This window comes from Desulfoconvexum algidum, assembly GCF_055382125.1.
The window spans coordinates 3381445-3439115 of sequence record NZ_AP042394.1 but is presented as its reverse complement, the minus strand read 5'-3'; the positions used below and the strand labels follow the sequence as shown (position 1 = coordinate 3439115).

General features: G+C 42.9%; 49 protein-coding genes and 1 pseudogene (2 of these 50 only partly in view). 8 read left to right on the top strand and 42 right to left on the bottom strand.

What is annotated here, in order from left to right; all coding sequences use genetic code 11:
• Nucleotides 1-1754 carry the 5' portion of a 5-histidylcysteine sulfoxide synthase gene (ovoA, locus tag ACZ45G_RS15735; protein ID WP_464179791.1) on the bottom strand. 361 nt of this gene lie to the left of the window's left edge, so only the first 1754 of its 2115 coding nucleotides appear in the window; it begins with the start codon at nt 1752-1754; the stop codon falls past the left edge of the window.
• Between the two features lie 728 nt (nt 1755-2482).
• On the opposite strand from ovoA, the gene ACZ45G_RS15730 reads away from it, so the two are divergent.
• The gene (locus ACZ45G_RS15730; RefSeq protein WP_464179789.1) at nt 2483-3829 is read left to right on the top strand and encodes a class II 3-deoxy-7-phosphoheptulonate synthase; all 1347 of its coding nucleotides are present in this window, start codon (nt 2483-2485) and stop codon (nt 3827-3829) included.
• Nucleotides 3830-4166: 337 nt separating this feature from the next.
• On the opposite strand, the gene ACZ45G_RS15725 is transcribed toward ACZ45G_RS15730, so the two are convergent.
• The 20 genes from ACZ45G_RS15725 to ACZ45G_RS15630 form a co-directional block, all read right to left on the bottom strand.
• On the bottom strand, nt 4167-4388 hold the full coding sequence (locus tag ACZ45G_RS15725; RefSeq protein ID WP_464179786.1) for a HepT-like ribonuclease domain-containing protein: 222 nt from the start codon (nt 4386-4388) through the stop codon (nt 4167-4169).
• Between the two features lie 37 nt (nt 4389-4425).
• Nucleotides 4426-5340 carry a YncE family protein gene (locus tag ACZ45G_RS15720; protein WP_464179783.1) on the bottom strand — a complete coding sequence of 305 codons (915 nt, stop codon included), beginning with the start codon at nt 5338-5340 and terminating at the stop codon, nt 4426-4428.
• Nucleotides 5341-5977: 637 nt separating this feature from the next.
• Entirely contained in the window at nt 5978-6103 is a 126-nt protein-coding gene (locus ACZ45G_RS15715; protein ID WP_464179781.1) for a hypothetical protein, read from the bottom strand.
• 204 nt (nt 6104-6307) lie between these two features.
• Entirely contained in the window at nt 6308-6712 is a 405-nt protein-coding gene (locus tag ACZ45G_RS15710) for a DUF1330 domain-containing protein (RefSeq protein WP_464179778.1), read from the bottom strand.
• A 254-nt stretch (nt 6713-6966) separates the two neighbouring features.
• Nucleotides 6967-7839, bottom strand: a complete 873-nt coding sequence (locus tag ACZ45G_RS15705) for a DUF362 domain-containing protein (RefSeq protein ID WP_464179776.1) — start codon at nt 7837-7839, stop codon at nt 6967-6969.
• A 26-nt stretch (nt 7840-7865) separates the two neighbouring features.
• Complete coding sequence (locus tag ACZ45G_RS15700; protein ID WP_464179773.1) at nt 7866-8138, bottom strand: hypothetical protein; 273 nt, start codon at nt 8136-8138, stop codon at nt 7866-7868.
• 45 nt (nt 8139-8183) lie between these two features.
• Nucleotides 8184-9008, bottom strand: coding sequence for a DUF362 domain-containing protein (locus ACZ45G_RS15695; RefSeq protein WP_464179771.1), 825 nt, complete (start codon nt 9006-9008; stop codon nt 8184-8186).
• A gap of 144 nt (nt 9009-9152) precedes the next feature.
• Entirely contained in the window at nt 9153-10196 is a 1044-nt protein-coding gene (locus tag ACZ45G_RS15690; RefSeq protein WP_464179769.1) for a DUF2804 domain-containing protein, read from the bottom strand.
• Between the two features lie 104 nt (nt 10197-10300).
• Nucleotides 10301-10669: a hypothetical protein gene (locus ACZ45G_RS15685; protein WP_464179767.1), complete on the bottom strand. Its 369-nt coding sequence runs from the start codon at nt 10667-10669 to the stop codon at nt 10301-10303.
• Between the two features lie 55 nt (nt 10670-10724).
• Nucleotides 10725-11789, bottom strand: a complete 1065-nt coding sequence (locus ACZ45G_RS15680; RefSeq protein ID WP_464179765.1) for a sensor domain-containing diguanylate cyclase — start codon at nt 11787-11789, stop codon at nt 10725-10727.
• Nucleotides 11790-12330: 541 nt separating this feature from the next.
• Nucleotides 12331-12666 carry a hypothetical protein gene (locus ACZ45G_RS15675; RefSeq protein WP_464179763.1) on the bottom strand — a complete coding sequence of 112 codons (336 nt, stop codon included), beginning with the start codon at nt 12664-12666 and terminating at the stop codon, nt 12331-12333.
• A 117-nt stretch (nt 12667-12783) separates the two neighbouring features.
• Nucleotides 12784-13125 carry a hypothetical protein gene (locus ACZ45G_RS15670; protein ID WP_464179761.1) on the bottom strand — a complete coding sequence of 114 codons (342 nt, stop codon included), beginning with the start codon at nt 13123-13125 and terminating at the stop codon, nt 12784-12786.
• Between the two features lie 25 nt (nt 13126-13150).
• Nucleotides 13151-14011 (bottom strand): YecA family protein, encoded by an 861-nt coding sequence (locus ACZ45G_RS15665; protein WP_464179758.1) that lies wholly within the window; start codon nt 14009-14011, stop codon nt 13151-13153.
• A 276-nt stretch (nt 14012-14287) separates the two neighbouring features.
• Nucleotides 14288-14665: a hypothetical protein gene (locus tag ACZ45G_RS15660; protein WP_464179756.1), complete on the bottom strand. Its 378-nt coding sequence runs from the start codon at nt 14663-14665 to the stop codon at nt 14288-14290.
• 137 nt (nt 14666-14802) lie between these two features.
• On the bottom strand, nt 14803-15099 hold the full coding sequence (locus ACZ45G_RS15655; protein ID WP_464179754.1) for a hypothetical protein: 297 nt from the start codon (nt 15097-15099) through the stop codon (nt 14803-14805).
• An 89-nt stretch (nt 15100-15188) separates the two neighbouring features.
• Nucleotides 15189-16274 carry a DUF362 domain-containing protein gene (locus ACZ45G_RS15650; protein WP_464179752.1) on the bottom strand — a complete coding sequence of 362 codons (1086 nt, stop codon included), beginning with the start codon at nt 16272-16274 and terminating at the stop codon, nt 15189-15191.
• A 49-nt stretch (nt 16275-16323) separates the two neighbouring features.
• Nucleotides 16324-17052 carry an SDR family NAD(P)-dependent oxidoreductase gene (locus ACZ45G_RS15645; RefSeq protein WP_464179962.1) on the bottom strand — a complete coding sequence of 243 codons (729 nt, stop codon included), beginning with the start codon at nt 17050-17052 and terminating at the stop codon, nt 16324-16326.
• A 131-nt stretch (nt 17053-17183) separates the two neighbouring features.
• Nucleotides 17184-18155 carry an alpha/beta fold hydrolase gene (locus ACZ45G_RS15640; protein WP_464179749.1) on the bottom strand — a complete coding sequence of 324 codons (972 nt, stop codon included), beginning with the start codon at nt 18153-18155 and terminating at the stop codon, nt 17184-17186.
• A 401-nt stretch (nt 18156-18556) separates the two neighbouring features.
• Nucleotides 18557-19837, bottom strand: coding sequence for a trigger factor (gene tig / locus ACZ45G_RS15635; RefSeq protein ID WP_464179747.1), 1281 nt, complete (start codon nt 19835-19837; stop codon nt 18557-18559).
• A 340-nt stretch (nt 19838-20177) separates the two neighbouring features.
• Entirely contained in the window at nt 20178-21050 is an 873-nt protein-coding gene (locus tag ACZ45G_RS15630) for a hypothetical protein (protein ID WP_464179745.1), read from the bottom strand.
• A gap of 181 nt (nt 21051-21231) precedes the next feature.
• Here ACZ45G_RS15630 and ACZ45G_RS15625 point away from each other — a divergent pair, with 181 nt between their 5' ends.
• Complete coding sequence (locus tag ACZ45G_RS15625) at nt 21232-22317, top strand: transposase (protein WP_464179742.1); 1086 nt, start codon at nt 21232-21234, stop codon at nt 22315-22317.
• A 385-nt stretch (nt 22318-22702) separates the two neighbouring features.
• On the opposite strand, the gene ACZ45G_RS15620 is transcribed toward ACZ45G_RS15625, so the two are convergent.
• The 3 genes from ACZ45G_RS15620 to ACZ45G_RS15610 all read right to left on the bottom strand — a co-directional run bounded on the left by ACZ45G_RS15620 (nt 22703) and on the right by ACZ45G_RS15610 (nt 24947).
• The gene (locus ACZ45G_RS15620) at nt 22703-22879 is read right to left on the bottom strand and encodes a hypothetical protein (protein WP_464179740.1); all 177 of its coding nucleotides are present in this window, start codon (nt 22877-22879) and stop codon (nt 22703-22705) included.
• A 5-nt stretch (nt 22880-22884) separates the two neighbouring features.
• Complete coding sequence (locus tag ACZ45G_RS15615) at nt 22885-23334, bottom strand: DUF4231 domain-containing protein (protein ID WP_464179738.1); 450 nt, start codon at nt 23332-23334, stop codon at nt 22885-22887.
• 605 nt (nt 23335-23939) lie between these two features.
• Entirely contained in the window at nt 23940-24947 is a 1008-nt protein-coding gene (locus ACZ45G_RS15610; RefSeq protein WP_464179736.1) for a toll/interleukin-1 receptor domain-containing protein, read from the bottom strand.
• 679 nt (nt 24948-25626) lie between these two features.
• On the opposite strand from ACZ45G_RS15610, the gene ACZ45G_RS15605 reads away from it, so the two are divergent.
• On the top strand, nt 25627-25953 hold the full coding sequence (locus ACZ45G_RS15605) for a hypothetical protein (protein WP_464179734.1): 327 nt from the start codon (nt 25627-25629) through the stop codon (nt 25951-25953).
• Between the two features lie 111 nt (nt 25954-26064).
• Here the strand turns inward: ACZ45G_RS15605 and ACZ45G_RS15600 are convergent, their stop codons facing one another.
• From ACZ45G_RS15600 to ACZ45G_RS15575, 6 genes are all read right to left on the bottom strand, one after another.
• A complete protein-coding gene (locus ACZ45G_RS15600; protein WP_464179732.1) occupies nt 26065-26991 on the bottom strand; it encodes a hypothetical protein in 927 nt (308 codons plus the stop codon).
• Nucleotides 26992-27025: 34 nt separating this feature from the next.
• A complete protein-coding gene (locus tag ACZ45G_RS15595) occupies nt 27026-29713 on the bottom strand; it encodes a tetratricopeptide repeat protein (RefSeq protein WP_464179730.1) in 2688 nt (895 codons plus the stop codon).
• 9 nt (nt 29714-29722) lie between these two features.
• Nucleotides 29723-30178 (bottom strand): hypothetical protein, encoded by a 456-nt coding sequence (locus ACZ45G_RS15590; RefSeq protein WP_464179728.1) that lies wholly within the window; start codon nt 30176-30178, stop codon nt 29723-29725.
• Nucleotides 30179-30324: 146 nt separating this feature from the next.
• Entirely contained in the window at nt 30325-30837 is a 513-nt protein-coding gene (locus ACZ45G_RS15585; protein WP_464179726.1) for a hypothetical protein, read from the bottom strand.
• A 300-nt stretch (nt 30838-31137) separates the two neighbouring features.
• Nucleotides 31138-32505 carry a hypothetical protein gene (locus ACZ45G_RS15580; protein WP_464179724.1) on the bottom strand — a complete coding sequence of 456 codons (1368 nt, stop codon included), beginning with the start codon at nt 32503-32505 and terminating at the stop codon, nt 31138-31140.
• Nucleotides 32502-33185 (bottom strand): hypothetical protein, encoded by a 684-nt coding sequence (locus ACZ45G_RS15575; RefSeq protein WP_464179722.1) that lies wholly within the window; start codon nt 33183-33185, stop codon nt 32502-32504. Before ACZ45G_RS15575 ends, ACZ45G_RS15580 begins: the two co-directional genes overlap by 4 nt.
• 242 nt (nt 33186-33427) lie before the next feature.
• Between ACZ45G_RS15575 and ACZ45G_RS15570 the strand changes: the two are divergent.
• Nucleotides 33428-34341, top strand: a pseudogene (locus ACZ45G_RS15570) (tyrosine-type recombinase/integrase).
• The gene (locus tag ACZ45G_RS15565; RefSeq protein WP_464179719.1) at nt 34338-35402 is read left to right on the top strand and encodes an IS91 family transposase; all 1065 of its coding nucleotides are present in this window, start codon (nt 34338-34340) and stop codon (nt 35400-35402) included. Before ACZ45G_RS15570 ends, ACZ45G_RS15565 begins: the two are co-directional and overlap by 4 nt.
• A 399-nt stretch (nt 35403-35801) precedes the next feature.
• On the opposite strand, the gene ACZ45G_RS15560 is transcribed toward ACZ45G_RS15565, so the two are convergent.
• From ACZ45G_RS15560 to ACZ45G_RS15530, 7 genes are all read right to left on the bottom strand, one after another.
• On the bottom strand, nt 35802-36914 hold the full coding sequence (locus tag ACZ45G_RS15560; RefSeq protein ID WP_464179717.1) for a GHMP family kinase ATP-binding protein: 1113 nt from the start codon (nt 36912-36914) through the stop codon (nt 35802-35804).
• A gap of 42 nt (nt 36915-36956) precedes the next feature.
• Nucleotides 36957-39485 carry a hypothetical protein gene (locus ACZ45G_RS15555; RefSeq protein WP_464179715.1) on the bottom strand — a complete coding sequence of 843 codons (2529 nt, stop codon included), beginning with the start codon at nt 39483-39485 and terminating at the stop codon, nt 36957-36959.
• A 105-nt stretch (nt 39486-39590) separates the two neighbouring features.
• Nucleotides 39591-40367 carry an inositol monophosphatase family protein gene (locus ACZ45G_RS15550; protein WP_464179713.1) on the bottom strand — a complete coding sequence of 259 codons (777 nt, stop codon included), beginning with the start codon at nt 40365-40367 and terminating at the stop codon, nt 39591-39593.
• Nucleotides 40368-40472: 105 nt separating this feature from the next.
• A complete protein-coding gene (locus ACZ45G_RS15545) occupies nt 40473-41567 on the bottom strand; it encodes an inositol-3-phosphate synthase (protein WP_464179711.1) in 1095 nt (364 codons plus the stop codon).
• Between the two features lie 54 nt (nt 41568-41621).
• Nucleotides 41622-43277 carry a formylglycine-generating enzyme family protein gene (locus tag ACZ45G_RS15540; protein ID WP_464179709.1) on the bottom strand — a complete coding sequence of 552 codons (1656 nt, stop codon included), beginning with the start codon at nt 43275-43277 and terminating at the stop codon, nt 41622-41624.
• Nucleotides 43259-44008, bottom strand: a complete 750-nt coding sequence (locus ACZ45G_RS15535; RefSeq protein WP_464179707.1) for an alpha/beta hydrolase — start codon at nt 44006-44008, stop codon at nt 43259-43261. The genes ACZ45G_RS15540 and ACZ45G_RS15535 overlap by 19 nt, the downstream gene beginning before the upstream one ends.
• A gap of 74 nt (nt 44009-44082) precedes the next feature.
• Nucleotides 44083-46266: a hypothetical protein gene (locus ACZ45G_RS15530; RefSeq protein ID WP_464179705.1), complete on the bottom strand. Its 2184-nt coding sequence runs from the start codon at nt 46264-46266 to the stop codon at nt 44083-44085.
• Between the two features lie 263 nt (nt 46267-46529).
• Between ACZ45G_RS15530 and ACZ45G_RS15525 the strand changes: the two genes are divergently transcribed.
• Both ACZ45G_RS15525 and ACZ45G_RS15520 read left to right on the top strand, forming a co-directional pair.
• Nucleotides 46530-47891 carry an integron integrase gene (locus tag ACZ45G_RS15525; RefSeq protein WP_464179703.1) on the top strand — a complete coding sequence of 454 codons (1362 nt, stop codon included), beginning with the start codon at nt 46530-46532 and terminating at the stop codon, nt 47889-47891.
• Between the two features lie 191 nt (nt 47892-48082).
• A complete protein-coding gene (locus ACZ45G_RS15520) occupies nt 48083-48904 on the top strand; it encodes a crotonase/enoyl-CoA hydratase family protein (RefSeq protein ID WP_464179700.1) in 822 nt (273 codons plus the stop codon).
• A gap of 82 nt (nt 48905-48986) precedes the next feature.
• On the opposite strand, the gene ACZ45G_RS15515 is transcribed toward ACZ45G_RS15520, so the two are convergent.
• The 5 genes from ACZ45G_RS15515 to ilvD are packed head-to-tail and all read right to left on the bottom strand — an operon-like array spanning nt 48987 to nt 56016.
• Complete coding sequence (locus ACZ45G_RS15515) at nt 48987-50531, bottom strand: 2-isopropylmalate synthase (RefSeq protein ID WP_464179698.1); 1545 nt, start codon at nt 50529-50531, stop codon at nt 48987-48989.
• A 2-nt stretch (nt 50532-50533) separates the two neighbouring features.
• On the bottom strand, nt 50534-52129 hold the full coding sequence (gene cimA, locus ACZ45G_RS15510; protein ID WP_464179696.1) for a citramalate synthase: 1596 nt from the start codon (nt 52127-52129) through the stop codon (nt 50534-50536).
• Nucleotides 52130-52132: 3 nt separating this feature from the next.
• Nucleotides 52133-52624, bottom strand: a complete 492-nt coding sequence (ilvN, locus tag ACZ45G_RS15505) for an acetolactate synthase small subunit (protein ID WP_464179694.1) — start codon at nt 52622-52624, stop codon at nt 52133-52135.
• Nucleotides 52625-52638: 14 nt separating this feature from the next.
• The gene (ilvB, locus tag ACZ45G_RS15500; RefSeq protein WP_464179692.1) at nt 52639-54330 is read right to left on the bottom strand and encodes a biosynthetic-type acetolactate synthase large subunit; all 1692 of its coding nucleotides are present in this window, start codon (nt 54328-54330) and stop codon (nt 52639-52641) included.
• Nucleotides 54331-54342: 12 nt separating this feature from the next.
• Nucleotides 54343-56016 (bottom strand): dihydroxy-acid dehydratase, encoded by a 1674-nt coding sequence (gene ilvD / locus ACZ45G_RS15495; protein WP_464179690.1) that lies wholly within the window; start codon nt 56014-56016, stop codon nt 54343-54345.
• A 374-nt stretch (nt 56017-56390) separates the two neighbouring features.
• Between ilvD and ACZ45G_RS15490 the strand changes: the two genes are divergently transcribed.
• A protein-coding gene (locus ACZ45G_RS15490) for a PAS domain-containing protein (protein ID WP_464179688.1) crosses the window boundary here: on the top strand, nt 56391-57671 show its start. 1326 nt of this gene lie beyond the right edge of the window; only the first 1281 of its 2607 coding nucleotides appear in the window; it begins with the start codon at nt 56391-56393; the stop codon falls past the right edge of the window.

Genomic DNA, 57671 nt, shown 5'->3' with positions numbered 1-57671 from the left:
GCGTCGGCCTGGAAAAACTCCACTTTATCCTTGAACTGCTCCAGACCAAATATTTCCAGCTTTTTCTCGTGGTATGATACAATGTCTCCCTCCTCTTGTAATTCAAAATGGATACTGCCTTTTTGTTTCATTTGAAAGGCAATTCGGATAAATCGGGCCGAAAAATCAAGACCGTCAACTGAAGCGAACTCCCTGGCAAGTTCAAACGTCGAACGGCCGACAGCACATCCCAGATCAAGGGCTTTTCTCTTAGGACGGTCTATCATATACCCAAGAACCATTTTTGCACATTTCAACGGGAAATTTTCAACCGTATAATAGTCTTCTCCGTAGTGCGCTTGACAATATTGTGATACTGCGCTGTCATTTTCGTACATGGCTTGCTGATCCTCCAATGGTTGTTTGGATTGTATATATCGAAACCCTGCGTGCTGGAAAAAATGGCGGCGGAATGAATATCTCGATTCACGGGTGGCCTCATTGCCTGTTGAAATCCAGGAACCGCCTTTTATCAGGTTGTGCCGGGTATCAAAGGTAGGGGTGGAAAAATCATCGTAAAACGGATGGACTTTAAACCCGGTAAATCCGGTAATTGGGGTTTCTGTCCATTGCCAGACATTTCCGATAATGTCGTAAAAATCGCCAAAACGAAACCGTGTAACCGGGCAGGATGAGGCCCAGTGTTCCAGGTTGATATTGCCCGGTGCCTTTTCCCAGTAAGGCTGATCCGGGATCTTGTGCAGATCCCTTAATCGATACCACTCATCTTCCGTGGGAAGCCGAATCGGTTGGTCGTGTTCTGCCCCACGCCAGTTACAAAACGCCTTGGCCTCCAGATAGTTGACTTCTACGGGCCAATCCCAGGGCATTTCAATAATCTGTACCATGGTCCGAAGCTGGTAGGTGTCCCCTTTTTTGATCCAGAACAGCGGGTGTTCGGCTTTCACAAAATCGACCCAGCGCCTCCCCTCATCTGTCCAGAACTCATTTTTGGAATACCCCTTATCCTTCACAAAGCTCAAAAATTCATGATTGGAAACCAGGTATTTGGAAGCTGAAAAGTCCCAAACATCTTTTTGGTGTTGGCCAAATTCATTATCCCAGCCGTATAGCGGACTGTCCTTGGATTTCCCCAGGTTTACCCGGCCGCCTGCCACCGGCATCAGCTCATTTTTTGGGGCCGGGTTTGTGTCAGGACAGATCTCCCATAAAGGGAGCATACGGACATGATCGATGGGAAGTCGCCGGATAATGACCGAAGAGGTCTCAAGGTGAATCCGTTGATGTTCGATGCCCATCATGATTGTCCAAAACAGATGATCCCAGGTAATGGGCATAACCAGTGGCGTGGAGGTGATTAACTCATCCACAACGGTGCGGACTTTATCCCGATAAGCTTTGACTTCAGCCACTGTCGGCCAGTCATAGTGGGATTCATCCAGATCATCCCATGACATTTCATCCACGCCAACTGAAAACATAGATTCATACCCGGGGTTGATACGTTGATCAATGAGTTTTGCAATGATCAACTTATTGATATAAAAGGACGCCGTATGGCCTAGGTAGAAAATCAATGGGTGCCGAAGTGGCTCTGCTTGGATATAAAAACTTTCATCATATTTGAGGGTTTCATATAGCTGTTCATCGAGGCTGTATGTCGCGTGAAAATAGTCGCGAATTTCCTCTTTCTTAATTTCAGTACTGCCGCTATTTAAAATAATGGTTCGGGTATTACGGATATCTTGAATCACATTTCACCTCTTTATTTCAGCGTCAATTTGTCCTGGGAGCCTTAGAATAATCGTCATGATATTTATTATCAGCAGGTTCAGTGTTAATCGCTTTCAAAGAAAGCTCGGAATTAGTATTTGAACATGATAAATAAAGCCGGTTTTAAAAAAAACAATCCCCTTGTTTAAGATTTTCAGGCTATATTCAAATCAATTTTACCAGACATCGGGCATTATAAAAAGGTTTTTAAAAAGGAAGTTTTCATCTGTTCTAAAGATCTTTCATAATTATCCTTACAATACCAGGGGCTTCTGACATGCTCTTGCCATCCCCCCTCTCCGGCAAGTTTTTGCCCAAAGGGGAAGGTTTTTTTGAACAGCCAGTTTGAAGGAGCGCTCAGACAACCAACCAGAGTTTATGACAGAGACTGCCAAACCATCGAGTCCCTTTTCGATTGCACGGGTAATGGCTTTCTCCGATATGCAGGCAAGTATCTCCTTCCTTTTCGACAGCAAGAAGCCCCAAATAACCCCTTGAAAATGGAGCGTGAAATCTTAAAAAAGGCAGACGCCTCGTTTGTGAAAGAAATGAGCCGGAAAGGGAACTGTTGGGACAATGCGTCGGCAGAAAGTTTTTTCGGCAGTTTGAAAAATTGTGGTTTTTAGGAAATGATCAGCCTTGCCTAAAAAAGGTAAGGCTGATAAATTAAATACTTAACCTACTAATTTAAGAAAAGAGAATATAAAAAATGGCAACTTTCAAAGAATGGACAAAATCAAGCTGGACAAATCATACGGCGCTTCAACAACCCAACTGGCCGGACCCAGAAAAGTTGGACAAAGTCATCAACAACCTGTCTTTGCTGCCGCCATTGGTTTTTGCAGGAGAAATAAGGGCATTAAAAGAGATGCTGGCCAAGGCCTCAAAAGGAGAGGCGTTCCTGCTTCAGGGTGGTGATTGTTCAGAGGATTTTTCCCATGTTACTGCCCCCAATATCAGGGAAACCTTAAAAGTATTGCTGCAGATGTCCGTGGTCATGACCTATGCCGGCGGAAAACCCACCATCAAAGTCGGCCGGATTGCCGGTCAATTTGCCAAGCCCCGTTCATCAGATACAGAGCTGGTGGATGGGGTTGAGTTGCCGTCCTATCGTGGAGACATGGTCAATAGGATAGACGCCACCATCAAAGACCGGACTCCGAATCCCAAATTAATGCTCAAAGGCTATTATATGGCAGCGTCTACCTTGAATCTGTTGCGGGCATTTACCCGGGGCGGGTATGCAGCCCTGCACAGGGTTCAGGCCTGGAACCACGAGTTTGTGGCTCAATCTCCCATGGGCCGCTCCTATGACCGCCTGGCCAGACAGATTGACAAGGCCATCAAGTTCATGAACACCATTGGTATTCCCACAGATATTCCCCAGATCAACCAGACCCAGTTTTTTACCTCTCATGAAGCCCTGTTATTGCCCTATGAAGAGGCATTGACAAGGATTGATTCCACCACCGGGGATTGGTATGACTGTTCGGCACACATGCTCTGGATTGGAGAGAGGACCCGACAGGTGGAGGGTGCTCACGTGGCATTTTTAAAAGGGGTGCTCAATCCCATTGGGGTTAAAATCGGGCCGGATTATGATATGGATAATATCAAACAGCTTATTGAAACGCTTAACCCTGAAAACGAAGCCGGCCGGTTGACCTTGATCACCAGGATGGGCAGTGATAATATTGAAAAAGTGCTGGCACCCCTGCTTCGCGAGACCAAAAAAGAAGGCTATCATATTGTGTGGAGCTGCGACCCCATGCATGCCAATACCTATACATCGGAATCAGGGCACAAGACCCGGGATTTTAATGAAATTTTAAAGGAAATCACCCGGTTTTTTGAAATCCATTGGGCAGAAGGCACAATTCCGGGAGGGGTCCATCTTGAAATGACCGGTCAGAACGTAACCGAATGTGTAGGCGGGGCCCGGAATATTGTCAGTGAAGAACTTCATAACCGGTATGATACCACTTGTGATCCACGGTTGAATGCCGAGCAGAGTCTGGAAGTGGCCTTCCAGATCGCTGATATGATCAAACACTGATGACCGCATCCTAAGGAAAAGAATTCAGGCGGCTGTTTGACAGCAGTGAATACCTATATTATTGTAGCATTCGCTTTTTCCAGATTAATGCTTCCAGAGTTGAGTTCCTCTCACGAATCCCTCTCCAGGCAAAAGCCAAGGGTTTCATTTTCTTTCGGGCTCCGCACAAAATCATTACTGATAATGCACGCCGAAATAGAAAACTGCCGGTAATACAGCAGGTTGGGTCAAAGCCCAACAATATTAAAAGCGACTTATCTTGTCGCAACGTCAGCATTTTCATTGTTGAGAAGGTAGGTTGTTTATTGATCTGGGAATTCTGAGTTGATATAAAAAATTAGGATTTCAATTCGTGGATAATTCTCTGGATAGTATCCAGAAGTCCAGGGATTTTTCTTTTGCATGTGAAAAATACTGTTTCGGCATTAATATTGGCATAGTGATGTGTAATAATATCCCTCATTCCTTTTGCTTTTTTCCAGTCAATATCTGGATAGCGCGATAGCAGTTTTCTTTCCGTAACTTTATCAAGATTTTTTGAAGAGGTCTTGCAGTTCAAAATTTATTGCCATTTACAGATAAGGCATTGCACCCTGCTATTTTTTTGGAAATTTAATAATATCGTAAATGTACACCTCATGTATCTCTTTCTCATAACCAGTGTAAAAACCTACAGCCATCCCTTCAACAACCTTGGTCCCTCTATTGAACAGGACTAACAGCTGTCCTGTCTTTGGGTCAACGCACAGGCCTTCGATTTCTCCTGTACGGGTAAATTCGTTAAATACCTTCTCCAATTCGACCAATCCACAGGTAGCCGCGGGATCTGCATTCACCTTGTACATGTGGTCAGGTTCCCAGTAATTAGCATCGCCGTCGTCTGCCGTGATAAACAAATGTCCCTCGTAATAATAGACCCCTTGTTGGTACTGTGGCACTGGTTGTAAGTGTAATTTGCCAACATAAGTACCCGTCGTCAGGTCATACTGATAAAGGTATCTACCGTTACACCAATCCGCCATCCAAGCTATCTTACGAATAGGATCTACCGTTATTGCACATACTTCAATTTGTCCGGATTTTTCATCAAACGGTATGGAACGTTTATATTCCAGCGTTTCAGCATCGTATATGGCGATTTGTATATTGAAGCCTCTCCCTTCCTTGAATTCTTCTGCACCGATGTAAAGCTCTCCATTGTAGTAATCGATGTCTCCTATGTGATTGCACACGGCTTCTTTTGGGAATGTCTTAAATGGCTCTTTATTTTCTACAATCATTTTTCCAGTTTTATCGCATTTATAGAGCGCCCTGCTGCCACTAACGTAATAATATGTTCCATCTGTTGCTATTCCCTGTCTTCCTGGTACTTGGATTACTTTCGTTAAACGATAAGAATATAGACCACCTTCATCTACACTGGCAGCATCTGCACAAATAGCAAATGGAATAAGCATTAGGGACATTAGGACTATCCCCAAAAAATTCGACATTCTTATTTTACTCAACATATTGAACCTCCTCTAAATATATACTGCAAGACCTCTATTGAAATTTGTAAAAATAGATATGCATATTTCATTCCATTTCGACAGGTGGTTAAAATGGTAATAGAACTGGAGTCTTTTACAGCATATTAGATGATTTTTTGAGGCTTTCACCTTGGGGATAAAAATGTGCACAGGCTTAGCGGCAGGATAAAATATTTCAGGGTTGGGAAAAAAGGAATAATGGGTTAGTACAAAAAAATGGGAGATGCTATTTTAACAAAGCTGTAGACAGATAGATTTTCATTCAAAAAAGTATACCATATTTTTTTTATTCTTTTCGATTGTGCCTACAAATTCAAAGACGGATCAATAGCTATTTGATTACAAGAAGTGACAGCTTTTTTTACAAAATGATAAATAATTGTTGAAATCTTTTACAGAATGAATGAATTCTCTATCAGAGGCACTGTTGGAATCAATTCAGCGGTGGTAACCAGAGATCCAAGAATGACAGTAGCCCCGTGATCTTTTGTAATCACGTTTCCGGACAAACCGAAATGTCCGATTCCTGATCTAACCGCCAAATATCGATGGGAGATGGGCGGCTTTTCATCAAACGCACCATTAGGGGTGTCTGTCCGATACACCAGATTCGCACTTAACCCTGCGGAGGGGAATCCTTTGATGGCGGATTACCCTCAAGTAGCTTTTGGGTTACAATGCCCACATCAGCAGCTCCCAGATTAGCTGCCAGTTCTTTTATCCGGCTTGTTAATTTTACCATGGCTATCATCCTTTTGTCCTTTTTTTTAACGCCAGCCAGAAGCGGTAGCTGCACGGTACTTTGAATTTAGGTTGTGCAAGCCATGACGACTGTATTTGCAAACACCGAGGGCGATTGCGCTCTGTCTTAATAGCTTTGTCAGTGCCTGATATCCGTATCCATGTGCAATGAGGTAGAAATATGATTGGACCTACAGATTCATATTTATTTGCCACCTTCAATCGTCGCTATTAATCGGGAATCTTTCAGTGCAGATGATCGATGGACAAGAATGTCTTGGTATGAGGCACTGTTAATCATCTCGATAAACATCTCAATAGATGGATACCGAACAAGAAAAATCTGATCCCAACATTCATCGTTAGGACCGATAACCGATGCCAGAGCCTCTCCAAACCACACAATTTCTGCACCATATTTTATTAAATGTTTAAATGCCTCCCCACTGTAGATAGCATATGCGTCTCTTCCAGAGATATCAGACCTGCCATCGGGATACTTGGCATTCTCTCTAAATCTTAGCATATTGATCATTACCACTGGAACTCCTTTGGGAATAGCTGAAATCGATTCTTCCGCCTGACCTGGTATTGAATTTATTGAACTCATTTTATACACTCCAAATTTTAAATTTCTTTTCTATAAAGTTTATTTGTTGCACTAACACCACTATGGTGGACCCCAAAAAAGCGTTGAATTTTGACCCCTTTCAGCGTGACATTGCCCCCCCCCTAACGATTCGTCCAAATTCACCGATGATTTTATCAAACCCTTTCATTAAAGGGTTTGAGTGTTTTAATAGAAATAAAATTTGACCAGATTCAAAAGATTAGAGTTGGCTTAAACTATAGCTCAAGATCAAATTAACATGCATTTTCTCTCGGGTTCCTTTTTGGTGAACCACAGGTATCCAAGACCCCGGACATTTCCCGGACTCGGCTCAACAATTGCTCAAGCAGTTTTTCTTCATTATCCAAGGATAAACCTAGGGCTGAGTTCTTACAATATTGAATACAAACCCCGCATCCCACACAGGATTCACCAATAACCGCTTTATGATCAACAAGATCTATGGCTGAAACAAAACACTTGTCCAGGCATTCACCGCAGCCTGTGCATAATTGAAGATCATTAACAATTTGAATTCCGGGTAATTTCTTATAGGTTTTATCAAGATTGGGGCCTCTTTTTTTCATATGCGTTCTGTAAATACATTGATCATCATCACAAAAACAGATGAATAAAAGCTTGTTAAAATCGGTTAACTGGAAGGCAAATGCATCTATCCACACATGGGCAATATTTGCAACAAGCCCATGGGCTGAGGCGTTTCGAACATGGGCAATGGCTTCCTTGCTGCCCACTCTTTTTCCGTGGGAGGGGTGAATCCTTTTTATTGCCGGGCCAAGGGCCAGGCAGCCAATTGAAAGTCTGGGGCTGTTTCTGTTTTTCAGACCGGCACAATGGCATTCATTCATGATGAAAATTTCATCAATTCTGGCAATCAATTTTTCCATGATTTCCAGGGGAACGGCAGAATAGGTTGGGTCGGTGACTTTTTTATGAATCGGAATGGAGGTCAGCTCATTGTGGGGCCTTTTAAAAAATGGATTGATTATCCATTTTAATACAGGCACATTGCTCAGCTTTTTTCCATATTTAATGATAGGCCAGCTGAGAAAAAGTTGAATTTTAACAAATTTATATGAGGCCCCGTATTTAAAGCAATTCATCATATGTATTCCATGAATTATCTCTTTGGCTATTTATGAATAATTTCTTTCTTTAGAGGGAGCCACCATGTAAAACCGAATAACAGGGTCTTAATGATGGTCCTTGTGATGGGCAGTTTTCTCCCCATGCCAATTTTACAGGCAATTGGAAGTTCAACAACATGGAGCCCAAATACTAATAGGAAAGGGATTAATGATTTAAACCGGTCTTCCGGAAATAGATAATTTCCTAAAATTATCACCGCAACCCATAGAACAAGTGCCTGTATCATTAAAAAATTCCAAACTTTTTTTGAATTCATTTCCATTCCTGATTTGCAGTAGTTAAAAAAGTTATATGACAAAATTTAATCTATCGTTATTCTTTCTTTTATTCGCAGATTTAATTCTTCAAGGGCCTCATCCACATTATCAATTTTTGCAGTTAGTGCTTTTTGAGGACATGAGGCAACACATTGTCCGCACCCCTTGCAATTGTCATGATTTATGTAAATTTTTTCATTAAAAAATGCAATGTTTTTAACAAAGCAGGATTGAATACAGGTCCCGCATTTTATGCATTTTTCATGGTCCACTAATATTGACAGCCCCTTTAATCGAACGATTCGTTCCGTCACAGCCTCGGGTAAAAATTTGCCGGAATTGAACACAGTACAGCAGCAGTGGCAGCAAAAACAAATGGCAAGCAGTTTGCCTTTATCTTTCACCCCCCAGATTAAATTATCAATTTTAACCCGTCCAATCATTGGGGTTAATCCAGCATTAATGCATTTTTTCATGTGCCGGAGGGCCTCTTCCTTTGACAAATGATCGGCTATTCTTTGGTCAATCTCCCTTGATCCGCTTCCAAGCTGAAGACATCCAAAATCTATGGGAAAATTCTTACATGTTTTTTCATCCCTGCAGGTGCATTTTTTTATGGCGACCCTGTAGGAAGATTGGTTGATTAATTTTTCAATGATTTGTTCAGGCAGATAAACATTTTCAATCCCATTGATTTTTTTGTTAATGGGAATGTGGGTGACGTTAAAATTTGTTTCCGACATAAAAGGAAGGGCAAACAATTCTACTAATTTACCAATAACAGGCCATCTTGTCGCCCTTGCACTTTTCCAGGTAAGTGGCCAGATTTTAGCAAGAACCGGAAGCCACCACTCAGCTCTTTTTGACATAGATAACTCCAAATTATTTAAATTAAATTCAAGACTAAAAGTTTTTTAACGTTTCAAAATCTGCGGCTTGTCCGTCAGGATTTTGGTCGTTGTAAAAAGGGCTTAACTCGGTCTCCAGTTTTTTGGGGGAGAATCAGATGTTGGTTACAACCAATTTAAGACATCTTCGGCAAACCCGAAGAATTTATAGATTTTTAATACTGAACCGTCATCAAGGATTACAGATCCTGTAAAATGACCAAACACCTGGTGCTGGACTGATTTGAGAAGCTTGAAATCAAAACGGGACTGTCTGTCCAGCACCGGTATGAAGTCCATCTCAAACCGATGGTCGCTGCTTGTGATTTTCCAAGGCTGCATATAGTCTTCGGTATTCATATGAAAGACCACCTCGTCCAGCTTATGGGCCTTTCCTTTGTAAAAAATCATATTTTCTGACGCTGCTGAGCGATCGCTGAATCCATAGCCAAGGTTCCATCCAAAGGATTCACCATCCAGCATCCCGGATGCAGCCCCCCAGTACCAGCGGTTTTTATAGGTCCAGTTCCCCCGTCCCCAGTCAATGGCGCCAAAGCTTTTGCCAGGGGTAAACTCATATTTTGTGTTACCGATGGTCACATGTCCCGCAGCCGGCATGCAATTGATTTTATGATTATAGTAAAAGGCCTTCCTGTTATCCTCCCAGGAAGTGGCAATGGCCATGCTTTCCATATCCGGGTCCTGTGAGAGCAGGATTTCTCCCTTAAGCCCTTTATTCTTCATCTCATCTGTAAAATGAGTTGTGCCAAAGGACAAACGCCGGACATTGTTTGACACATCAAAGTTCAGGTTCAGCCTGGCGTTTTTAAAACAAGTGGTTCCGGATTCGGATGTTGCCGGCAGACTGGTGCGTCCCCTTGGCAGAAAGGTGAGTGCCTCGACTTGTTGGGATGTCATGTTTTGAAAATCCAGCCAGCAGATGGTGGCAATTCCAATATACCCGAGATCCGCAAGAGTGAGGGTTATACCATATCCTTTTTCAGGATCAAGAACCGAATAATAATCCCATTCCTTAATCCTGTGCCATCCGGCGTTTATTTTCCCACGGTCATATTGCCACAGGGGAGAGGTTGCATACCCCGGGTTGATAACGTGTCCGTTCCTGTCCAATAAATCGCAAGGTTCAGTTATTCGATTCTGTGGAGCCATTGACACCTTTAATCTCCGTCGTTCTTTTAATTGTTTTCAATATCACCAGTGTTGTTAACTGTATACACACCACTATAAACAAGGATCAGCCGGATACGCCCTTATTAATCAGTCTTGCTCGGAGACATAGGGGCTTTGAAAACGAAGGTGGTTACAAACTCAATTAATATGCCGAACACAATACTCATTACAAATGCGGCAAATGAGATCAGGAGGCCCTGGCCTGTAATAAGATCATAAACGGGAAAAGGGAATCCGATTATTAACCCTATGAACGCCCCGTGCTGAACCCAGGTGAGCCGAAGTGCAGATATACCGATCACAAATCCTATCATCAATCGGCTTGTCATCACAAATAAGAGCGCAAGCGGGGTAAAGGTCATACCAAACATCAGTTTGCCACCGATAATACAAATAAGGCCTGCGATCAGTCCCAGAATCGTTGCGATTAAAATTCTTTTTTTATATGCCATTTTACCCATGTTAAAACCTGAAGCCTGAACTGGATTATTCGAAATATTACAAGAGTCATTTTATGGTTACTCGGTCTTTACCACTTTCTTTGCTCATGAACAGGCATTTGTCTGCCTCTGCCAAAAGATGACGCTTGTCGCCTGCATCTTCAGGATATGTGGCAAGACCGAAAGAGGCTGTGAGCTTTATGCTGAGACCTTCTTTTTTCAAAAAATTGGTGCTGCTGATTTCCTGCTTCATTTTTTCTGATTTGATGCGTGCCTTATCCTTGCCTTGATTTGGAAGGATCACCACATACTCATCTCCTCCATAACGGACGATGCAGTCCTGCGACTCGAGCTGCTTATGAACCGCCTCGGCGACTTCCCGAAGCACTTTAGAACCGATAAGGTGGCCGTGGGTGTCAACTACTTTTTTAAAGTTATCCATATCGAAAAAGACAAGTGACAACTCGCTTTTTTTATGGTGCTCAGATTCCAGATAACGATCAAGAAAATTATGCAGGAAACGGGTATTGTAAAAACCGGAAACATCATCTGTAAGGCTTGCCGTTTCCAGTCGGACGTTAGATTCTTCCAATATTTTCTGGTATTCGACAAGCTTCCGCTTGTACCGTGCCTCTTCATCTATATGCTTGCGAAGTTCCAATTGGTCCATGACCTGGCGCGTCAGAGCTCGAAGCGATTCCATCTGCACTTCATTCAGATTACGGGGCTTTCGGTCAATAACGCAGAGGGTGCCCAGCGCTTCGCCGCCTACAGTAACAAGGGGCGAACCTGCATAGAACCTTATCTTTTGTTCACCGGTTACCAGTGGATTGTCTGAAAAACGTTCATCCTCGAGGGTGTCCGGCACAACTAAAACATCATTTTCAAGGATTGCATGGGAGCAGAAAGAAATGTCGCGCGGTGTTTCCTCAACCTCAAGTCCAATTTTGGACTTGAACCACTGACGATTACTGTCAACCAAACTGATCAAGGCAATAGGGGTACCGCTTATATGAGAAGCGAGTCGGGTAATATCATCAAATGACATCTCGGGCAAGGTGTCTAGGATATTATACTCTTGCAGGGCCTTCAGTCGTTTGACTTCGTTTTCCGGTAGTGATGCTTTTTTCATATTCGTTTGACGCTTTCAGTAGAATATTTAGGATCTCCGGCTTAAATAAGCCATAAAAATATAATTATCCAATATGTAGACCGTAGCATCCCATTTTTGTTGGGCGATGGGGTAGGTGAGTTATACCCTAAATATATGAAATTTTCAAATAATCTTCTACCCAAGCCCATAAAATTTGCTTTAACGCCGAGTTGAGCTGCGACTGATAAGGATGTCTGCTCGAACTCGTGGTTCTATGCGCCTGCGGCTGCGATATACTTAGTCAACTCGGCGTTCAATGCGCCGCAGGCGCGTTGAACGCTTCTCTTCACCAGTGGAAACGTAGCGACAGCGAAGTTTCCATCTGTGTGCAAGAGCATTGTTGGAAATAAGTTTAAATTACTTCGCGCTTTGTGAAAAATTGAGTTTCATTATTTCCGTAATGCTTGAGGGCTTTATCAGAGCACTGCTGGAATTTTCTATGATTTCAGCTAAGAAGGATTAATGCAAGGGACAGGTGAAGCGATGGAAGAGGAACCAAAAAAATCCGCGGAACAATTGGTTATGCTTGTTTCTGTTGTGTGGCTTTAAATTCAGAATCTTCGCCTTCATGGAAAAACAAATGCCCTGAAAGATTTTTATCTTTTATTATTGCAAAACCTCTCCCAGATGCTTGGTCCATTTCATCATTCCCTTCCCACGAAAATTCCACAGCTTCATTTCCTTCCCTCTCTGAATAACGACAATCCATAAAACCGTGAACGTACCCAAATTGAAATTTTCCCATTCCGTCTTTACTGAATGAAATGTAACCTGGAACTTCAGCATCAATGAAATCTTGATCCCATTGTTCCATCTCGCATATTCGCCACTTTCCAAGAAATTTATTTTTATCCATTACAATACTCTCTCTTTCTTCACAACGCCGCTATAAGCTGCCAAAAATGCCGACACTGAAGCATTCAAATTTAACGAAACTAAAACTCGGCTTTTTTTGTCACCTTGAGTTCATTTGTTATAATTTTTCTCGTACTATTTTTTTTGTTTCTAAGTCAAGTATTTCATGACAAAGCGTAACATCAAACCATTCAAGAAATGTTTTATAAGTTCTGTTGGAAGGCCATTCTTTTTTTATTACATTCCAACTATCCAATTCATATTCAAATATTTTGAGATAATTGGGCTCTAATACCTCATTAATATCTTCATCATATGTCCAGTCTATTAGGTAAACATGCTTTTCATTTAATCTCTGTCTGAGATCTTCTATTGAACTTTCATTATAAAGCTTTGCCCATTCAATATATGGGCTTTTGGGATAGACATATAATGCAGATCGATTTGCAATTTCTTTCATTTTACCTCAAATTAATCTGCGGTTTTTATCCGCAGCATTTTTTATATTTTCTCCCACTGCCGCATGGGCATGGTTTATTTCTTCCTATTTTCAGGGTTTCCATGGGCTTCTCAGGTGAATAGTTTTTTTTTCGGCAATTTAGATAGATGGCTTTCAGTTTTTTATGCCTGATGAGCAATTGCTTGTAAAAATCAGTGTTTTGCTCCTCTATGGCAAATTGGATTGTCCCCAAAGCTATTGAGAAAGAAGGCCCTTCTGCTATTCCCCAGCTTTTTTTGGCATATTTCAATGTCAGGGAACACAATTCTTCTGCTTCCCTATTCGTTTCTTTAACAGATACAATATCCAGATTAGTGTCCGTACATGAGCATTTAGGCAGCAGGCAATATTGGTCAAAAATTAAATAATCCTCACCATTAATATTGACTTGCATCTGGTCTCCATAGGGTAGGACGTCATTGTAAGCATACATTAATCCTTCCTGCTCCACTGCCTCATAATCAAAGAACCCCTCAATGGAATCGATATTCGCCTTTTCGGTAATCTGATTCTTAAAGGCAAACTGTTTTTTAAATAAAAACGTAAAATCGTCATCGTCTAACTGAGATAAAACCAAGTTTCCAAATGCCAAATCTTTTGAAAGCCTTTTATCTTCTGATTTGGAATTCAGCTTCTTTTCGGTCAGATCAATATCAACCCTGTGGGAAGGCAAGGCCCGCCCGTTTTGATTTTCGTCCTGTAAAGACGTAAAGGTAATGTCAATAGACTTACAGGTGCACACAGGGTTAGTGCATGAAGAAAATGAACAATCAAAGATTTCCGTATTTCCATCCTTCAGGATTAAAGCGATGCTTTTTCCTGTACTCTCCTCCTTTTTAAATACCATGTTACGTCCTTATTACCCTAAAAATCCTTTTTTTAACCAAAAATTCACCTGATTCCAAAGGCCAGCAGTTTTTTGTATCAGGTGAATAGGCGGGCCAATTTAGCTTTATACCGAACATCTAATTTCTTTTTTCATTCTAAACTTTTGAGGCCTCAACTAAATCAGAGATCATCCTCCTGGGGGTGATTGTTTTATTGTCCTTCGCTATATGGTGTAAATTAGCCAACTCCAGAACAGGGACCGGCTTTTGGGGTCAGCTTTAGCGTAATTGTTGTGCTAATTTATTGATTTCAAATATTTATACAATTTTTTACAACTACTATCAAATGAAATCATTTCTGATTCTGAATCAATATGATTTGAATATGGTCCGCCTCTACTGTCGACGAATTTTAATACCAATTCTAATTCATTCAGAGTCCTTAACTCTTCTTCCTGCTCCACTCTATCAATGAGTTCGCCACCAAGAAGCCAAATGTTATTGGTATGCTTTTTAATTGTTTTTTTTGTAAACTGCTTTTCAATTAAAAACCTAAAAAATGGAATAAAGATGTTTCTTAAAATTCTTTCTCCAACTTCAATATCTCTCTTTTCACGTTTCCAGCTATTTGGCCATTCGTCTGTATTTTTGCAGTAGTCTGTTATTTTATTCATATTTTTATTTTTTTAATTTTGCTCTTATGCATAACCCAAAAACCCTGCGGTTAGGGGAAAAATATTTTTTAGGGTTTCTTTAACTTATATTTACAAAGAAGGCCACTTAACAGTTGGTCGCCTGCATTTCTTTAGTCTCAAATTACCTTACATTTCATTTCGATAAATTGAACAGCTTCTTCAAAATGCATGTTATACAAAGATAAAGCATCATCCTCAGTTAAAGATATGTTGAATTCTTCCTCAATATTATAGATCTGGTCGCATTCATAAATTTCATCGGGTGGGTTTGCAATTGACCACATACAGCACATCTGATTTGTATCCCGGTGCTTATAACGTTGTACATGCTTCCGATAAATTTTAAAGAATTTTTCTTCAATGCTTTTATTTTCTTTATTCATAAGAATTTCCATTTTTAATGTTGAGCTCACTAGCTCTCCTTCGTGCAGCGGCTTGTTAACCCAAATAACCGGCTTGTCCGTGTTCATTTGGATTGTTGAACATTTTTCCATTACAAAAGCTATAGATTTTTCAGGTAATTAACGATTTCATAAGGTTCAGGAGGACATCCGGGAACAAATGAAGAGCACCCGGAAAGGCAGTCACCCACTCCCGGCCCATCTAAATTTTTTTTCTTAAATCCTTGCCCGATACATACTGTTTCAGGCAAGAATAACCCTTCTTCCTGCATTTGTTTCAATGCCTGTGCCAGGGCGGAAAAACAGGCACTGCATGCCCCTTTCGCATTTATATGGCCTGAAAGTGCCGTAGCAAGAGACGATTGCTGAAGATTGGTCAATCCCTCTCCCTTATTCAAGGCATGCAGGGTATCAGTAGACACTGCTGAAGATCCTGCCCCCAGGGTGACTGCTTTTTTAATATAGGGAACATTTGATGTTTTCAACCCCAACAGGGAACAGGCATAACTATCCAGAAGAACCGGGTCCAGAGCCGCCATAAAAAGATTAAGTGTAAAGGGATTCCCCCCTTCTTCAAAAGAAGGATCTCCCTCCAGGGCATCCACCAGTATCAAATCAGATTTAAGGATTTCATTCAGATCCGCAATTGCCTGAAAAAGACCTTCCCGATGATATCGCTGTTTTTCACTGTTGGGAATGCAGCCTTTCAGATTTTTCAGAGCACAGGTCATAGCTGTCTGGCAATGACCTTTGAGTACAGGGATGTTAATGAGTCGGTCCAATTCCAGGATCGATTGGCAGATTTGATATTCTCCGTTAGATCCTTCACATAGCACAGAAGCATCCTGCTGAAGGTCCACTAGAGGAACAGAGTACTTTTTAGAAATATCTGAATAGCCACAAACTTTAAACGCCTTTTCTGTTCGGTCCCCCACCCAGGAACCTTCCAGAATGCTGATATGCTGAAATCCTTTTTTTTGAAGGAAGGTGATTATTCCTGCACAGAATTCAGGGTGAGTCGTTGCACCGGAGGATGCCTTTTTGGAGACAACCAGATTTGGCTTCAGCCCAATATGATCTGAAAAGGACCAGTTTTTCCATATCCCGGAAGATTCTATCAGGATTTTCCCTGCTTCAAAGGGATCTTTACCATACCAACAAAGGATCTTATTTTTTAACAGGGTCAATTTGTTCCTCTAAGGTTTGGGTGAGCCGCAGCCGAAATAAATTTCATTTTCAACATACGCCTCCAAGGGCTACGGTAATGGCTTCGCCGTTGACGCCACTGGATTCCTCGGATGCCAGGAAGGCGATCACCTCGGCCACTTCTCCGGGTGTCACCACCCGGCCCGCCGGGTAAAGCGCAGCTCTTTCGGCCCACACCTCATCCGGGGTGGTACCACGTTGTGCGGCTTCTGCTTCGGCCGAAATATCAGCCATTGGGGTTCGCACCCAGCCGGGAAGCACCGCGTTGGAAGTCACGCCATACGGCCCGGCATCCTGGGCAACCGAGCGCATCAAACCCAGAAGACCGTGTTTTGAGCTGTTGTAAGCGCTGCCAGCGTACTCCGCCACCTGTCCGGCCGTCGAACTTGTAAACACAAGTCGGCCGTAACCCTGTTCAATCATATCTTTGACAACTAAACATGACAGGAAATAAGGACCATCCAGGTTGATGCGCATGGTTTCACGCCAGAGCTCCGGCTCCTGCTCCCATATCACCCGCTCATGGGCCGAACCAATACCGTGATTGCACACCAGGATTGCAACCGGCCCCAGTCGATCCTGTGTTCCTTCCACCGCAAGTTTACAGCCGTCAGGTGTACCCAAATCCGCCACAATGTAGTCCAGGCCCAGCGTCTGCAATTCATTCTCACTGCGCGCAACGGCCATTACACGTGCACCGCGTGACGCCAGGAGCTCAGCCGTCACCCGCCCGATTCCCCGCCCCGCACCCGTTACCATCACCACCCGCCCTTTTACTCCTGGCATACTACACCCCATTTCGATGAATAATTCATGTTTCTTTTCAATTCTCATTTTATTAAAATTGAAAACTTTTATCCTAATTTATTAATATAATACTACCCGGACTATTATTGTCCAAAAAAAGACACCAGTAATCCAGTATACACATCTGATTCATTAAGATAAGGGAAATGTCCTGCTGCATGAAAAGTATGTACCTGTGCTGTAGGGTAAAGAGCTTTTAATTGTTTTTGCAGACTCTCTTCCACAAGCGGATCATTATCAGCTTCGATAATCATCACAGGAATACCTGATAATTTTGGATCAGGAGGGCTGAATGACTCTATCACAGCTTTTGCACGTGATAAAACCTGTGCTTTTACCATACGCCCGGATATCTGCTCCATCATATAAGCCAGTACAAGCTCAGAATGCCCAGCAGCAGGGTAAATGTTTTTATTAAAACTTTTACTCAATACTTTCATGACAAGCCAGTCAGGTAAAAAAGGTAATATTTTGATAAGCGATTCATTCTTTTGACGCAAAATATCATTGGGTGGAAAGGTATTTCCTAAAACAGCTTTCTCAATACGCTCCGGATGATTTTTCATCAGATACTGTACAAGGTATCCTCCAAAAGATGATCCTGCAACATTTACGCTTTGAATCTTTTCAGCATCAAGGACAGACAAAACTCCTTTGCTTATGTTTTCCAGCGTATCCACCGGAGGATAGGTTACACTGATTACTTTATAAGTATTTGAAAGCGTCTTCATCTGCTGCCACCAGATGTCATACGCTCCTGTCATTCCATGCAGAAATAAAATGGTTTTTTTCCCCTTCCCAAACACCACATATTGCCAGTCATGCTCACCAACATGAGCATATTTAGGAGGATATTGCGTACGAAAATCTAAAAGAGGCTGACTCTTTTGCAAATCAACTTTTTTATATAATTCATCAAAAGAATTCTGGGGCACAGGCCATAAATAGAAAATAACCAATGCAACAATAAAAATACTAAGGGCAATTAGTGTTTTTTTCATAAGGGGCTTTTTTTGTCTCCTTTTTGCGATGGCTATATAGCTATTTTTTATCATTTATGCACACATCAAGTATTGCTGTCAAATAGGAAAATTATCTTTGGCTGAGAATATTATTAAAGAGGATGTTAAAATGAGATTTTAATTTTAAATGAGGTGAAATTCTTACTTTCATAATGTTCTTAAATATAATGTTTAGCTCACTAGCTCACCTACGTGCAGCGGCTTGTTAACGGGCCCGAGGAAAGTGGGGTAGGGCAATCATCCTCTCTGCCGCTTAAACTTTTGATTCGCTGTTTGTATTAACGAAGTTATACCGCCGCGCTTCAAAAGTTTAAGCGGTAGCATATAATCAGTCAATTGTCCGATTCCGTTTCCAACGCTTGAGAAAGGCCCTGGATTCAAGCCCACCCGGATTGATCTGCTGGAGCTGGGAAGGGGGCCGTTACTGAGCCGAATTAAGCGGCAGGGGTAATACAGGCTTGATTGTAGAGAAAGTTGATAACCTGCTCTACCATCAGATCTTTTTTGATCTGTGAAAACCGTCCTGATTTTTGTGCCTGGATGATAAAGTCTTTTACATCTTTTTTGTCCCGGGCAGCTAGTTCGTAGATCCGTTTTCCAACTATCTCTTCAGAGAGGGTGATTTTTTCCTTCATTGCAATGCACATCATCAACAGCTGGACTTTAGCGGCATTTTCAGCAAAAGGCTTTTGTTTTTTCTCCAGGGCCGGTAATTGTTTTTTTGCCTCCTCCCAGGGGACACCAGCGGCTTTCAAGGGTTTGAAGTGAGATGCCACGGCCTTATTTATATGGTGGCGCACAAAACTTGGGACCAGGGGCACGTCTATTTTCTCAAGAAGGTTTTTCACCAGTCTCTGTTTGGCTTCCTGGTTATACTCCCGCTCCAGCCTGGCCAGCTGTCTCTGCTTAATGTTTTCGTGCATTTGCTCAACAGAAGAGACATTGGCCACTTTCATGGCAAAGGCTTCATCCACCTGGGGGAGCGTTTTTTGGTAAATTACTTTAAGGGTGACCTGCACAGAAACGCTTTGCCCTGCCATCTCAAGGATATGGAAATCGTCCGGGAAATCCAGTGTTTCTGTACGGGTTTCACCAGGTTTCAGGGTATAAATCAGGGCGTCAAAGGAATCAAAAAAGTCTTTTCCCATGGTCATCTGAAAAGGGGTATCTCCAGAGGTGAACAGGGAAGCAAAATCCCCATCTGCCATGAAGACGATTTCAGCGACTTCACCTTTTTCAGGTCCACGTGGCTCTGTTATTGGTTCCAGAGTTGAAAATTCTTCCTGGTATGCCGCTACAAGTTCGTCCACCTTTGCGTCAGTGATTGTTGGTGTTTTCTGTCTAATTTTCATGCCTTTGTACTTGGGCAGATCTAATTCAGGCAGGACTTCCACCACAAAGGAGAAGGTAAGGTCCTTCCCACGCTCAATCGGTCCGGCTGCAGAAACCTGAAAGCGGTTTAGCGGAGAGAGTTTCGCCTTTTTCAGGACCGCTCCTGCGTGCTGGTTGTAAAGCAGCTCCCCAGCCTGGGCCATGATCTCATTCCGGAATCTGGATTCAATGCTCTTTAAAAGAACCTTGCCTTTGCGAAATCCTTTTCGGCTGGTTTGGCTTTGATACCGCGCTACCACTTTATCAATGACAGCATCCACCTCCCGGGCCGGGATGGTGAGTTCTATTTTTCTTCTAATCTGGTTTAAGGTCTCTATTTTCATTTGGGCCTAGCCTTTCATCTGATATTAATCCCAGCATCTGTCCTATGCCGAGGCCTGGGCAAAATAAACTAACCAGGCAGTTTTGGCAACGGTTTTGTGGAAGAGAAGAAACAGGCATTGAGTTCGAAATTCTGGAAAAGAGTCAATTTTGCATGCTGTTTAACACTGACATCTGCGGCTTGCCCGTCAGCATGTTCCTTGTTTGGGTTAAATCTCTTAAATGGCCCATTTGATTATCAAAATGAAGTCACTAAGAGCTATTTTTCGTTACTCCTGAAGTTTTTATCTATATTAACAGTAGGTTGTCTTGTTTCGCTTGGTCCGACCCTAAAGTATTATGTTACGACTTTATCTTGGTTTGTGTTTTAGCGATAAGTTCCGGCACGAAATTTTCAGTATATCCTGCGATTACGCTTGTGGCTAACATCGGCCAATAGTCAGTATTTTGTAAAAATCCCAATGCTATATTACTCTTCGATAGTATCCATACAATGCAACCGCAAAAAAATGCGAGTATCATCCTCTCAAAAGCATAAACTGCATAATATCTTGCTGATATACCTTTTTCAAACGTCAAATTTGGCAATTTAATTATGGTAGATATCAGACCCCCAATGAGTGCAAAAGATCCACATCCAAAAATTTGAAACCAGTGGATGTTCAATTTAACAATATTGGTATCTCGATAAAAATAGATTGCGGTTGAAGAGAAAAGTAATAGAGAAGCATATCCCAAACAGACAAAAAAATAGAAAAATTTACCTTTCAGTCTTTCGACATAATTTTTATCATATTGATCAATTGCATCGTTCAGAATCTTCTTAGCTTGTTTTATTTTGATTTCGATTGCCTCTTCATCTTCGGTTCGATCATAACCAAGTGCTATTGATATAGCCATGGCGAAAGTGGAATGATACATATCAATATTTTCAGCTTTATATTTTATATTCTTATATCTAAAAAGCTCCGGTATAATTTTGTGATTTCTTGCCATTGTCCCGCGTATATCTTCTTGATAAACTGTATCTATATGGACAAATACTGATTCATCATCATCATCTACTGAATATACTATATATTCCTCTCCTCTCGCATAGACTTCCTTGATCGCCTTCCCACTATGGCCATTACGCCCTACAATATAGGATTCCATACGGAGTTTTTGTTCTTCTCTATATTTCTTATTTTCAGGAGTTTCGTCAATACAATCCATTTTGCCCTCTTAAATTAAAGTTTATTAATGTATTAATAACGTTAAGTTGAGCTGTGGTTTGCCAATATAGGATCATACCACAATACCAGCGCATTGCAGGTTTTTCAAATTTTATTGTCAATCGCAAATGAACCTGATATTCAGTTATGTTTCTTGCTGAAAATTAAATAAGGAGCACATAATGTATCGGGCGTTTATCCGGCTGTTGACTTTTCAGTTCACAATAATTCAGATCCTGTTCGAATCAAAAGATAACCTTATTTTGGAAACCATAGAACTGCGGCAGCAATTAATGATTTACCAAACAAAGAAAGAAGACTCAAAAAATATCACAGATCTAACCCGTTCGTTGTTAGTCGCATTAAAAAGGACCTGGCCCAAATGGATGGATGCACTTATAATCGTTAAACCCGAAACTGTTATTGACTGGCAAAGGCGGCGTTTCAGAAAATATTGGACCAAAAAGTCAGCTAAACATAAAAAACTTGGCAGGCCATCAATAAAACTGGAAATCCGTCAGCATATAAAAAAAATGGCAATTGAAAACTTTACCTGGGGTGCTCCCAGAATGTATTCTGAGTTTTTGAAACTTGGCTATACTAAAAATCAGATTTCTCAAAGAACCATATCTCGATATCTTAAAAAGATTAGACCCGATGACCTGGATAAGACCAAGGGGAAAAGACAACAATGGAAAGTGTTTTTAAAAAATCATCGCGAGCACATAATGGGTATGGATTTCTTTACCGTCCCAACCATTAGCTTCAAGACTCTTTATGTGTTTTTCATTATTGATCATGCGAGGAGAAAAATCGTTCATTTCAATGTTACTGAGCATCCTACAGCAGAGTGGGTAGTTCAGCAGTTGAAAAATGCATTTCCTTTTGACCGCGCTCCAAAGTATTTGATCTTTGACCGGGATTCAATCTTTTCTGTCCGGGTAAAACAGTTCATAAAGGATATGGGTATAAAACCAAAAGTCATAAGTTACAAATGTCCTTGGCAAAATGGTGTGTCTGAACGCTTTGTCCTTTCGGTTAGAAATGATATGTTAAATCAAATGATCATCTTTAACGAAGAACATTTGAGGGACTTTATGAACCAATATTTTGAATATTACAACAATGAAAGATGCCATTTGGCAGTAGGGCGGGATTCTCCAAACGGACGAGAAATCCAAAACAAACCATTTAAATCTGCAAAAATAATTTCTTCTCCCAGAATCGGTGGATTACATCATATGTATAGATGGAATAAAGCTGCTTAATCTGATTTTCCGAGAACGAAAATTTGACAATTAAAATTTTTTGTATATTTGCGTCCTGTATTTTAAATCTTGTCGTATCTTCAAGGCTTAATTAAATCCTGTTATTAAAATTTAATCAGATTCAAAAAATTAGAGCTGGCTTAAACAGAAGCTCAAGATCAAATTACCATGCATTTTCTCCCTGATTCATTTTTGGCGAACCACACGACGAACCGATTGTTTCATTACAGCAAGTTGCTGCCGAAGGGCAAGGTTCTCAATTGTAAGTCGAAAATTCAATTTGCATATCAAAATAATGCTAAAAAATGTGAAGATTATTGTTTCCATAATGCTTGAGGGATTATCAAGCACTACCGAAATTGTCAATGATTTCAGTTAAGACGGATTAATGCGAAGGACAAGTGGATACAGCACGATCTACTGAATTGTCTTGAATAACATCATAGCTATTTGAAAAAGCATTAATGAAAACATCATAATAAGCCTTATCGCTATCATGATGATAACTTATAAAGATTTTTCTTTTTATCGAACCAAGGCCAGATAACAGTCCGTTTGACATATCGATTACCCTTTGCCGATTTTGGTTTTAATATTTTCAATATTTGCTTGGGTATACTGAGACCAAGCACTATTTTCTTTTGAAATTAGATTTTCAACACGCTGAACAAAAAGACGAAATGGCTCTTCTTCGTGATAGGGCTCAGCATTAGTTAGATATAAAAATTTTTCATGCTTTAATGATTCACAAGTGGTCCGATATTCAGTCCAGTTCTCTTGAAACTGATTTAAACTAATCGCAGCAGATATAATAGCTATTGAAGCTCCTAAAATGCCGACGACTAAGGTCACTGGAAAAGGGTCTTTTGCAAAACCGGCGATCAACGGAATCACAGCAGCGGCAATAATCTCTGTTCCTCTAAGCCATTTAAACCAGCATTGAGCATTCTGGCTTTTTCGGTCATACCAATCTATTTGCTCTTCAACTCTTGATGCAATATATTCATCTTCATTCATATACGTATTCCCTATTGGTAACACAGCGTAGCTGCCGTGAACGTATTGCAGTGATGCACGCGGTAGTTTCGCGCGTCATTACAAGCAAAATGTTATCTTGGATCTCTGGTGTTGCGTTTGAGCTATCAGTCATACTGCGACCAGTCGTGATTTTCAGCCTAACCTCTGGGTATTTGGCTTTCCCCACCGCATGCTGGGCAGACATAACCGTCTTTATGTCCTGTTCCATTGCAAAGGTAACAATCCACCAGTTCATATTCCTCAAGTCGTTCGAGACGACTATCATCCTTATGAACTTCTCCATTTCCCAGGCATATTGGACAAGGGTGATAGAAGGAACTTGAGCCCAATCCTTTACACAAAGGACAAAGGCTATCTAAGTGTGAAGATGTGTACTCATCAATCTCCTCATCAAGATCCTCTTTTGTGAGAGTCTTTGCCTCTGCTCCTTTTTTCTTAGCAATAGATTGAGCAACAGTGCTGAGGAGCTTTTCAAACTTCGGATCATCAATTGATTTTTTTCATTTTTTAGACACCATTTAGCTATTGGGGTCGGGAAAATTGACTTGGCTCTTATCAACTACTCAGAATTTAATTTCAAAATGCTATCCCCTTTTGCACTGTTGTAACCTATCAAGCAAGAAAAACAGCACCCCCCCCCCAATAGCCCAGCTTGCGCATCCTCCAATAGCTCCAGCAATAATCATATAAATGTCAATGCTCACATAATGTTTGAGACTAAAAAGACCGACAGTGATGACCAAGCTGATGAACCAACCAATGGCACCTGCAATGGTCCAGCCGATGGCAGTAAAAAACACATGACTTAAATTAAATTTGGGAAATATTCGCAGCAGGATCAACCCGATAATAAAACCGCCAATGCCACCAATGATTGGTTCTATTATCATCCCTGTAGTTTGTAAACTTATGCGTTTTCCGGTAGCGATAACTCCTGCTATGTTTCCTCCAATGGCCCCTCCAATGATCCAGTAAATGCTAGTCATCAATTTGAGCAACCATAATCTTGGTGCTTTTTTACAAGGATCGACAGGGAGTAATTCACTTTTCTTTCTTTCGGTATCAATATTTCTGTTCTTTTTATCTTCCATTGGAGGGATGTTGGGATCTTGTTGCTGGATTCCAGCATTGGGTATCTTTCCCCCCCCTGTATCAAATTTTGGATCTGTCTCTTCACTGGTTTTGTTCTGTGGCACTTGGCTAATTATGTCGGAGATACCTCGCAATAACCGCCTGAAGTCAGGGGTAGAGGTATTCCCATCCCAGTGCATCAGTTCCACACCATTTATTGCCTGGAGATCGTATGGAATTTCGGTACTTGGCAACGAGAAAAAGACTGAAATTAGATTGTTAGTCCTGACTGCGTCACGAGCTTCGCCAATGACATAAAGAGATTTCGCTGCATTCTCGGTCCAAACAACAACAATGCATCCAGCAGTTCGCAACTCTGTGCGTATCACTTGATCGAATGGACGACCAAACAAAAGGTTGCGATCCCACCACACTGACCAGCCTTGATCTTCGAATGCTTTTACGAATAGTTTAACCTTATTTCGGTCTTCACTTGCATAACTTATAAAAATATCAGCCATAAATGACGTATCCTGAAAAATTCAAAAGCTTTCCGGTCTCATATTACCATCATTGTAATGGAATTCTGATCGTTCCATTTGCCCCTCTTGCCAAAATTCATGCCCGACACCATGTAAGGCAATCTCAAGCCGGTGACTATAATTATTTAAATAATGGGAGGCCAGATCGAGGTGTCGCCCTCTGTTTTTTTTATTGTTCCATGACTTCCCCATCCATGAGGCACCAGGGATATTTTTTAAAAAGTCTGTCCGGTCCCATTCACACATCATCATCCCGATGGCAATTTACATTGAAAGTCTTTTTGCCAGATGGGTGAGTGCCCGATAATCCTCAAGACAGTGAGGCCTTCTCAAATTGTTACGATACGGATCCTGAGAGGATAACCCTAAAGTGGACCCCATGTCAAGACCGATTTCCCCTTTTTTTAAGCTACATTTAAAATTTAATTTACCAGATAGAATACCTTTCTTTGTGTAAAATATAGCCTCCTTTGACCTTTTTTAAAGAAGTCTTTAAATTTTCATTTTTCCCTGGTATCTTTTCCTGCCAGCTCGGAGGATAAGGCCATGCTGGGAAAAAACCTGAGCGCCGCAACTGGTGACTGAAGCATGGGGGCAGTGCGGTTACGGGAAACGAAGAGACTTATTCGTAGCTTTGCAATTATCTGGATGAAGTTTGATGAATGGCAATGTGATAGTTTCAGCTATTCTCATTGCAAAAGGCTTTATCGAATATCCAATTACAAGGCTTGCCATAATAAAAATAAATGGGCCAAGCCCAGTGCCAAGGCTGGACAAAAATTTTAAAAAAGTAACAACAGTAGAGAAGGGTGATAATATAACTGGAGGGTTGGTTCCTACTATGTCAACTAAAATACCCCAGGCTGAGCCAAAAAAGATCAGCCATACGCAACCAGGAATTATAATTGCAAACATGTCAAATATTGTCAGTGGGATGGCTCTAAATTTAGGATTCACATTTATCTCCTTATATTTCCTTCTTTAATTTTTTCAATGGTTCCATTTTTCATTCAAATTTTACTTTTCGAACGGCGCTCTTCAGCGGGCGCGTTTTTTGCGCTCCGCTGCAAGAGCATGGTTGGGCGGTCATGCCCCACTATTGCCGTCCGCCATCCATGTAGACAAGTTCCGATTGGCACAGCGGGCATCCCGCCGACATGCCAAGATCGATCGAACATCTTCCGCATATCCCCCGTCGGCACTGCTCACAGTACATAAATGCGCCACGGTCTCCATTACCAATCTTCACCACACCTCGCGGCGCCGGCGCGTTCCACTCCTTGAGTCGTTCTTTTTCCGTGATTCCGCACTTACCACAGACGTCTCGCCTACCCTCGCTCTCTACTTTCACACAGTGGAACGAGTTAGGATCATCGCTCGGCCCTGCGATAGTGAGCAGTACACCTGCACTACCGGGCCCTCTCGCCCTTCGAAATCGTTTGACAGTGCACGTGTGGGTGTCGAGGAAGTCATCGTCTTTCCCTTTTTTCTCCACCATCATCAGGGCACGAGTTAGACCATATGCAATCACGCGCTCAAGCGGCAGATCAATAGCCATTTCGGCATCGACCTCACCATACGTCAAGGCTTCGGGATGTAGCACCAATTCGCCCTCCCGGAACATCGTGTTGAGCACATCCAGCGGACTGTCAGCGCTGCCGTCTGTAACGAGCAAGACAAAGCGAGTCGGCAAACGGCGCTTGGTTGATTCAGGCCGTTTTACTACCGCACCATCTGGCGCGTTAGTGACTCTTTCGAGTCTGTCATGCACAAACGTCAGAAAGTAATCGCCCTCCAGGCGACGCCACACACAGAACTTCGTGAAGAAGAGGCTTGATCGCATCTCTGCTACTCCACTTGGCGAAGTGAATATGCCCGTCACCTCTCCTTTACCGCCCAGCATTTCTGATCCTGGGTTCGTGCCATCTGGCGGGCCGCCCAGAGCTGCACATACTTCATCAAAAGTCATGCCGACGTGAATCTTTGCTGGTGATTCCCTACTATGGACATCATCATTGTTCATTTGTAGATCCTCCAATAGGTTCGGGGGTGTTTAATTATTCGCGTACAGTCCATCTATCCAAAGCTGAAACTGCGATTTGAGCCTGGGGATGATCAGCTCCAAGAAGACTCACAAGAACGGCAGCAGCTTGCGATAGCGTGGGGATACCATTGCTGACGTCACCCAGTTCACACTCCAGCACACCCACCTCAAGCTTTGCCAGGAGTGTATCGTGAGCCTCTGGACCAAGAATCATCGTCAATGATTCGGCGGCTTGTTGGGCGAGCTGCAATGCCTCTTCCTTCTCATCCCAATCTCGTAGAAACTTAGCAAAAGCGAGCGCGTAAAGTGAGGCGGGTCTTGATGGCAGAACTCCGAACAGCGATGCGTCGAGCACCCAGCGGTGTAGATTCTGCGCGCCATCAAGGTCGCCCTGTTGTCGTAGGACAAGTGCGAGATCCGATGCGGTATCTAATACCTCAGGGTGATGAATCCCCACTAACTGTACAAGTTCATTCAAAGCAATACTAAGTAGGGGTTCAGCTTCCGAATACTTTCCCAACCTCACTAGACATGATGCGTAGTTGCGCCGTGCGACCTGAACGGACAATCCCTGAGAATCGTGTTCAAGCGTTCTCCGGTGCATGAAACGTTTGTAAAAAATCGCTGCTTCGCTCCAGTGTCCGCAGTCCTCTATAATCCGTCCAATCGTGTTGGCGTACTCCGTCACAATCCGTGATATGTCGTAGTTGGTGGTTTCCGCAGCACGACTCCACGCTGCGTCGTACCTCTGCACTATATTGGCGTGAGTAGAAAGACTTCGCCAGTAGCTCAGAACGCCGGTATAGGCTAACCGAGCTAAAGGCGGCAAGACCCACATGTCAACCAGTATATTGACGAGGTCTTGATGCCTGTGCGCGCGAAGTAAGTTCCATGGCCATTCGTCCGCTTTACGCAATGTCATTCCCTCTTGGTCGCCAAAATAGTCAGCAAGCTCGCAGTGTGTTGCAAGCCGCGTCTGTTCCTCGTTCAAGAGAGAGAGGTAACAAGCCTCACGGACATACTGGTGCGCGAATCCCAGCAGTCCTGATCTTGTGACGAGTGCTGGTTCGGCAGCGAGGAAAAAAGGCGTCCATAGTGCACGGGGCAGGGGTTTGTCTTTATCACCGAGCAGGTCAAGCAGTTCGGCCTCGGACAGCCCCCGTCGGGCCGCCCAGAGTAGTCGAAGACTGCGCTCGACCAGGTCTCGGCCCTCGGAGTAAACGCTGATCCACCGCTCGATGATCTTGACGTACAGGGCCTTGGGGTCGAGGGCAGCGAGGTAGTCATCAATTTGCTCATCGAGCCTCTTGTACTCGCCCATGACGCGTAGTTCGTCAAGCATCGCCCGCAGGAACAGCGGATTGGCAGTCTGTTCAGAGTCAACAAGTCGCTCGAGGCGGGCCGTGCTCAATTCGCGACTGGACGCCTTGAGGAACTGGCGGGCCAACTCGCGGCGTTCGTCCTTCGTGAGGGGTTTAACCGTCAGGGTCTCTGTATCCTGCGTCCAATCGCGCGCCTTGAGTGCATCGAAGCACGGACCGGGGAGCGTCGAGACGATAAGACGGACGTTCTTGGGAAAGATGCGGGGCATCCAGCCCAGGTGCTGAGCGTTATCACGTTCCTCGATCTTGTTGAGAGCATCGAGGACAAGAATGATCCTGTGCCGACTGGCGACCTGTGTGAGCCAATTGGGAAACTCGTCGCAAATCATATCGAGTTGGGATGGCACCTCGTCGGTCAGTTCGAAGCGGGCCTTGAGTTCGAGCATAATCCGGCGGAGCAAGCTGATATGGTCAGCACTATCGCCAATGAAGTGTGTGAGCAAGAATTCGTCAGGGTGCTCGCTCTGATAACGCGAGGCCCAGTTGGCCAGCAGGGCGCTTTTGCCCAAACCGGATTCACCCAGCACGATCAGCGGGCGGAGATCGGGAGCCTCTGACGCAACGAAGGTGTCGAGGCGATCGAAGTACTCCTGCCGCCCGATATAGACGTGGGCCTTGCTGCGTGCTGTGGTCTCGTGAACCATCCGCATGCGGGTGAGGTGGTCGGGCTTATCCTGGTCTGGGTAGAGACAGTCAATCAGCGCAGTGAAGTCTTCGAGGATCCACTGGCCGAGCTGCTTCGCATCGTGGAAGTGCTCCTGACGAAGCGAGCAGAACTTGCGTTCCGATGCCTCGAAGATGCGAGCTTTGAGCTCCGTGAGCTTGTCGTGTTCGGTCTCGTCCTCGCTGACGAAATCCGCACGTTCTACATCAGCTGGGAGCCGATCCGAATAGGCAGGATCACGGAAGTAGAAAAAGGCGTGCTGGGCCATGTAGGGGTTGTTGAGCATGCCGTGAAGAATCTCAAGTTCGGTGAGCGATTTGCCCTGCTCGATGTGCTCCCAGAGCCAGGGCTCGCGCTCCACCACCTCTTTGGGATACTCATTGTTCACCATCCCATAGCGTTCACCCAGCAGGCCGATGAAGTACGGCCGACAGCGTCTAACTTCTTCAAGGCAGATGGGCAGAACCTTGCCCTCAGCTGCCTTCTCTTCGGTGATGCCCCACCGAAGATCGACCTCCCCCCACGTCACGTCACGGTACTCGCAGATCTTGCGCAGTTTCGGGAACACGCGAAGAATAAGCTCATCCCGCTCGGCCTTCATGTCGAGAAACGTCGACGACACGAAGACACGAATGACGCGTTGTTCTTCACCCAAAATTGCCACCTAACATGGGAGCCAAAGCTCGTCCAACTTAGCACGCAGTTCTGCAGAGAGCTCACAGTTTACTATGCGCGGGGTGTATCCCCAGCCCGACGTTTTGCACCTGTCGTGCACGATACGATACCAATCCTCTGTCACAAAACGCCCATAGCCGTCCTCGGTTAGTCCGAGGCGGTCGAGAACAGGTTGTTCGATCAATCGGCGGCTTCGTGGCGCAAGGCCTGAAATATCGAGCGTAAGGAAGAATTCTCGGACGTACGCAACGGACACTACAGGTCCGAAAACAGCAACGCAGTAATCGAAATGACTGTTGACAATTTCAGTTTCTGGCCGCCGCACATCCCCACTGGCAATCAGGCATATCGCGAGTCGTTTCGGATCGGTTAGCTTCATAAATAACTCGATGGGATCGGCACAGCCGTGCACATCCCAATCGAAAACGATGCCAATTGCCGGCAATGAGAATCGCAATGCCTCCTCCAGGTACTTGGTGTGGCTGCCTATCAGACTGCTGCTTAGCCGCCACCGATGGCTTTCGGTTGGTGCGGCTTTTTCCGGGGGCCGCACTCGCCCACGGCTACAGAACCTAACCCAACCCGCGAATCTCATGCGAGGCCAATCCTTTGGCGTTCCTCCATTGTGAGAAGATCGACAGGTTGAGTGTAAATCGGGGCGAATCCAAGTGTCTTCTTGTTCGGGAATAGTGTGAACTGCGCCCAGAAGTAGTGGCGGTCGCAGAAAAACTGAATGTGGACGTAGTGGCAAGCTGGATTATCGTTGCGCGAAATACGAAGCATCGAGTTCAGATACTCGAAATAGCCGCCTGCATAATAGGTGCGCCGAGCCTCCTCGAGTCCACAAGGAAACGTCGACACTGAAACGAAAGTATTAGACTGAGACACCTCGGTGGTATGGCGCTCGCCGTCTGCCAGGGACTCGTCCATCTTCCCGGCCCCGAGCCGACAAACGGTCTCCAGCAGCTCAGTACGGAAGCGACGTAGAAAGCTACGCGCCCAGTCGCCAGCATAGCCGGCGGGCCAATCGTTCTCGACACGTGAAAGATGCGCCTCGAGAAGCTCCCGCAGGCCAGCCGGATCAACACTTGTATTCTCTGCCATGAATGCACCTCTTCATTTCCGCCCAACATTTCCAAATCACCGGCTTGCCCGTGTGTATTTGGGTTGTTAAAATCAGTTTACGATTCTTAAAGTGCTGTTTTTGGGGCCAAAATTGTTAACCTAAAACGATTTCGAGGGTGTTTTTTGATGTAATTAGTTATTATTTCAGTATCTTGTGGCGCCCAGACCCACTTTGAATTATTTTAATCAATTCGTTATTTAGGCCACTTCATTCTCGCAAATTAATTTACAGCCATAACGTTAACTATGGGTAAATTATTTCTCTATTATCAATAAGAATTACTCATTATTGTGCCCTAAGTTTTTAATATCACTAATAAAAGCAATGTCGGCGTGTTGTTCATGTAAATCTTGAGCGCTAATATAATTATCTTTCAGCCCAACAATAACCTTCCCTATCATTATACCGGCCCCAGCAAATAGTGCAGCACTGGGTATTCCAATCAAGGAGCCAACTGAAGCAGCTCCTCCGAGTAATGCTATAGTTTTTGAACTTAAAATTGAAGATAACACACCTGTCACTGTTGCGATTCCATGTTTTTTTAGTGCCCATTCATATTCATGAATGCGCATGGCGAGCATATCCTCAACAAATTCTGGTGAATGTTGCGTTAACTCTTGGTCAACCCAACGAAATAACTTTCGAAGCTTCTTTATAGAATCAGCATCATGACGAAATTCAATTACTTGATCCCATTTCAGGCTCTTTTCGTCAACTATATTCAAATTAGATAGAATTGCTTGTACAACATCAACCTTTGGACCAACCGCCGAAGAGGGCTTGTCTTGTTCTGATACTGACATCATAGGTTCTACGAGAAGTCCGTGTGTGGAGTAACACCCTTCAGAGATCTTAGTTACTGCACTTAAGCGTCGATAATTTAGAAGGTTTTGTTTTTTCGCGGTAGGCAGACTTTCATCGGCGTTGTAGCCAGAATATACAAGGTTACTTGAATCAAGTAGTGCAGGATATTCATTCATAATCATTTCTAAGGCAACAGCCAAACCATTGGGGCTTTTCTCTGCAGCCGTAGCGGCAAAAAAACGAATTTCTGGTGGAACAAGAAGGTTGGTAGGAGACCAAACTTGGTCATATACAAGTGCTGCGGTTTTGAGCCTATTTGGGGTTAGAACAGCGGGTCCTGTTGAAGAAGAAAAAAAAGGTTTAGTATTTTTCTCAAAAAGAGGTTTCAGAGCTTCCAAAATAGGGCTATACTTAAACAACTCACCTAACGTATCACGAATTGTGTGTTCATTAACTCCATCAAATAAATTGGAGAACACATTAGACTCAGTCCATTGCCTTGCTTGATGATGAAGTTCACTTCGCGGCACTATCAGAGCGTCATAAACTCGATTTAATAGCTTCTTTTTTTCTGGCAATCTGAGTATGTCCCACAATTGAATTTTTTCTAGTATATTTTGGTTAATTGCTGGGTGATCTATCAAAGATTTAATCAAAGCATTTTGTTCTTCTACTGGCAACTCAGGCACACTTTCTGCGAACTCTACCTTTGAAATTCCTGTTAAAAATAATAGTACTTGTGGGTCGTCCGAAGGAATGCACTCGATAGCATCTATTGTGTCACCAAGCTGGTCGATATTTATAATTTCATTTATACTATCTGATTGGTATAACTCAATCATAACCATTCTCCCTCTGAAACATTTCTATATTTGTCTGCCAATGATTTTGCTTCTTTGGCAGCTTTGGGCCTCACCTTGATCAGTCTAGCGAATGCACTTCGGAGAGGTCGAAGATTTGAAGGAGGGACTATTTTAAAGCACCAGTCATTTTCAGTAGTATCAAAAGAGTATGCCCCACACCCTAAATGATTTTCTTGTTCATTAAAGTGAGCAGTTAGGTTGTCAGCAATCCCAATGAGCATGCCTGCTTTATCATAGGTTTGAAAAAACCAGTGAGGAGTCGAAGGGCCTCCTCCAGCAATAATTTGGCAAAACTGTCCTTGGCAGCTTTCTTTACGATCTCGTTTAGATGTTAAAGATGGGGCCTTAGGGGTAGCCTTCATTTCTTCTGAGTAAGCTTCATCAATCTGTAGCTCGATTTCTGTAGAAACTACTGGGGCAGGTTGTATATCATTTATTATTAAGGGATTAACATCTACCTTCAGCAATCCTCCCCGGAGACCAATGTGGATCCAGTGTCCGGCAACTGGCAAAGGCATGCAAGAAAAGTGGACTTTAAAATGAAGGATGCTTCCTCCTTCTGGGGTCCTTTCATCACATGAGTTAATTGTAGGTTTAACTTTTAGTATATTAGGTAATTTGTCTATAGATTTTACTTTTTTTTTCACAGTTTTTTCCACTAGTTCCTCCCAATAACTTGTCTGTCATAACCCATAACCGGACACAAAAAATGGAGCGCAGTGTAGCTTTTTGTGATCCGAGTTTATAATATTGTTGGACGAAGCCGCTACGCGGAGACAGCAAGCCCCACCTCTTTTAAAAATCAACATATTGTAACTTTACCTTCTTATAGTAATATACCGGGAAAGGCGATGCCAACGCATCCGCCATTGACCAGTTACTTCAAAAAAGGAGGGTTACAATGAACACCAGCATGCCCAATGATCCACAATTCAAAGAATATTACCGCAAGCATCTCCAGTACTTAAAACTGGCAGGCCTGCAACCCAAGACCATCGAGGCCTACTCACGGGCGATCAGGCGGATCGGCAACTATTTCGACTGCCGGGTCGAGAACCTGACCACAGACCAACTCCTTGATTATTTCACCGACCTGCTCGCATGTCGTTCCTGGAGTGCTGTCAAGCTCGACCTTTATGGTCTGAAGTTCTTTTACACCAGAGTGCTGAGCAAGACCTGGGAAGACATCCCCCTAATTAAACCGCCAAAGGCCACCAGGATTCCGGATATTCTTTCTGTTGCACAACTCCAACAACTGGTCTATGCCACGCGCCAATTGAGTTATAGGGTTTTCTTTTTTACCTCCTATTCCTTAGGCTTGCGTCTTGGAGAAGGGATCCGGTTGAAGGCCGGCGATATCGATTCTACCAATATGCGAGTCCACATCCGTGACGCCAAGGGGAACAAGGACAGGTTGGTCCCCCTGCCGGAGAAAACTTTACGGATTTTGAAGGATTTCTGGTCTGTCCATCGGCACCCAGAGTTCCTTTTTCCGAACCGGAAGCGGGGTCTGAAAAATGCACATCTGGTTAATACACCCTTGGACAGAGGCGGCATTCAGAGCGCCATGAAGGCTGTGGTCAGGCAACTCGGCATCAAAAAAAAATTTCATGCCACTCCCTGCGCCACAGTTATGCCACCCATATGCTGGAATCCGGCGTAGACCTGGTCGAACTCCAGCAGATTCTGGGACATGTCAGCATCCTGACCACCTCCAGGTATACCCACCTGACGACCGTCACCAGGAACAACGCCCTTCTGGCCGTCAACTCCTTGACCGACACCTTCGATATTACCTGGGGAGGTGTCAAATGATTCTGATTTCCACAATAATCAACAATTTCAAGCATGGCTTTCTGGAGCAATACAAAGATTCAATCCTGCCCAGTCACCAAAAGGCCCTTTGGGCTATGGAGCAGTGCAGGCAGACGCATGGCCCGCACATGCTGGCACAATGCACCGATCATGACTGCGGCGAAAGAAAATATATTCCCCACTCCTGTGGTCACAGAAACTGCCCCCATTGCCAGAACCATGAAAACCAGCAGTGGATCGAAAATCAACTGGACAAGCAACTCCCGGCCGAATACTACCTGGTCACCTTCACCCTCCCAAAGCAACTTCGGGCCTTGGCATGGAGGCACCAGAAAATCGTCTATTCCCTGATGTTTGATTGTGTTCAGGAAACCTTAAAAACCTTCACCCGGAACGATAAAAAACTTGGCGGAACAGCCGGGTTCACCGCTATACTCCACACGCATTCACGAGAGCTCAATCATCATCCTCATATTCATGTCGTCATGCCCGCGGCAAGCATCAATATTCTGACCGGTTTATGGAAAAAAAAGACCGGATACCTCTTCAACGAAAGGGCCATGGCAAAGGTCTTCCGGGCAAAGATGCTGGAAGCTCTGGTCGATCAGGGCCTGAAACTGCCCGGGGATTGTCCCCAAAAGTGGATTGCTCATTGCAAAAGCGTCGGCAACGGCGACAAGGCCATCATCTACCTTGGAAGATATCTTTACCGAGGAGTCATTCAGGAAAAGGACATCCTGCGATGCGAAGACGGCATGGTGACCTTCCGCTACCTGCCCGCAAAGTCCAAAAAGTACAAAACACGGACCGTGACCGGAGAAAATTTTCTTTATCTGCTCATGTACCATGTCCTGCCCAAGGGTTTTCACAAAGTCCGGTGTTATGGATTCCTTCATCCCTGCAGCAAGAAACTCATTAAATTCCTCCAGGTGGTACTGCGGTTCAATCCGCTCCGAATGCTTGCTGGCAGACAGAAAAAACGTCCCGCAATCACCTGTCCCATTTGTGGAGCAAAGATGGAAATCATCCAAACACAAATTATCCTGCCGCTGCTCGCCTGACCGGCATGAACGATCCGAAAGGAGGTGTTGACTAATCCAAACTCCGCACATCACTATGCGTGAAACAAAACCGGTTCTCCCGGCAACGCATACCTGCGCGCAAAAAACAGCCTTTTTTGCTTCAAACGGCCTCTATAATCTGATGAATCTATTTCAAAGATCAATTTTTCGAAAAAAGAACCGGCCCTGTCCCACATCCGCCTGATCCGGCGACCCTGCCTCGAAAAAGATCAAAAAGCTATTTTCTATATATGGTGTGACCGGGCTTGTCCAACAAACGGTTCAGATTGTGGCTCGCTCCGCTTACACAATCTAACCTTATTCGTTAGATTCTATGAAATAGTTGATATTATATCTTCGAAGATATGCTTTTTTAGGTTTCAGATTTTTTTACCCGCATTAACAATGAATTACATTGTTTCGCTTGATTCGCCCCCCATGTCGACTCAAACATTTTATTATCAATCCTTGCTCAGATATTTTATTGGAAAGTATTTTTCCGTATTCAGACATCTTTAAAGTTGTTTTCCAAGTATCACTTAATTTGGCTATTGATGCTTTGTCTCCGATCGCCCAGATACATCCACTATGGTTTCCTCCGGTGAACCCGCTACCACATCCATGGTGGCTAACAGCCTCTCTTAATGCCTTAGTTATTTCTGAATAATCCCTATGCAAAATCTTTTCACGTAATTGTGACTCATTTTTTAATATATTTGAGGCTGCTGTCCAACTTTGATTGCGAATGGCTGTTGAGAATTTTTCTGTTAACTGCCTAATTTCCAGCCATTTTTCATGATCTTTTCCTGCAAGAAAAGATTTGATATATTGGGATGTGATGTCTGTGGAACTACGGTCTTCCCCTGTATATGCGATAAGAATATGTTTTTGAAATTCCTTGTATTCTTTTCGATTCAAAAGCACTTGTCTAATATAGGGGACGCTTATGTCACTATAACGCCAGGTCCACAAATTTACGCCACCAAAGGAAGCAGCAAGTTGATCTTGCAGCCCTGTGTTACTTGTCAGTGTCCCACTTTCAATATTGTGAGCTAATATCGCTATTTTACGTTTCGAGATGGAAATAGGGTGCCCGGCCAGTTTTAAGGCTTTTGACAAAGCACCAATTACCGCAACCGCTATAACGCTAGATCCTCCTAATCCACTTCGTGAAGGGATTTCAGAGATGATCGAAATCCTCACTCCAGAGACATTAAAGAAAGAAATGATAGCAAAAACCAATCCAAGCGGTGTGTCAAAACGCTGCAGTTCAGCGAAGTATTCTTCTTTTTCGAAACTATCAGAATCAACGCAGTTTTTTTTGGGATCATATGGAAACAATACCACAGTCGTCCGTAAATCCAACGCAATGTTTACTGTAACTGGCTTTTGCCGTTCTTTACAGAGCGCCAAAGCCTTAATATCCCAAGTGCCTCCACAATCAACACGACCTGGGGCGGAAGCTTCAATTCGTACACAGCTTAATAGCTTATTCAATTTAATCGTTTTCAATTTTAGAACATATTGAAAGGGCGAACCCCTAAGTTTAAATGTTTATACATTTAGGCTCTCTTTCATTTTGAAAAGTGCCTTTAATCCGTTCTTATCATTTATTTCACGTAGAATATCCTCAGCAGCCTTAAGGTGTTCAGAAATATTCCCCCTATTATTATTCGTAAAGGACAAAGCTTCAGCAAGACGAGTGCGGATGTGAGCCTCAATTTGCTTTCTAAAATCCTTTGATGTTTCCAAACCCTTTTCTAACTGTTTAATTGCTTCATTCAAATATTTTCGTTTTTTATGCTTTTTATAAAGGGCTAAAAATGTCTCCCCCACACGCCAATAATAAATTGGGAGGCTATGCTTTTCATTTATTTGAAGTGCAAGATCCCGCGATTTTGTATAGCTCTCAAGTGCTGCATCATAGTTTTCAAAAGAAAAATGATAGTAACCTAACTCACTATGCACTGACGCGATACGTCGGTCTTCCCCTATATCTTTAAAAATTTCAAGGGATTCGTTCAGCAAATCAACAGGACTCTGTCCAACTTGTTTTTTTGTATTCACTCCCTTTTTAATGTCCTGTATTCTTTCCTTGATTATTATATTCGCCTTGAGACGATTAATCATCGCCTTATATCTAATATTGCTTTTTTGAACAATCTGAATCATGGGGTGATCAACGTATTTCAAAATTCGATTGGCATCATGGATTTTAGCAAGATGGTAGTATGTCCAAGCGACATCGTTAATGTTAAAAAGGCATTTTTCGGGTTCTTCCTCATGTTTAATTGCTATTTCAATTACCTTTGTAAGATAATTAATTCGTTCATTTACAAAGCCATTAATCCATAAAAACCAGGAAATATTTGTCGAAAATTGATAAAGGAATATACGATATTTATAACCGAGTTCCCCTTTGAAACGTTCAGCCTTATTTAAATAATATTCAAATGCTCTAATAAAGTTATCTTTATCCTTCAGGTTTTCGTGAAATATTTCTGTTTTCTCATAAGACTCAATGCGTAGCTTGAGGTTTGTCGATACAACTCCCAAATAATAGGCGGCAATGTTTTCTTGTATTAATTCCTCTGAAATCGAAGGAGAGAGCATGTCATATACGATAGAGAGCGCTTCGATAGTAGTGATATAATTACGGCGTGAGGTTATTAATGGAAAAGACTCTAAACGAAATAAAATGTCTTGAACCGATTCGTTTTGACACAACACTTTGATGGCGCCTGATCGAAGGTGATACTGGTTTTTTGATGCCACCCATATATAATCCCAAACCTTCCGCGCGGTGTGGTCCAAACCAGTAAGCATCTGGCTTATCGATTTGACAAATGTTTCTGGCAAGTTAGTTCCAAATGAGCTTAGTGCTTTGTCACCATCACGGCTCAAAAGAACGATCTCAACCATCCACTCAATTAACAATGGAATACCACTTGACTTAGCACATATTTGATTAACTTGAGATTCATTTAAATTATGGTTACCACTTATCGCTAGTTTCTGTTCAATAAGAAGTTTGGATTCCTGTCGATCCAGTGGATCGATTGATTTAGGTTCACAGAGATCAAACAAACTCAAATCTTGCTGAGAAATAAAAATAAATTTGAAATTGCTGGGTAAACTTTTTACCAGTTCCCTTATTTTTGATAAGAAATTATCCTTATTTTTGATTTTTTCTAAATTGTCAAAAATGACGATGGTGGGGTTTTTTATACGGTTAATATGCACAAGAAAATTATTAGTCATTGCTTGAACACTATCTTTCACAAATATATCAAAATTCAATGAGTTAGCGAATTGATTATAACAAAAATTTAGCAAGTTTGTAATGTCATTGTATGGGGTTATTAAATCAATCCACACAGAATGCTTAACGTGACCCTCAGCGATCGACATATCAATAGCCCGCTTGACTAATGTCGTTTTCCCGATTCCACCGATGCCTTGTATTGCAAAATAATTATGAAATTTAGTCGTTAGAAATGATTTGACACGGGATAGCTGATCTTCTCTTCCAACAAATATATTTTTTTCAGTTTGATGGACAACTTTGCAAGGTGAGTGATGAATAACCTGCGTAGGAGAAGTGATATACTTACGAAGATTTGAGCAGGCTTTGGAGATTAAATTGTCCACGTTTGTATACTTCCCTAACAAACCTTTCATCCATAATTCGTCTTGGAGTTTGTGAAAAGTCACAGCATTCTCAGCCTCTATAATATTTTGTGGGCTTGGTAGCTGTTCAGGAAAAAAGAACCATGTATTCTTCCTATTTTCTTCTGGTCTATCAAGCGCGACTTTTACTTCGTGTAATATGCCATTTCCAATAGTCTTGCCAAAAGCGAATATTACAATTTCTGAATTTTGGATGATTGGATCAATTTGCCCTTGCGGTCCCAATGGGTTCATACCAAGAGGAGCACTGATCTCAAAATGTGAAAGTATGAATTTATATTTCCTGTACTCACTATTAAGGATATTGATCTCTTTTTCCAATGCACTAACTATATTGAAATTACCATCAGAATTAAGTTTTATTGAATAAGCCAAGAATATTTTTACATCCATGAAACTCTCCTAATAAAGTCTATCAAACTTAAAATTTTAATTTGATTAGGTCAAAACAATTTAAATCGTTTGCTAGACCAACGGACTTTTTTTGTTTAATATTTTTCAAAAAGTAAAATTTGTCGTTGAAATAATATCGATAACGTTACGATGAGAATAACCATTTGTGATAACAACACCTTTAGATTTAGGCTGCCAAGGATTGCCTAAGTAATCGGAAGTGGTTCCTCCCGATTCATGAATTATACATATACTTGCAGCAACATCATGGAGTGAGTTACGTCTTATATAAATCTCTGCATTGCCCGTAGCTATCTGTGATAGTTCAAAACAAGAACAATCAAATATTTTTGTATAAGCAACTTTGTGCATCAATTCAAAGGATACCTGATGCTTCCCTGAATATATTCCACCTGCAAAATACAATGAGTTCTGAATATCTTTTGTAGAGACTTGTAATCTTTTATCAATTTTATTCGAATAAGCACCCTTATTTTTTTCTGCGTAAATCAATTTGTCTATTAATGGGAAGTACAATAATCCTAATATAGGCTTATTTCTTTCCAATAAACCTATAGAGATTCCCCAAATAGGAATCTGATTTATAAAATTTGATGTCCCATCAAGAGGATCAATGCACCAAGTATATATAGAATTATTGTCTTGATAACTTTGCTCTTCGCAATAAAAATTATAGTTTGGTGTAAAGTGTTTTAAAACTTTAAGAATTTCTATTTCTGAAAGCAAATCTGCATCTGTAACCACGCTTGAAGCATCAATTTTTTCTTTTTTATGAAATATTGTTTTATTTTTATTATAAAAATCATTTAAAATCTTCCCTCCATTATTGGCGGCTTTAATTGCGATGTCGATCAATTCCATATACACGCACCTGAATCCTGTTTTTTTTAAATAAATTGATCTTAAAAAGGAACTTTAAGATTCTATGTTAGTTTCTGAATAGAAGTGGGGATGGGAATATTTTTCTCAATCACCCTTTATAAAAGCCTCCATCATAAGGTAAGCTTCATTATCTGTATACTGAATTGGTGGGTGTTTGAATAAGTATATTGATGGTGCTTCAATGACTCCACTTTGCCCCCGATTCAATGCAAGCTTAGCGCATCGAATGGCGTCAATAACGGAGCCAGCGGAATTTGGAGAATCCTCAACAGATAATCTTAGTTCTAAATTTAAGGGAATATCACCAAACATTTTCCCTTCCATTCGGATGAAACAAACTTTATTGTCATTTTGCCAAGGGACGTAATCACTCGGGCCAATATGGATATCTTCATCTGGAAGTCGGTTAGCAGTTACTGCCTGAATCGCTTCAGTTTTTGACTTTTTCTTAGATTTTAAGCGATCTCGATTTAGCATGTTAAGAAAATCCGTGTTACCCCCAGTGTTGAGTTGATATGTGCGTTCTAATTTGACGCCACGTTTGTTAAACAAATCTACGAGAGTACGATGTACAATAGTAGCCCCGATTTGGGACTTAATGTCATCGCCGATTAAAGGGAGACCTGCCATCTTAAAACGTTTTACCCATTTTGGATCAGAAGCAATGAAAACTGGTATATTATTAATGAATGCACAGCCAGCTCCCAATGCACATTCTGCATAAAAATATGAAGCTAATTCTGAACCAACGGGCAAATAATTCAATAAGATTTCAACATGATTATCTCTTAACATATCAATAACTTCATTCTTCGTTGAACACCTTTGACTTGATACAACGAAACTTTGCTGTGGATCAAAATCCCCCATATGCTCGGAAATTCCATCAAGTTTAGAGCCCATCTGAACATACACATTAGTGGGTTTAAGACTTTTACAAAAAGTAAAAGTACAGTTGGGGTGTGCGAATATTGCTTCAGTTATTTCTTTACCAACTTTTCGTTCATCTATATCGAAAGCAGTAACGACTTCAATATCAAATGGGTGATAACCACCTATGGACCAATGCATAAGGCCAAATTGCTGTTCAGCATTCTCTTCTTTGTAGTATTGTAACCCTTGTATTAATGAGCTCGCACAATTCCCAACACCTACAATCCCTATTCTAATTTTGTTCATTACTTCCTCAATCCTGATTTAATTATCCAATGAGTACAAAAAAGCACATTATATTTAGCTACCAAGAAGCACGAGCCTAAATCCTGTATGGGTATCTTTTCTTACCGCAATGTTTGTATTACGGACCCAAGTTTTAACACAAATTGAATCATAAGAATAACTTCCGCCACGAATTATCAATCTGTCATTTTCTGCAATAGAGTCCAAATTTTTAATGATGGGGTCAGTATTGTATATAGCCCAGTCTAAACCTTTTATGCCTGCATACGATGATGTCCATTCTCTTACATTCCCAGCCATATCTTGACAACCAGAAGGACTATCTCCAGCAGGGGAAAATAAATTGACGTCACTTGTTCCATATCCAAACGCTAAATTGCAATTACAATGGTCCAGGTTAAATTCATTGCCCCATGGATATTCGAAGGCCATTTTACCACGAGCTGCTGCTTCCCATTCGAATTCTGTGGGTAAGCTTACACGACAATTTTTGTATCTATCGATTTTTTTTAAACTGTTTTGTATAATTTGTGCAAACAACATTGCTTCTATCGCATTTACATTAACCACTGGTTTCTGTAGACAATTATTGTATTTTTCCCAATGCGGCAGAGGATATGAAAAAATCAGCCAATCAGAAAAAGTAATCGGGTGTACAAATATTTTAAATTGATTAATATTTCTAATATGGAATGCTGCCGGAGGTTCACTTTCTTCCTCGTTTATTGAAGTTCCAAATTGATACTCCCCGCCTGTTACAGAACAAAAATTTTGTATGAAAATTTGAATTTTCTCCTCATCAATATTTTTTTTGGGTCTTACAGAAAAATCTTTGGGTACAATTTTTCTGAATCGATTTGTGAATGTATCCTCAAAAAACCTTGTTAAGAAAAACCAGTTTTTTTCATATTCATCACCAATTTCACACAACCACAGGAAGGCTTGAGAGATTGACCGATTTTTTTGGGGTGCTGTGTCTATGGATCTTTTATTATAAGATTCATCAAGTATTCTTTTTAAAGTATCAGAAATTTGTTCGACACGACTTTCTGTTAATATTTTATCATAGTCAATCTCTTTGGTGTAAATTTGCCCACCTCTCCAAAGGATTTTATTGGGTTGTACTCCAAACAGATAAAAATAGTTCGAACCGTTGAAAGATTTAATTTTTCCTAACACATTTTGAATACACCAATATATATGTTTAAGGTAAATATCTTTATGAATCAAAGATTTGCATCCCCACCAGTTGTTTATTTCACATGCTATTGAAATAACAGGCAGCATTAGATCATATCCGAGACAACAAATACAAAAAAAGGGTTTTTTGTGGTGTTTTTTTAGTTCAGATAATAATTTCTTAGGGTTACTCGATAAAAAGAACAAACAGTATGTAGGAATTTGATTGTTTGAAAGAGTATTGAAAAAGTCATCAATAGAAATAGCACTATTTTCTTCATCTTGAATTACAAATGTATCTAACGAATTAGAGTATTCAACACAGAATACAAAAAGGCACAAACGATTATTCAGTTTACTGATTCTTCGAAAAAGGTTTAATTTGTTAAGGCCATTGAATTTTAAATGTGATCTTAAAAGCGTATTTCTAGCGTTATGTTTAGCTACTTTTAAGTACTTTTCTTTTATGTGCTTATTCTTGGATGAGATAGAAAACGTTAAAGAAGGTGTGCTTAAAAGTCCGATAGCCATTTTCGAATTGCTCCATGTGTGTATTCACGCTCATCTTTTTTTTGTAAACCATGATCACCTTTAGGATGTATATATAATGTAATTGGACCATGAGATTCTGTCGAAGCACGAATACTCTGATTGAAAGGTACTGCATTATCCATTCTTCCATGAACCATCAAAGTTGGTATATCCGGCAATGAAAAACATTTATTAAAGTCATAATTGTTAATTTCTGCTAAAAAGGATGCTCCCATCTCTAAATCTCCGTCTTTAACAGAACCCTTTTCTTTAGCCATTTTCTGCCAACTCCCGGAAAGATAAGGTTCGAGATCCGTGTCAGCCAAATCAAATGCAGGCCAAAGTAGAATATTAGATTTTGCTTTAAGGTACCAATTCATGACCGCAACAGTTGCACCCATGCTTTCTCCTATTATATGGATTGGATCTTCAAAGTTATCTTCGCAGAATGCTAAAACAGTTTTATAATCATCTTGCATTGAGGATAAATCAAAATCGATTTGGTTCCCATCGCTATTTCCAGAGCCATACATGTCAAATGTTACAAAATTGAAGCCCATGTCTATCGAATATGATAATATTTCATCAAACACATTTTCATTACCATGGTGATCTCCATTAGGTCCTCCATGTAGACAAAGAAGCGTCCCATGGGCATTTACCCTGCTGGAACAAGAATAGATCGCTACATTTCCTCTCACACTTTTTAACATCGTTTTTTTCAAATCCATCTTTTCTCCTTTTGATAACCAATTTTATAAGATTTTTTAATTAAAGTAATTCCAATAAAGCTAAGTTCAAAGCCCTAATCTCCGCCTATAGGTTTGTCGGAATGTCTATCTTCGTAAGCCATTTTTGTTAGTGGATAATTCTTTCGAGAAGACTTTATCGTTTTCTGAGCCTCTATTAATTCATTATCCATTTTCAAGGAAAAAAAAACGGATTGTGCCTCATCTACCAGTGACTGACCTGTGGCAAATTCTCGAGAAATAATTTTCCTATTGGCTGCCATTAAAATTTTTCCTAAAACCAACTTACAACGTGCCACATGACGAAGATCAGAGTATCTTTCTCCGACTGATAATGCCTTTATGGTTTCTTCTTTTGCATCAGCAAAATTACCTTGTATCGATAACAATTTTGCTTTTTCTAAAACAGCATAAGCCTTGCCTCTATACCATTCTCCTTGCTCGCTTTCAAAAATCATCTTATTTATATTTATTTCAGCATCATCGTAATCGAAGTTATACATATTTATACAAATTAATAAATATAAGGCATCAACAAGATTGTTCCTGTCAGATATTGAATTAGCATCATTGATTACACCTGTTACTAAGCGCTTAGCCTCTATTTGTTTTTCTTTACCTTCTCTGTAATAGGTTGCAGCAAGTGCACGATTTGCCCTTAAAATATCGTTTTGACAATTGCCAGTGATTGCAATGTCGCGTGCTTTTTCTATTTCAATTCTTGCTATCGCTGGTTGCCCTATCAATGTTTTTACTGATGAATAGGTAGAGATCACCCAAGATGCATCACATAAACGATCGTGAGACTCTAATATTTCCGAAAGTTCAGAACCTATTGAAATTCTCTGCTCAAAAAAGCCCCTATTAAACATCAATTCACATGTCGCCTTATATAGATCTAAAGCATTGTCTATCTGATTCCTTTTAATTAAAAGTTTTAGGAATGGACCAACGATAAAACGATCAATCTCAAAACCAGAATAATCTTGATGCTGGCCCTTAATTTCATCAAAACTGTTAAAAAAACGGATTAGTTTCTGGGGAATGTTGCTTCGAATAAAAGAAAATTCTTTTCTATAAAGTTCTTCAATAAGTCTTTTCGCATCTTTAACTATTTCAATATGCCCATTAACGATATCTCCAGTTAAATATATCACTGGTGACGACTCTAAAATTTTATGTATCTGATCGATATCATTTTCTGCATTTTCAAAGACTTTCCTAAGCAAATTCCAAGTTGATTTTCCACCGAATCTGGCTATAAATACAATAGCTCTCCTTTGATTTTTCGAAAGAGAATTACATGCATCTTTAACAATATTGAATAGGATACCATTAGGATTAGAAAGCTCCTGAAGGTTTTTTTCAAAATCATTTTTATTTCCGGAATTTTTAATAATATAATGGCAACTAAAAAAGTGACTGTTCGTACATTTTATCAAAGTATTAATCTCAATGTCGCTTATTAGGAAATCAGTAGATTTCCTTTCGTTCAAGGCCATCAATCTGATATCATTAAGATCAAGTTGTTTCATTTGAATTCTTTTGAATCCAGAGAATTCTCTTATTTCTATTGATGATGTTAATACTATTTTAAATCGGGTTGATACATTTTGAAGTAGGTCCTCAAGAAATTCACGATCTTGGTCTGAAATCTTTTCAATATCTTTTATTAATATCGAACAATATTTTGTTTGGGAAGTGAGTTTAATTCTTTCAATTCTTTTCAGAATTCCATCTTCAGAGGAATAGGATACTTTCGTTGCCTCCATTATAACTGCTAAAATACTTTGAATATTTTCATGTTGCCCCGCATCAATTGGAACATATGAACAACCTTCATCATTAGCATTATTAGGGAAACCTATTTTTTTTAAAGCTGAGATAGCTATCTGCGTCCGTCCAGATCCATTAGCACCGATGCAGACTACAGTGCTAAAATCAGTTAAGGCCTCTACTAATTCAGTATATGATTTATACCAAGTTGGTTCCTTGCTTTTTGGGAATTTACTTTTATGTTCGTTTATTTCAATCTTTGTAATTTTTGATTTTCCAGTAAGCAAAAGAAATAAAGACGCCAAATGTTTGAACATCTGAGTAACAAAAGATTTTAAGGATTTGCTAAGGAAACCAAAGAGAAAGAGCAGAATTCCTGCTATAACGCTTAACGCAATAGCTAACCTGTTGTCTGGATTTTTTAGCAATTCTATAAAGACTTTAATATATTGATTTTCCATCATTTCCCTCTATTTTTCTCCGTCCCCATGAAATGCAATGTTTAGCTCATTAGCTTGTCTACATGTAGTGGCTTGTCCATACCGCGCCCGGTGTTCTGGTTAAGAAGAAGTTTAACAGTTTTTTTTCTGTATAACTCCGCTGTCGGATAACATTTATTTTTAACCGGCAAAATATGTTTTGACAACTATTTTTGGGGAATGTTATGCTGTTTGCTAACAGTATAACACTCAAATCCGGTGGTTATACAGAAATTGGATAGTTCCAAATGATTCAAATTGAACCCATTTTATTAAAAAATTACAGCGGCATATTGAATAACAACAGGATGCCTGAAAATGAGCAGTATTCTTTTGTAAAATGGCTGCGCTATTATCTGGATTTTTGTCATAAATATGGTTTTGAAAAAACAGCTACCAGCAACCTGCCCCGGTTTATTGAAAAACTTCGATCGAAAAAGCAAAACACAGGTCAACAGCGGCAGGCGTTTAATGCGGTTCAGCTGTTTTATTCAATTGGTTCTTCTGAAACGTCTTCTGGATCGTTTCATCAAACGGCTGTTGATACTCAAAGTGAAATGGTCGTGGTTAAAGAAAACCAAAAAAAATATTTAACCGGGGAATCGGCAAAGAGTTCGACCCCTTATCCGGCAGATAATCTTAATTTCAGACAGGCATGGATAGAAGCCTTTAGCACCTTAGCCGATGAAATAAAAGTTCGTCACTATTCGCCCAAGACATTAAAATCCTATAGATACTGGGCCATTCAGTTTCAGACATTTACAAACTCAAAAGACCCTGAACTGCTTGATAGTAATGATGTGAAAAGGTTTTTGACATACCAGGCGGTGGAACGGAATGTATCCGCTTCTTCACAGAATCTGGCATTTAACGCATTATTATTTTTTTACCGTCATGTTCTTGGTAAAGAATTCGGGAAGATAGACGGGGTTGTCAGGGCAAAAAAACGGCCTTATATACCGGTGGTGCTTTCAAAAAATGAGGTCCACATGGTTTTGGATAATTTATCTTATCCCTATGACCTTGTTGGTAAATTATTATATGGGTGCGGACTGAGGTTATTTGAAGGTCTTAATCTCAGAATCAATAATTTTAACTTTGATGCGGGAATATTGACGGTCCATGGAAAAGGAAAAAAGGTCAGAACCGTACCCATTCCTGAAATTGTAGCGCCAGAGTTAAAAGCCCATATGAACCGGGTTTATACTTTACATCAAATTGATTTAGCTGATAATTATGATGGTGCTTTTATGTTTGACCGGTTGGAAAAAAAATACAAGGGGGCAGGAAAAGAGTTTATATGGCAATGGTTTTTTCCTGCCAAATCATTGACCTTTGTAAAGGAGTTAAAAGAGAACAGGCGGTATCATCCGCATGATACCCATGTTCAACGTGCCATAAAAAAAGCAGTGGGAAAAGCCAGGTTAACCAAGCGGGCAACTGCCCATACTTTTCGCCACACTTATGCCAGCCATCTGCTGGAAGCAAACTATGATATCCGTACTATCCAGGAACTTTTAGGACATAGTGATGTAAGAACAACCATGATCTACACCCATACGGTTCGGTCAAGAACACTCAAAGAATCAAGGAGTCCCCTTGATTTTTAGGGGGGAGATAAAGAAATAGCTCCGCTCTTTCCATTACATGGATCGCGGTGAGAGAATAAGCTAAGTAATCCATATAAGGAAAACAAAAAAAAAGCAATCGGGAAAAACTTGAATTCTTTGAGTTTTTCCCCTCAACCCCAAATAATTTGACTAATATTCAAATACTGATGGATATAAAAAAGGAGAATAAAATGAGTACAAGCGCCTATTATCTCGTAGAAAAAAAAGGCCCCATTGCATGGGTTTATCTGAACAGACCGGAAAAGAAAAATGCTATGCATGCGCCGGCATGGAAGGATGCGCCGGCCATATTTACTGAACTGGACGATGATCCGGAGGTGAGGGTCATTATTGTGGCCGGAAAGGGGTCTGACTTTTGTGTGGGGATTGATTTGATGGGGATGATGGGGGAGCTGCCCGAGCTCATGGATGCCGAACAAAAGGGCGGGGTGAAATGGCAATTGCTTAAAAAAATATATCCCCTCCAGGCAACCATGACTGCCATGGAAAAGATCAGGAAACCTGTCATTGCCGCTGTGCACGGGTATTGTATCGGGGCAGGGCTGGATATGATCACGGCCTGTGATATAAGGCTATGCACCAAGGATGCCAAATTTTGCCTCAAGGAAGCTGCCGTGGGGTTTGTTGCCGACGTGGGGGTTCTCCAGCGGCTGCCGCTGATCGTGGGCCAGGGCATTACCCGGGAGCTTGCCTTTACTGCAAAAAATATCACGGCGGAACGGGCAGAAAAAATTTTGCTGGTCAATCAGGTAGTTGAGGATTATGAGACCCTGTTGGCTGAAGCTGAGAAAATGGCTCTGGAGATTTCAGAAAACTCGCCCCTGGCAGTCCAGGCATCCAAGGATGTATTGAATTTTGGCGTGGGAAAATCCATTGATGATGGCCTCAAATATGTGGCGTCCATCAGTGCCAATATTATCCCGTCCCATGATTTGATGGAAGCGGTAACAGCGTTTATGGAAAAAAGAAAACCCAAATTTACCGGAAAGTAAGCGCTGGGAGCTGAGGTTTGGCCAGAGGGGTTGAAAGGGCAGGGGAGGGATCCCCCGCCCTTTGGCATTTTAATCCATCCGCTTAGAGAGGGGCTTGTTCTTTCGGGGGATTGGTTTTCAGGTACTCAAGGCGGTTGAGGCCGTTGATATAGGCAAGCGCTGCTGCGGTGATGATATCCGGATCAGTTCCTTTACCCAGGGCTGTGACGCCGTCTTCCTTGAGGCGGACCGTGACTTCTCCCTGGGCATCGGTGCCTTCTGTCAGGGCGGAGATGGTAAACCTGAGCAGTTCGGACTTGGTGCCGGTGAGTTTGGATATAATGTTGTAAACCGCATCAATGGGTCCGCTGCCCGCAGTGGCGCCCTGGACAGGTCGTCCGTTAATGTTCAGCTGGATACTGGCCGTGGGAAATACCGTATTGCCACTCAAGACATGGATGTATTCCAAAGAGAAAACTTCCGAGGATCGGAGGACTCCTTCATTGATAAGGGCTTCTATATCTTCGTCCTGGATGATTTTTTTCTTGTCTGCCAGATTTTTGAACTTTTTAAATACCACTTTTAGCTCATCCTCTGACAGGTTGTAGCCCATGGTCTGAATATGGGCATTCAAGGCATGGCGGCCGGAATGTTTTCCCAATACCAGGCTGTTTTTGTTGATCCCCACGGTCTCGGGTTTCATGATCTCATAGGTCATGGGGTTTTTTAACATCCCGTCCTGGTGGATGCCGGCTTCATGGGCAAAGGCATTGGCCCCCACAATGGCATGATTGGGCTGGACCAGGATGCCGGTGATCATGGAAACCAGTCGGCTGGTGGGGTAGATCCTTGTGGTGTCGATCCCTGTGGTATGGGGGAAAAAATTGGGCCGGGTGGCAAGGGACATGACCACTTCTTCAAGAGCTGTGTTGCCGGCTCTTTCTCCAATGCCGTTGATGGTGACCTCCACTTGGCGGGCCCCGTTTTTAATGGCGGTGAGGGTGTTGGAAGTTGCAAGCCCCAGATCATTGTGGCAGTGAACACTTAAAACAGCTTTGTCGATGTTGGAGGTGTTTTCCATGACATATTTGACCAGCTCTCCGAATTCTTCGGGAATGGCATACCCCACGGTATCCGGAAGGTTGATGGTGGTGGCACCGGCGTCGATGACCGATTCAAACACCGTACACAAAAAATCCCGATCGGACCTTGATCCGTCTTCGGCGGAAAATTCCACATTTTTGGTGAAGGAGGCGGCCAATTTTACCGATTCCACAGCCTGTTTTAACACCTGGGCAGGCTCCATCTGTAGCTTGTATTTCATGTGCAGTTCTGAGGTGGCGATAAAGGTGTGAATCCTGGGGTTGACAGCATCCTTAACGGCATCCCACCCCCGGCGGATGTCCTGTTCATTGGCACGGCAAAGGGCGGCTATCTGGGTTTTTTTCAGGGTTTCGGCAATGGCCTTGACGGCTTTGTAATCCCCCTCCGAGGCTGCGGGGAATCCCGCTTCAATCACATCCACCCCAAGGGCTTCCAGCTGGGTGGCAATACGCAGTTTTTCCGCCTGGTTCATGCTGCCCCCGGGAGATTGTTCCCCATCCCTCAAGGTGGTGTCAAAAATAATAATTTTTCTGTCGTCATTCATTTTTATTCGCCTTTTATGGTGTTGTCCAGTGAAAGTTTGTATTGAAAACTGTCGGCAAGTGCCTGCCAGCTTGCTTCGATAATATCTTCCGACACCCCGATGGTGGAAAATATGTTGTTGGTATCTCTGGATTCAATTAGAACCCTTACCTTGGCATCGGTGCCGTCGGATCCTTCGATGACACGGACCTTGAAGTCAACCAGGTGCATGTCGTTAACCTGGGGATAAATAGAGGTGAGCGCTTTTCTCAAACTATTATCCAGGGCGGACACCGGACCGTCCCCTTCGGCCGAGGTGATCTCTGTTGTGTCCCCCACCCGGATTTTAATCATGGCATGGGAGTAACAGGGTCTTTCCTTGTCCTTTTCCACCACCACCCGGAAGGATTCCAATTCAAAGTTGGGAACAAACTGATCCGTGAGTTTTTCCATGATCAGCTTCAGGGAGCCTTCTGCCGCGTCAAATTCAAACCCGTCGTTTTCAAGTTCTTTGATGCTGGCCACAATCAGGGCCTTTTTTCTTTCATCATCCCCTAGATCCACCCCTAGTTCCTTGGCCTTGTAGGTGATATTGCTTTTCCCCGACTGTTCAGAAACCAATACCCGGCGCTCATTTCCAACAAGGGAAGGGGATATGTGCTCATAGGCCCTGGGGTTTTTCATGATGGCCGACACATGGACCCCTCCCTTGTGAGCAAAGGCAGATTTTCCCACAAAGGGTCTGGAGTTGACCGGAGGCACATTGGCAGTTTCAGAGACAAACCGTGACAGATTCAAAATCTTTTTAAGGTTTTCATCGGTCATGCAGTCGCGTTTCATTTTAAGGGCCAGGATGGGAATAATGGCTGTGAGATCTGCATTGCCGCAGCGTTCTCCATAACCATTGATGGTTCCCTGGACCATGGTGGCCCCGGCATGGACGGCGGTCACGGCATTGGCAACCGCCATGGCGCAGTCATTGTGGGTGTGGATACCAAAGATGACGTCCTGGTGGCCACTCTCCTTAAAGTGGGCCACCACGCTTCTTGTGATGGTGTCTATCTCACAGGGCAGGGACCCTCCGTTGGTGTCGCAGAGAACCAGACACCGGGTGCCGCCTTCAACGGCCGCTTCCAGGGTTTTAAGGGCATAGGGTGTATTGGCCTTGTAGCCGTCATAAAAATGCTCGGCATCATAGAGCACTTCAAGGTCCCGGGCCAGAAGGTAGGCCACGCTCTCTTGGATCATGGCCAGGTTTTCCTCTTTTGTGTTGTCCATGATCGACTCCACATGGAGGTCCCAGGACTTTCCAAAGATGGTAATCACCGGTGCCCCTGAATTAATCAGGGCCTGTAAGTTGGCGTCTTGCTCACAGGTTTTCCCCTGGCGGCGTGTGGAACCAAAGGCGGCAATCCTGGCATTTTTGAACTGGATATCGCGTACCAGTTCAAAAAAATGCTGGGCACCGGGGTTGGCGCCTGGCCAGCCGCCTTCAATGTAATGGATGCCGACATCGTCCAAGCGTCTGGCAATCTTGAGCTTGTCTTCCGGGGAAAAAAATATGTTCTCTCCTTGCATCCCGTCCCTTAGGGTGGTGTCGTATAAGAGTGTTTTTTTCATTGTTTATTTCCCGTTTTCCCTTGCCAGGGCAATGGATCCTGTGGAGGCTATTTCCACAATGCCCATTGGCTGTAAAAGCGAGACAAAGGCCGTATGTTTTTCACTGGTCCCGGACATTTCAATGATAAAATGGGAATGTCCCACATCCACAATCTTGCACCGGAATATGTCTACAATTCTCAGGATCTCTGCCCGTTTTTCCGGTTGCGCATGGACTTTGATCAGTGCCAGCTGACGCTCCACATATTTTTTTTCGGTTAAATCATTGACCGTAATGACATTGATGAGTTTATTGAGCTGTTTTTTAATCTGTTCAATAATATGGGCATCACAATTGGTCACCATGGTAATCCTGGAGACAGCCGGATCCACTGTGGTGGCAACGCTCAACGAATCAATATTGAATCCCCTGCCGGAAAAAAGTCCTGCAATCCTGGACAATACGCCGGGTTCATCATCCACAAGAATTGAGAGTAAGTATCTGTTTGTTTCCATTTTTAATTCCTCTTTTATACCAGCAGCATGTCGGTTATGGCTCCGCCTGCGGGCACCATTGGGTAGACAGATTCTTCGCGTTCTACTATAAATTCCATGATAACCGTACCCGGGGTTTCCAGGCCAAGCTTCAGGGTCGCTTCTACTTTGGCCGGGTCTTCGCATTTAAACCCTTTGGCCCCATATGCCTCCGCTAATTTTACAAAGTCAGGGGCATTTTCCATGTTGGTGGAGGCATAGGCCTTGTCATAGAAAAATTCTTGCCATTGTCTAACCATGCCCAAAAATCGATTATTGAGAATAACAATCTTGACATCTATCTTGGATTCTATGGCGGTCATGAGTTCCTGGATATTCATCTGGATGGACCCGTCTCCTGCCACATCCACCACCACCTTGTCCGGGCGGGCTGCTTTGGCACCGATAGCCGCGGGCAGTCCAAATCCCATGACGCCAAGGCCGCCTGAGGTGATAAAATGATTGGGCTTGTCAAAATGATAAAACTGTGCCGCCCACATTTGGTTCTGGCCGACTTCCGTGGTGATAATGGCTTCTCCTCGGGTGGCTTCGAAGAGTTTTTCCACCACAAACTGGGGCTTGATGATGTCCGGGCCCTGGTCATATTTTAAGGGAGTGGTCTGTTTCCACTGGCCGATCCGGTCAAGCCACGAGTCGTGGTCTTGTTTGAGATCTTCGGGGTTCTCTTTTTTCATCAGTTCCAGGATGCCTGCCAGAGCGGCTTTGCAATCCCCAACAATGGGGCAGTGCACCGGAATATTCTTGTGGATGGAAGTGGGGTCAATGTCGATCTGAACGATCTGGGCATTTGGGGCAAATTTTTCGATATTACCGGTGACCCGGTCATCGAAACGGACCCCGGCTGCAATGATTAAATCACAGTTGCCAATGCTCATGTTGGCCCGGAAGGTGCCGTGCATCCCGAGCATCCCTAACCACAGGGGGTCGGATCCAGGAAAGGCCCCAAGACCCATTAATGAAGCGGTTACAGGAATATCTGCCAGCCGGGCAATGGCAGTGAGTTCTTCAGAAGCCCGGGACAAAATTACCCCGCCTCCGGCAAAAATCACCGGTCTTTTGGCTTCCTTTATCAGGGTGACCGCCTTGGCCAGTTGCTTTTTGTTGGGGGAGTAATTTGGTTTATAGGATCTAAGGGCTGTCTCTTCGGGCATCACAAACTCAATTTGTGCCTGAATAATATCCTTGGGCAGATCCACCAGCACGGGCCCTGGTCTTCCGGATCTGGCAATGTGAAAGGCCTCCTGGATGGTGGCTGCCAGTTTATTGGGATCTTTTACCAGGTAGTTGTGTTTGGTGCAGGGCCGTGTGATCCCGACAATATCCACTTCCTGAAAGGCATCATTGCCGATAAGGGCTGTGGGAACCTGGCCGGTAAAGACCACTATGGGGATGGAATCTGTGTGGGCCGAGGCAATTCCGGTGACTGTGTTGGTGGCGCCGGGTCCGGAGGTGACAAGCGCCACGCCGACACTATCGTTTGCCCGGGCATACCCGTCAGCGGAATGGACCGCGCCCTGTTCGTGACGAACCAGTATGTGGCGCAGGTCCGGGTGTCTTGCCAGTTCATCATGGATATCGATGGTGGCGCCTCCCGGATAACCGAAAATGGTATTTACGCCCTGGGCTTTGATCATTTTAATCAGTATTTGGGCCCCTGTGAGTTTCATGTGTTTCTCCTGTTAGAACTTTTTAAAGATGGCGCCATTGCCAGCGGAACTTACCATTCGTGCATATCGGGCCATGTATCCTTTTTTAATCTTGGGCTCAGGTTTTTCCCATTGGGTAAACCGTTTTGCTATTTCCTGTTCAGACACCATCAGTTCGATTTGTTTGGACGGAATATCGATTCGGATTTCATCGTTTTCCTGAACAACGGCAATGAGGCCCCCCTGGGTGGCTTCCGGCGAGACATGGCCGATGGAAGCCCCTTTGGTGCCGCCGGAAAATCTGCCGTCGGTGATCAGGGCGCAGGTGCTGTCCAGTCCCATACCGGCAATGGCCGAGGTGGGGGTGAGCATTTCACGCATACCCGGGCCGCCGGAAGGTCCCTCGTAGCGGATGACAATCACATCCCCCGGGTTGATTCTGCGCTCCATGATGGCTGATGTGGCATCTTCCTCACAATCAAACACCCGGGCAGGTCCCGTATGGGTCATCATCTCGGGCAGGACGGCCGATTGTTTAACCACGCAGCCCTCGGGGGCCAGGTTGCCGAAGAGTACGGCAAGACCGCCTTGTTTATGATAGGGGTTTTCAACGGGCTTGATCACATTGGCGTTCTGTACCCGGACAGGTTTCAAGTTGTCACCAAGGGGGCTGCCCGTGGCGGTCATGCAGGTCAGATCCAGCATGTCATGGTCGGATAATTCTTTCATCACCGCCTGGATCCCCCCGGCAAAGTGAAGGTCTTCAATGTGGTCCGGACCTCCCGGGCTCAGGGAACACAGATGGGGGGTTTTGCTGCTGACCTCATTAATAAGGGCCAGGTCAATATCAATGTCGGCTTCTGCTGCAATGGCCTTTAAATGGAGAACCGTATTGGTGGAACAGCCCAGGGCCATGTCCACCACCAGGGAATTTAAAAACGAGGCCCGGGTGAAAATTTTGTCCGGTGTGATGCCCTTGTCCAATAATTCCATGATCTTGATGCCGGTTTCTTTGGCCAGCCGGATTCTTTCGGACATGGGGGCGGGAATGGTCCCGTTGCCGGGAAGTGCCATGCCAATGGCTTCTGTCAGGCAGTTCATGGAGTTGGCCGTGAACATTCCAGCACAGGATCCGCAGGTGGGGCAGGCTGCATCTTCAATCCGGGCCAGATCCTTTTCTGTCATTTTGCCGGTCTGAACCGCTCCCACTGCCTCAAATACAGAGACAAGATCTATTTTTTTATTCCGGTCATCGGGATGACGGCCTGCAAACATGGGGCCACCGCTGACAAAGATGGCCGGAATGTTCAGCCGGGCTGCAGCCATGAGCATGCCGGGAACTATTTTATCACAATTGGGTACCATGACAATGGCATCAAAGGGATGGGCCATTGCCGTGACCTCAATGGAGTCTGCAATCAATTCCCTGGAGGCCAGGGAATAGTGCATGCCCCCATGGTTCATGGCAATGCCGTCGCAGACCCCGATGGTGGAAAATTCCATGGGGGTTCCGCCAGCCATGCGGATCCCTGCCTTGACCGCCGTGACAATGGTGTCCAGGTGCATGTGGCCCGGGATCAGTTCGTTGGCTGAATTGGCAATCCCGATAAGGGGCTGGGAAATTTCCCTGTCCGTCAGGCCCAGAGCTTTCATCAGGCTTCTGTGGGGGGCTCTGGCAACTCCCTTGGTTGCAATGTGACTTCTCATTTTGTCTCCTCGTTAAAAATAAAAAAAGCCGTTATCTGCCCGGTCGGGGCTGATAACGGCTTTTAAAGTTAATTTAAAGTTTATGCCACTAAGAGCCCCTTCGTCTGGAGGTGAGAAGAATCACCTCCACGATAATAAGGACTATTAGATTGTTGATAAAATTTATTTTCATAATTATTTACTCTATTTAAACAATATTTACTATATATAAATCTATTAAAAGTCAAGCATAAAATTATGGTAACCCGGAATATTAAATCAGGCAGCAAAGCGGATGGAATTTAAATTTGCAATTGTCGATTGGTTTGGATATGATCGGCAATAGACATAATGTGTAATAAATCCTTGTATTAAGGAAGGAATTGTAAGGTATCGTGCCACACCACTCATCAGTTTTGCCTGACACAAAAGGGAATTTAGATCGAATAGCCCGTCTTGAAGCACAGATAAACCGGCTAAAACGGGCTGATGAAATAAAGGTTACCCTGCTTGAAATTTCCAATGCCGTTACCACCACCCTCCATTTAGATGATTTGTATGCCAGCATTCATCATTCCTTGAACCGTCTCATTTATACCCCTAATTTTTATATTTCCATCTATAACAGAGAAGAACAATTGCTTCATTTTCCCTATTATAAGGATGAAATAGATGATGAAAATTATGACGCCATTGTTCTGTTTGAAGAAAAATCCCTCACCGGTGAGGTGATTTTAAATAAAAAGCCTTTGTTTCTGGATAAATCCCTGCTGGAACTTCGGTACCAAGAGAAACGGGTCCAGGGAAGTCTGCCGCTCATTTGGATCGGGGTTCCCCTGATTGTCCGGGATATCGTCATTGGCGCCATAGCTGTTCAAAGCTATACCGATCCCCATGCCTTCAATCAAAAGGATCTGGATATTCTTGTCCTGGTATCCAATCAGATCGCCATGGCCATTGAGCGAAAACAATTTCAAGAAGCCCTCAAGGAAAGTGAACAGCGTTACAGGACCCTGGCGGAACAATCCCATGATATTATCATGCGATTTGATATGGAAGGCCGCCATCTTTATGTCAATCCTGCTGTTGAAGCGTTTGGGGTCACGCCAGAAGAGATTATGGGCAAAACCCACACAGAGCTCAATCTTCCGAAACCTTTTGTTGAAAAGCTTAAAACAGCCATTGCCCAGGTATTTAAAACCGAACAGGTGAAGCGGACAGAAGTTAAATTGCCCAACGGCACCTGGATCGACTGGATATTATGTCCTGAGTTTAATTCAGACCGGGAGGTGATATCGGTCATCACCTTTGCCCGGGATATTACCGAGAGAAAACAAATTGAGCTGCAAACGGCATGTTTTGACAAGATCAATAAAATTATCATCAATGCCAATGATATCCGCCAGATGCTCAACGAAATTTTAGATACCCTGATTGATGTGATTGACTGTGACCGGGCCTGGATTTTATTTCCCTGTAACCCGGAAGAGCAGTTTTATAACCTGCCCTTTATGCGGACCAAACCCGAATGGTTCCTGGCGCCCCATTATCGAGTGGAAATCACCCCGGAAGCCCAGATCCTTATGACGGAAATTTTGGCTTCGGAAGATCCTGTGGTTTATGATCCAGCCACCAAAAGGCATATTCGAACCTATATCCGGGAAACCTATCATGTC

What these genes read in the sequence shown, in the direction of transcription:
- ACZ45G_RS15730 (WP_464179789.1), top strand. Translation starts at nt 2,483, where the DNA reads ATGGCAACTTTCAAAGAATGGACAAAATCAAGCTGGACAAATCATACG.
- ACZ45G_RS15720 (WP_464179783.1), bottom strand. Translation starts at nt 5,340, where the DNA reads ATGTTGAGTAAAATAAGAATGTCGAATTTTTTGGGGATAGTCCTAATG.
- ACZ45G_RS15715 (WP_464179781.1), bottom strand. Translation starts at nt 6,103, where the DNA reads ATGGTAAAATTAACAAGCCGGATAAAAGAACTGGCAGCTAATCTGGGA.
- ACZ45G_RS15710 (WP_464179778.1), bottom strand. Translation starts at nt 6,712, where the DNA reads ATGAGTTCAATAAATTCAATACCAGGTCAGGCGGAAGAATCGATTTCA.
- ACZ45G_RS15705 (WP_464179776.1), bottom strand. Translation starts at nt 7,839, where the DNA reads ATGATGAATTGCTTTAAATACGGGGCCTCATATAAATTTGTTAAAATT.
- ACZ45G_RS15700 (WP_464179773.1), bottom strand. Translation starts at nt 8,138, where the DNA reads ATGAATTCAAAAAAAGTTTGGAATTTTTTAATGATACAGGCACTTGTT.
- ACZ45G_RS15695 (WP_464179771.1), bottom strand. Translation starts at nt 9,008, where the DNA reads ATGTCAAAAAGAGCTGAGTGGTGGCTTCCGGTTCTTGCTAAAATCTGG.
- ACZ45G_RS15690 (WP_464179769.1), bottom strand. Translation starts at nt 10,196, where the DNA reads ATGGCTCCACAGAATCGAATAACTGAACCTTGCGATTTATTGGACAGG.
- ACZ45G_RS15685 (WP_464179767.1), bottom strand. Translation starts at nt 10,669, where the DNA reads ATGGCATATAAAAAAAGAATTTTAATCGCAACGATTCTGGGACTGATC.
- ACZ45G_RS15680 (WP_464179765.1), bottom strand. Translation starts at nt 11,789, where the DNA reads ATGAAAAAAGCATCACTACCGGAAAACGAAGTCAAACGACTGAAGGCC.
- ACZ45G_RS15675 (WP_464179763.1), bottom strand. Translation starts at nt 12,666, where the DNA reads ATGGATAAAAATAAATTTCTTGGAAAGTGGCGAATATGCGAGATGGAA.
- ACZ45G_RS15670 (WP_464179761.1), bottom strand. Translation starts at nt 13,125, where the DNA reads ATGAAAGAAATTGCAAATCGATCTGCATTATATGTCTATCCCAAAAGC.
- ACZ45G_RS15665 (WP_464179758.1), bottom strand. Translation starts at nt 14,011, where the DNA reads ATGGTATTTAAAAAGGAGGAGAGTACAGGAAAAAGCATCGCTTTAATC.
- ACZ45G_RS15660 (WP_464179756.1), bottom strand. Translation starts at nt 14,665, where the DNA reads ATGAATAAAATAACAGACTACTGCAAAAATACAGACGAATGGCCAAAT.
- ACZ45G_RS15645 (WP_464179962.1), bottom strand. Translation starts at nt 17,052, where the DNA reads ATGGTAACGGGTGCGGGGCGGGGAATCGGGCGGGTGACGGCTGAGCTC.
- ACZ45G_RS15640 (WP_464179749.1), bottom strand. Translation starts at nt 18,155, where the DNA reads ATGATAAAAAATAGCTATATAGCCATCGCAAAAAGGAGACAAAAAAAG.
- tig (WP_464179747.1), bottom strand. Translation starts at nt 19,837, where the DNA reads ATGAAAATAGAGACCTTAAACCAGATTAGAAGAAAAATAGAACTCACC.
- ACZ45G_RS15630 (WP_464179745.1), bottom strand. Translation starts at nt 21,050, where the DNA reads ATGGATTGTATTGACGAAACTCCTGAAAATAAGAAATATAGAGAAGAA.
- ACZ45G_RS15625 (WP_464179742.1), top strand. Translation starts at nt 21,232, where the DNA reads ATGTATCGGGCGTTTATCCGGCTGTTGACTTTTCAGTTCACAATAATT.
- ACZ45G_RS15620 (WP_464179740.1), bottom strand. Translation starts at nt 22,879, where the DNA reads ATGTCAAACGGACTGTTATCTGGCCTTGGTTCGATAAAAAGAAAAATC.
- ACZ45G_RS15615 (WP_464179738.1), bottom strand. Translation starts at nt 23,334, where the DNA reads ATGAATGAAGATGAATATATTGCATCAAGAGTTGAAGAGCAAATAGAT.
- ACZ45G_RS15610 (WP_464179736.1), bottom strand. Translation starts at nt 24,947, where the DNA reads ATGGCTGATATTTTTATAAGTTATGCAAGTGAAGACCGAAATAAGGTT.
- ACZ45G_RS15605 (WP_464179734.1), top strand. Translation starts at nt 25,627, where the DNA reads ATGAATGGCAATGTGATAGTTTCAGCTATTCTCATTGCAAAAGGCTTT.
- ACZ45G_RS15600 (WP_464179732.1), bottom strand. Translation starts at nt 26,991, where the DNA reads ATGAACAATGATGATGTCCATAGTAGGGAATCACCAGCAAAGATTCAC.
- ACZ45G_RS15585 (WP_464179726.1), bottom strand. Translation starts at nt 30,837, where the DNA reads ATGGCAGAGAATACAAGTGTTGATCCGGCTGGCCTGCGGGAGCTTCTC.
- ACZ45G_RS15580 (WP_464179724.1), bottom strand. Translation starts at nt 32,505, where the DNA reads ATGATTGAGTTATACCAATCAGATAGTATAAATGAAATTATAAATATC.
- ACZ45G_RS15565 (WP_464179719.1), top strand. Translation starts at nt 34,338, where the DNA reads ATGATTCTGATTTCCACAATAATCAACAATTTCAAGCATGGCTTTCTG.
- ACZ45G_RS15555 (WP_464179715.1), bottom strand. Translation starts at nt 39,485, where the DNA reads ATGGATGTAAAAATATTCTTGGCTTATTCAATAAAACTTAATTCTGAT.
- ACZ45G_RS15550 (WP_464179713.1), bottom strand. Translation starts at nt 40,367, where the DNA reads ATGGAATTGATCGACATCGCAATTAAAGCCGCCAATAATGGAGGGAAG.
- ACZ45G_RS15545 (WP_464179711.1), bottom strand. Translation starts at nt 41,567, where the DNA reads ATGAACAAAATTAGAATAGGGATTGTAGGTGTTGGGAATTGTGCGAGC.
- ACZ45G_RS15540 (WP_464179709.1), bottom strand. Translation starts at nt 43,277, where the DNA reads ATGGCTATCGGACTTTTAAGCACACCTTCTTTAACGTTTTCTATCTCA.
- ACZ45G_RS15535 (WP_464179707.1), bottom strand. Translation starts at nt 44,008, where the DNA reads ATGGATTTGAAAAAAACGATGTTAAAAAGTGTGAGAGGAAATGTAGCG.
- ACZ45G_RS15530 (WP_464179705.1), bottom strand. Translation starts at nt 46,266, where the DNA reads ATGATGGAAAATCAATATATTAAAGTCTTTATAGAATTGCTAAAAAAT.
- ACZ45G_RS15525 (WP_464179703.1), top strand. Translation starts at nt 46,530, where the DNA reads ATGATTCAAATTGAACCCATTTTATTAAAAAATTACAGCGGCATATTG.
- ACZ45G_RS15520 (WP_464179700.1), top strand. Translation starts at nt 48,083, where the DNA reads ATGAGTACAAGCGCCTATTATCTCGTAGAAAAAAAAGGCCCCATTGCA.
- ACZ45G_RS15515 (WP_464179698.1), bottom strand. Translation starts at nt 50,531, where the DNA reads ATGAATGACGACAGAAAAATTATTATTTTTGACACCACCTTGAGGGAT.
- cimA (WP_464179696.1), bottom strand. Translation starts at nt 52,129, where the DNA reads ATGAAAAAAACACTCTTATACGACACCACCCTAAGGGACGGGATGCAA.
- ilvN (WP_464179694.1), bottom strand. Translation starts at nt 52,624, where the DNA reads ATGGAAACAAACAGATACTTACTCTCAATTCTTGTGGATGATGAACCC.
- ilvB (WP_464179692.1), bottom strand. Translation starts at nt 54,330, where the DNA reads ATGAAACTCACAGGGGCCCAAATACTGATTAAAATGATCAAAGCCCAG.
- ilvD (WP_464179690.1), bottom strand. Translation starts at nt 56,016, where the DNA reads ATGAGAAGTCACATTGCAACCAAGGGAGTTGCCAGAGCCCCCCACAGA.